Genomic DNA, 57,671 nt, shown 5'->3' on the forward strand with positions numbered 1-57,671 from the left:
GGCGACGTCCAGCTGTTCCGGCCCGGACTGTCAGTGGCCGAACTGACCCAACCGGGCCAGCCTGCCCAGCGGATTTCCCTGCCGCGGCGAAGCCTGCGGGACTGCCTGGCCGAGGAACTGCGGCGTCTGGATCCCGACGAAGTGTTCGGCGAAGTGATTACTATTGGACTGCCACGTACCAATCTAAGGAGTGTCCGTCCCAGTGAGCGCTGACCCGAGAGTAAGCATCCATCCAGACTCTTCCGTCCTCATGGCCGCCATCGCGGCTCGCCTGATCACCAAGCTCGTCGATGTCCAGGACAGGTTCGGTGAGGCAACGGTGGTGCTGACCGGGGGCACGGTGGGCATCGGTACTCTCAAGGCGGTGGCGGACTCACCGGCGGCGCCCGCGGTGGACTGGTCCAAGGTGAACTTCTGGTGGGGTGACGAACGCTTTGTCGGCGCCAAGGATCCCGACCGCAACACGCTCCAGGCCCATGAGGCACTGCTGAAGCACATCGCGGTGGACCCTGCACGCGTCCACGAGCCGGGCTCTTCGGACGATTTCGAAGGCCCGGAGCTGGCCGCCGAGGATTATGCCCGCCGGCTCGCCGACGCTGCGGCGTCCGAACACGCCGCTGACATGTCTGACGACAGGCCCGAGAACCCTGGGAACCTGCCGCGCTTCGACGTTGTCCTGCTTGGTGTGGGGCCGGACGCCCATGTGGCGTCGCTGTTTCCGGAACAGGGCGGCGTCCGCGAGAAGCAGCTCACGGTGGTCGGGGTGCGCAACTCACCCAAGCCGCCGCCGGAGCGGATTTCGCTGACGCTTCCCGCGATCAACACGGCGGCAGAGGTGTGGATGGTTGTTGCGGGCGAGGACAAGGCGGGAGCGGTCGGTTTGGCTCTTGCAGGCGCCAACCCTGTGCAGGTTCCCGCGGCCGGACCGGCCGGGCGCTCCCGCACCCTGTGGCTGATCGACGAAAACGCGGCGTCACGCGTGCCTGAGCAGCTAGTCCGCAAGGCCCCCGCGGGCTCGTAGCCGTTGAAGCGCTCCGGCCAGGACATCTTCCGCGTCCTGGCTGGAGCGTCTTTCTTTAACGTAATCCAGGTGGCTCTTGTAGCCATCCTCGTTTGCTTCCTCCCCCAAGGCTGCCCCGGGGTGCCGGGAGGCGGCTTTCCCGCATCTGCGGCAATCCCACACTTCGGGAATCTGCTCTTCGGGCAGCTTAACGAAAACAGGCCGCGTCTCGTGCCCCTGGACGCACCAGTAGGAGACACAAATACGCGGCAACCGCTCACCGAGCGGGTCTTCGCCCTGATTCCTCAGCCCGGTCCCTTCCGTGACACCTACACGGGTACCCCGGAAACCGGAAGATGAATGCGCCACCGGGAACTCCTCGCTACTAGCACCATTGCTGTTAAGGTCAACAGCCACAGTTTAGTGCGGAGTTCCCGATGGCGGCAGGGTCATGCGCGGCGCCGGGCCTGCGGGGCCGGCCAGGCAGGGCCCGCTAGGAGTCAGCGACGCCGGTAAACCGCATCAGCAGACCGAGCGAGATGATGACCACGCCCCAGGTGATCCCGAGGATGATGGTGAACCTGTTCAGGTTCTTCTCGGCAACGCCGGAGGAGCTCAGGCCGGAACTCATTCCGCCGCCGAACATGTCCGACAGACCGCCGCCACGTCCCTTATGGAGCAGGATGAGCAAGGTCAGCAGGAGGCTGGTGATGCCCAGGAGGATCTGCAGAATGACATGAAGAACGTCCACGACGGCCTTTCAGAAGATAGGAAATGCGGGAATCTGGCCTGCGTCCGGACTAGTCCGTCACCAGGTGACTCTCGAACCTGACAATATTAGCAAACTCGGCAGGATCAAGGCTGGCGCCGCCCACCAACACGCCGTCGACGTCGCGCTCATTCAGGATCGCCGCCACATTGTTGGCTTTCACAGAGCCGCCGTAGAGAAGCCGCACCTTGGCCGCGATGTCCGCGCTGAACAGTTCAGTCAGTTCGGCCCGGATGGCGGCACACATTTCCTGGGCGTCTTCGGGCCCGGCAACTTCACCGGTCCCGATGGCCCAGACGGGCTCGTATGCGACCACGAGTTCCGCGGCCTCCTCTGCGCTGAGCCCTTCGACGTCGGCGCGGAGCTGATCCAGGGTGTGCTGGACGTGGGTGCCTGCCTGGCGGATTTCCAGACCTTCGCCGACGCACAGCATCGGCGTGACGCCGTGGCGGTAGGCGGCCTTGACCTTGGCGTTGAGAACGTCGTCAGACTCGTTGTGGATGGTGCGGCGTTCGCTGTGGCCGACCAGGACGTACGTGCAGCCGAGCTTGTTCAGGAACTGCCCGGAGATGTCCCCGGTGTAGGCGCCGGAGTCGAACTGGGACAGGTCCTGGCCGCCGTAGGCTACGTCGAGTTCGTCGCCCTGGACGAGCGTCTGCACGCCGCGAAGGTCCGTGAACGGCGGGAAGACGGCAACTTCCACGCGGCTGTAATCATGCTTTGCGTCGGACAGGGTCCACGCAAGCTTCTGCAGGAGCGTGATGCCCTGGACATGGTCCATGTTCATCTTCCAGTTGCCCGCAATCAGAGGCTTGCGGTCGAAGGTGCCGTTTGTTGACGTTGTCACGTGTTCTCCAAAAGTGCAGGTCAAAAGTGCGTGTCAGGTGAAACAGCCGGCAGGGCGCACGCATACTGGCGCCCTGCCGGCTGGGAGTGCTTTAGCGGTCCAGGACGCTCAGCCCGGGGAGTTCCTTGCCTTCAAGGTATTCCAGGCTGGCGCCGCCGCCGGTGGAAATGTGGCCGAACTGGTCATCGGCGAAGCCGAGGGTCCGGACTGCCGCGGCTGAGTCGCCGCCGCCCACCACTGTGAAGGCATCCGTCTCGGTCAGAGCCTGTGCCACGGCCTTGGTGCCGGCCGAGAACGCCTCGAATTCGAAGACACCCATGGGCCCGTTCCAGAAGACGGTCCTGCCAGCCTTGATCCGCTCGGCGAAGGCCTTTGCGGAGTCCGGGCCGATGTCCAGGCCGATGCCCTGCGCACCAAAGCTGCTGCTTTCGATGGCCTCCGCACTGACGGTCTCGTGGTCCGCGTCGGCGGCGAACTTTGCTGCCACCACTACGTCGGTGGGCACCACGAATTCCGTGCCGGCGTCGGCTGCACGCTTGAGGTAGTCCTGGACGACCGGGATCTGGTCCTCTTCCAGCAGGCTGCCGGCGACCTTGTGGCCTTCGGCCGCAAGGAATGTGAACAGCATGCCGCCGCCAACGAGGATCGTGTCCGCCTTGCCGATGAGGTTGTCGATGACAGCGAGCTTGTCAGAAACCTTGGAGCCGCCAAGCACCACGACGTAGGGACGCTGGGTGTCTGCCGTGAGCTTGCGCAGCACCTCTACCTCGGTGTGGACGAGGTCGCCCTGGTACGACGGAAGCCGGGTGGCGACGTCGTAAACGCTGGCGTGTTTGCGGTGCACGGCACCGAAAGCGTCATCCACATAGGCGCCGTTTTCTCCGGTCAGGGCCACCAGCTCGTCCGCAAAGGCGCCGCGCTCGGCGTCGTCCTTGCTTGTTTCGCGGGCGTCGAAGCGGACGTTCTCGAGAACGAGAACCTGCCCGTCCTGCAGGGAGGAGGCGAGCTCCTTCGCTGCTGGTCCGACCGTGTCTTCCGCCAGCGAGACGGGGAATGACGCGAGCTCGGCCAGCCGCGCGACAGCGGGCTTGAGCGAGTACTTGTCTTCCGGGGCGCCCTTGGGGCGGCCCAGGTGGGCTGTTACCAGCACGCGGGCACCGGCGTCCGTGAGCTTTCCCAGCACTGGCAGTGAGGCCTTGATACGGCCGTCGTCAGTCACTGTAGAGCCGTCGAGCGGCACATTCAGGTCACTTCTGACAAGAATGTACCGCCCGCGGACACCTTCAGCGATCAGTTCGTTGAGGGTGTGAAATGTCATGTAGCTAACCCTAGCCCAGCTTGGATGCGACGAGCTCCGTGAGGTCCACCAGACGGTTTGAGTAGCCCCATTCGTTGTCATACCAGGAAACAACCTTGACCTGGTTGCCAATGACCTTGGTCAGTCCGGAGTCGAAGATGGAGGAAGCAGGGTCGCCAACGATGTCGGAGGAGACGATCGGCTCATCCGTGTAGGTCAGGAAGCCCTGGAGTGCCTCGGACTCAGACGCCTTCTTCAGTGCTGCGTTGACTTCCTCAACCGTGGTCTCCCGGGAAACCGTGACGGTAAGGTCGGTTGCGGAGCCGGTGGGGACCGGTACGCGGATGGCGTAGCCGTCCAGCTTGCCCTTGAGCTCCGGAAGGACCAGGCCGATGGCCTTGGCCGCACCGGTGGAGGTGGGGACCATGTTGATCGCTGCGGCGCGGGCGCGGCGGAGGTCGTTGTGCGGGCCGTCCTGCAGGTTCTGGTCGGCCGTGTAGGCGTGAATCGTGGTCATGAGACCGCGTTCGATGCCGAACTCGTCGTTGATGACCTTGGCCAGCGGGCCCAGGCAGTTGGTGGTGCACGACGCGTTGGAGATGATGTTGTGGGCTGCGGGGTCGTACAGCTCGTGGTTCACGCCCATCACGATGGTGATGTCCTCGTCTGAGGCCGGGGCGGAGATCAGGACCTTCTTGGCGCCGGCGTCGATGTGCTTCTGCGCTGCGGCGGCCTTGGTGAAGAAGCCGGTGGACTCGATGACGATGTCAACGTTCAGGTCAGCCCAGGGAAGGTTGGCCGGATCCCGCTCGGCAAGGACCTTGATGGCGTTGCCGTTGACGACCAGGTTGCCCTCTTTGACCTCAACGGTTTCGGTCAGGCGGCCGCCGACGGAGTCGTACTTCAGCAGGTGGGCAAGTGCCTCGGGGCTGGTGAGGTCGTTGACAGCAACGATTTCGAGGTCCGCACCCTGTGCAAGTGCTGCGCGGAAGTAGTTGCGGCCGATGCGGCCAAAGCCGTTAATACCAATACGGGTGGTCACTTTTTTCAGTCTCCTTGGTGCTTGTTGAAGCACAACTAGTTGAGCGGGCGTTCTAGCCAACTAACAGATCCCGCACGCCATTGGGCAGAGATGATTACCAGATCGGAGGGCGACCAGCCACATTGCTGAAGGCTAACCGCCTTCCGTGATCCATCTTACGTTTAAGAAGGTCTGCCCCCGCAAGTGCGGGGGCAGACCGTCCACAATTCGGCCCTAAAGACGCCGAATGTGAAGTTTGTTACCAGTGTGCGTTGCGCACATCACAGTCCTAGAGCGTGATCAGACCGGTGGCATTGGCGCGGGCGGCGGCGAAGCGCTGCGCGACATCTGCCCAGTTCACGATGTTCCAGAATGCCTTGACGTAGTCCGCCTTGACGTTGACGTAGTCGAGGTAGAAGGCGTGCTCCCACATGTCCAGCATGAGCAGCGGCGTGGTGCCAAGTGCCACATTGCCCTGCTGGTCGTAGAGCTGCTCGATGACGAGGTTGCCACCGATGGGCTCGTACGCCAGGAAGCCCCAGCCGGATCCCTGCAGGCCGAGGGCGGCTGCGGAGAACTGGGCGCGGAAAGCGTCGAAGGAGCCGAAGGCGTCGTCGATGGCTGCAGCCAGCTCGCCCTCCGGCTTGTCGCCCCCGTCCGGCGAGAGGTTGTTCCAGAACACGGAGTGGTTGATGTGGCCGCCGGTGTGGAAGGCCAGGTCCTTGGAAAGACGGTTGATGTTGGCGAAGTCGCCCTTGTCGCGGGCCTCGGCGAGCTGGGCCAGCGCGTTGTTGGCGCCCGTTACGTAGGCTGCATGGTGCTTGCTGTGGTGCAGCTCCATGATCTTCGCGGAGATGTGGGGCTCCAGCGCTGCGTAGTCGTACTTGAGTTCGGGCAGAACGTACTCGGTCACAAAATCCTCCAATGTAGTGGACAGCTTGTCCGGTTTGGTAACTCTCGGATTGTGCATCCGGATGACTGGTCACCCGGAAATTTCCAATGGCTGGATCCTGGCACCCTCACCGGTTCCTGAGCCGAAGCTCCCGGCCAGCCAGGGTATCTCCACCATCTGGTCTTGATTCTAGGGGCGCCGCTACTCGTCCAGCATTTCCGGCGTCACATTGGCATCCGTCCCGGGAATGCCGAGATCAGAGGCACGTTTGTCGGCCATGGCCAGCAGACGCCGGATGCGTCCGGCGATGGCGTCCTTGGTCATGGGCGGATCGGCGAGCCGTCCAAGTTCATCGAGGCTGGCCTGTTTGTGGGCAACCCTGAGCTCCCCTGCGTATTTGAGGTGTTCGGGAACGTCGTCGCCGAGGATCTCCAGGGCTCGGTCGACGCGTGCTCCTGCGGCTACCGCCGCCTGGGCCGAGCGCCGGAGATTGGCGTCGTCGAAGTTGGCGAGCCGGTTGGCGGTGGCCCGCACTTCCTTCCGCATGCGCCGTTCCTCCCAGACCATCAGCGCGTCGTGGGCGCCCATCCGGGTGAGCAGTGCGGCGATTGTGTCGCCGTCGCGGATCACCACGCGGTCCACTCCCCTGACTTCACGCGCCTTCGCCTGGATGCCGAGCCGCCTCGCGGCACCTACCAGGGCCAATGCGGATTCCGGGCCGGGACAGGTGACTTCCATGGAGGAGGACCGGCCGGGCTCGGTCAGGGAACCGTGGGCCAGGAAAGCACCGCGCCACACCGCCTCGGCGTCGGCGGCCGAGCCGTTGACCACCACCGAAGGCAGTCCGCGCACCGGGCGGCCCCGGGTGTCCAGGAGGCCGGTCTGCCGGGCCAGGGCCTCGCCGTCGCGGACTACCCGCACCACGTAACGGCTGCCGCGTCGCAGCCCGCTGCCGGAGACGACGATGATTTCGCTCTGGTGCCCATAGACTTCGGCGATGGCTGCCCGCAGGCGCCGGGCCGTGGAGGCCAGGTCCACTTCGGCCTCGATGACAATCCGGCCGGAAATGATGTGCAGTCCGCCGGCAAAGCGGAGCATGGCCGAGACTTCGGCCTTGCGGACCGAAGACTTCTTTATGTCCAGGCGGGACAGTTCTTCCTTGACTGATGCTGTCAGTGCCATGGCACCTTCCTAACTGTTCCCAAAAATATCCTGGTAGGCCGTTGCGAGCCGCAGGGGGTCGTGTACAGGACGCCGACCCGGAGCCCCCACTTTACCCAAGACAACCTCGGCTCCGATCATCCCGGCGGCCCGCTCAAACTCCTTCATATCCGAAACGGACGCGGGGTCGGCGAGCACCACGTCCGCGCTGAACTCCGGAGCGTAGGTGCGCAGGACGTGCAGGTGGTCGGCGGCGGACATCCCCGAGGTCTCCTTGGTGTCCATGGCGAGGTTCATGGTCAGGCAGCGTTTGGCCGGCGTGTCACACAGCGCCTGCCGCATCTCCGGCAGCAACAGGTGCGGCAGGACGGAGGTGTACCACGACCCCGGACCGAGAACCACCCAGTCGGCCAGTTCGATTGCCGTCAAAGCCTCCACGCACGCCGGTGCATGTTCGGGCAGCAGCCTGACGCTCTCAAGCGAGCCGGCGACGGCGCAGCGCGCCTGGCCTTTGATGGTGGTGAGCGTGCTGCTGCCGTCGGGCGAGGCAACGCGGACGTCACCCTCGATGGTGAGCGGCACCGTGGACATGGGCAGCACCTGGCCGCGGGCCCCGAGCAGTGCGCCGGCCCACTTCAGCCCGGCCACTGCATCGCCGAGCAGCTCCCAGAGCGTAACGATCAGCAGGTTTCCCATGGCGTGGTCGTCCAGCGAGCCGCCGCCCGGCCCTGACCGGAAGCGGTGCTGCATGACGTCGCGCCAGGTGCGGCCCCAGTCGGTGTCGTCGCACAGCGCGGACAGCGCCATCCGGAGATCGCCCGGGGGCAGGACTCCGTACTCTTCGCGGAGGCGGCCGGAGGATCCGCCGTCGTCCGCCACGGTGACAATAGCGGTCAGCTCGGACGTCAGCAGCCGCAGCGCCGACAACGAGGCCGAGAGGCCGTGGCCTCCGCCGAGGGCCACGACCGAAGGTCCCTTTGCCTGCTGGGAGCCGGCCAGGCCGGAGGGCGGAATGAGCGGCAGCGGGCCGGTGAGAACTCCCATTATTCGCGGCCCAGATCCCGGTGGGTGGTGGTCACCGTGACGCGCGGATATTGCGCCAGTTTCTTGGAAAGCTCGACGGCGACCGCCACCGAGCGGTGTTTCCCGCCGGTGCATCCCACGGCGATGGTGGCGTAGTGCTTGTTCTCGCGGCGGTACCCGTCGAGGACGGGTTCAAGTGCCAGGACGTAGCGTTCGACGAAACTCGGAACGCCTTCGGCCTCGAGGACGTAGTCGCTCACGTCCTGGTCGAGGCCGGTGTGCGGGCGGAGCTTCGGCACCCAGTGCGGGTTGGGAATGAAGCGGACGTCCGCCACATAGTTCGCATCCACGGGCAGGCCGTACTTGAAGCCGAAGCTCATGACGTTCAGCCGCAGGGCCACAGGGCCAGTCTCCGTGAACAGTTCCGTGATGGCGGTGGCCAGCCCGTGCACATTGAGCGCGGACGTGTCGAGGACGAGGTCGGAGGAATCCCGCAGCTCCTTGAGGAGTTCGCGCTCGGCGGCAATGCCGTCCAGGATCCGGCCCCCGCCCTGGAGCGGGTGCGGGCGCCTGCCCTGCTCGAACCGGCGGACCAGGACGTCGTCGCTCGCATCCAGGAACAGCACCCGGAATGTGACTCCACTGGCCGCCAGGGCGCCGAGGGCTGCGCGGATGTCCGCGAACAGCGCCTTGCTCCGCACGTCCATGACGACCGCCAGCTTGGGAATGGACTGCGGGGCGTGGGAGACCAGCTCGGCGAGGGTGCCCAGCATCTGCGGCGGCAGGTTTTCGACGACGTACCAGCCGTGGTCTTCGAGGGCGTCAGCCGCTGTGCTGCGGCCCGCCCCGGACATGCCGGTCACCACCAGCAGTTCTGCCTCGACTGGCTTGACCGGTGTGAGGCCGTCCTCGTCCGCGCCCGATCCCGCCGTCGACTCTGCCATTAAATCCAGCCCCATTCCTGCTCTGCGCTTCTTGTGTGCCTGCGCACGCCAGTGCGCGCGGCAGGATTCCCGTACTTACCCTAGCTAAGATTCAGGACGCTAGCTAAGTTTCCAGGACTTCGCCGGTGGTCATGTTGATGGCTGGCATGGCGTCGGCGGACTCGCTCCCGGCTCCGTTCGAGCTGAAGTGGGTGACGATGGCCGCGGCAAGCGACGGGCCGATGCCTTTAGCCGCGGTGAGCTCGTCGATGGACGCCGCCTTGATTTTCTTGGCGGAGCCGAAGTGCGCCAGCAGCGCCTTGCGCTTGGAGTCGCCGAGGCCGGGCACGCCGTCAAGGACCGAGACGGTCATGGCCTTTCCGCGCTTCTGCCGGTGGAACGAAATGGCAAAGCGGTGGGCCTCGTCGCGGATGCGCTGCAACATGTACAGGCCCTGCGACGAACGGGGCAAAATGACCGGGAAATCACTGTCCGGCAGCCACACCTCCTCAAGCCTTTTGGCCAGTCCCACAACATAGACGTCGTCCACACCGAGCCCCGCGAGGGCGCGTGCAGCCGCGTTGACCTGCGGTTTTCCTCCGTCCACCACCACGAGGTTGGGAGGGTAGGCGAATTTGGCCCGCGGTGCGGGAGTGGTGGTGTCCTCTACCGGCGCGTCGGCCGACCCGGCAGGCTTCGCCGTGACGGTTCCCAGGTCGGAGGCCTCCACCTGTGCCGTCTTATCCAGCAGATAGTGACGGAAGCGCCGGGTGAGGACGTCGTGCATGGCCGCGGTGTCATCCGTAGCCGCCGCTCCCGTGATGGAGAATTTACGGTAGTCGGATTTCTTAGGCAGACCGTCTTCCACCACCACCATCGAGGCCACGACGTTCGTTCCCTGGACGTGGGAGACGTCGTAGCACTCGATCCGCAGCAGCGGCACGGGCAGCTCCAGGGCTTCCTGCAGTTCCTGCAGGGCCTGGGACCGCACGGTGAGATCGCCGGCACGCCTGGTCTTGTGGAGCTTGAGCGCGTGCTCCGCGTTCTCCCGGACCGTCGACATCAGTGCGGCCTTGTCGCCGCGCTGCGGCACCCGGATGTCCACTTTCGCGCCCCGAAGGCCGCCCAGCCACACCGCCAGTTCAGCTGCGTTGCTCGGCTCCACCGGAACCAGCACCTCGCGGGGCAGCCGACCCTGGGTATCGCCGTCCTCCCCGTAGACCTGCTGCAGCAGGTGCTCCACAAGGTCCGGCGTCGTGGAATCCTCCACCTTTTCAACCACCCACCCGCGCTGGCCCCTGACGCGGCCGCCGCGCACATGGAACACCTGAACCGCAGCTTCGAGCTCGTCCTCGTACAGCGCGAAAACGTCGGCGTCCGTGTCTTCAGCGAGCACCACGGCGTTGCGTTCAAAGACTTTGCGGAGGGCGACGATGTCGTCGCGGAGCCGGGCGGCCCGTTCGTAGTCAAGTTCGGCGACGGCGGCTGCCATCTCTTTTTCCAGCCGGGAGATGAAGCGCTTGGCCTCGCCTCCCATGAAGGCGCAGAAGTCCTCGGCCAGAGCCCGGTGCTCCTCGGGCGTAACCCGGCCGACGCAGGGGGCCGAGCATTTGTCGATGTAGCCGAGCAGGCACGGCCGGCCGCTGGCCTGGGCTCGTTTGAGGACACCCGGGCTGCAGCTGCGCACCGGGAAGACACGCAGCAGGGTGTCCATGGTTTCCCGGATGGCGCCCGCCGTGTAGGGGCCGAAGTAGCGGGTGCCCTTGCGCCGCTCGCCGCGCATGACCTGCACACGGGGCAGCTTCTCCCCCATGGTGACGGCGAGGTACGGGTAGGTCTTGTCGTCCCGGAACACGACATTGAACCGCGGCTTGAATTCCTTGATCCACGTGTACTCCAGCTGCAGCGACTCAAGCTCGCTGCCCACCACCGTCCATTCCACGCTGCTGGCGGTATGGACCATGGCGTGGGTCTTGGGCAGGAGGCCCGCGGGGTTGGCGAAGTACGAGTTCAGGCGGGAGCGGAGGTTCTTGGCCTTGCCCACGTAGATGACCCTGCCGTGGGGATCCCTGAACCTGTATACGCCCGGATTGGTCGGAATTTCACCCGTCTGGGGTCGGTAACTTGCTGGATCTGCCACGCTTCAAGTCTACTGAGCTTCAGGCAGGCCCGTTGCCCGGCCCTGGAGGCGCCGGACGACGCCTGGGTGCGGGGGCACTGCCTACTCGACGGCCTTGCTCTGGTTGTAGCTCGTGGAGCGCTCCTGGCCGCTCAGCCCGGCAATGGCGTCCATGATGCGGTCAGTGACCTGGCGGCGTGCCGGCAGGGAGTGGTCCGGGCCGGTCTTCTCGAAATAGAGCGGCTCTCCGACCTTCATCGTGAAGTGCTGGGGTTTGACGGCATTGCGGCCGGCGGGTTGCAGCTTCTCGGTTCCGATGAGGCCCACCGGGATGACTGGCGCGCCCGTCGTGAGTGCAAGCCAGCCAACGCCGGTCCGGCCACGGTAGAGGATCCCGTCCCGCGACCGTGTGCCCTCGGGGTAAATGCCGATGCCTTTCCCGTCCTCCAGGATGTCCAGGAGCGTCTTCAGCGCCTGCACGCTGGCGGCCTGCTCCCCGCGCTCAACGGGAATGGAGCCGACGGCTTCAAAGAACGACTTCATGAGCCGCCCCTTGAAGCCTCTGGTGGTGAAGTACTCCGCTTTGGCGAAGAAAGCGACCGGCCGCGGCATCAGCGCCTGCACAATCACGCTGTCCAGGAACGAGAGGTGGTTGGGGGCCACGATGAACGGGCCCTCCTTGGGGACGTTTTCCAGTCCGATGACCGTTGGCCGGCACGTTCCCGAAATCAGCCCGCGGGTGGTCCAGCGGATGCCGTCAAACAGCTCCATCGTTGCGCACCTCACTCAGGGCGGCGGCGCGGACTGATTCCAGTTCCTCGATGGTGGTGCGCAGGCTGGGGGTGTCGTGAACCACGGCGACTGCCCCGGCTTCCTCCAGTTCGCCGTCAAGGGCAAAACCCCAGCCGACACCGACGCAGTCCAGGCCATTGGCGAGTGCTCCTGCCACGTCCTGGGCGCGGTCCCCCACCATCACGGCATGCTGCGTGCGGAGGTCGGCCATGGCGGCAGCAATGATGCCCGTCTTGCCGACCGGTCCGGCCGCCGCTGCGGTTTCGTTGACCGCGGATCCCCGGACGGACTGGAACCGGTTTGCTATCTTGTGGTGCTGCAGGACAAGCTGCGCCAGGGTTTCCGGCTTCTGCGTGGCTACGGCGACGGGCCGTCCTGCGGCCACGTAGCTGTCGAGGAGCTCCACAATCCCTGGGTACAGGCGGCTCTGCGATATGCCGGTGTCAAGGTAATGCATCCGGTAGCTCCGGATGACTGCAGCAAGCATGGCCGGTGGAACGGCCGCGATATTCAGCAGTGAATCGCTCAGCTTGGGCCCGATCATGGCGTCCAGGACGTCCTGGGCGGGGACGGGAAGGCCAAATTCCCGGAGGGCCGACGCAATTCCGWCTGTTATTCCGCCGGCCGGATCGACAAGAGTGCCGTCCAGGTCGAAGATCACGGGCACTGTTGTTGAAGTCACCGGCTTAGTTTCTCATGACAGCACCTTTGCTCAAACTCACATGCCGTGCAGGGAATACTTCCCCGCACGGCATGGTGAATTTCACCGCCGTCCGCCGAATGGGCTGGTCAGCTGCCTGCTCTAGCCGAGGATCTCCGCCAGGAAGCTGGCGGTGTGGCTCTCCGTCGACTTGGCAAGCTGCTCCGGCGTTCCTGATGCCACGATCCGTCCGCCTCCCGAGCCGCCGTCCGGGCCGAGGTCCACGACCCAGTCCGCACTTTTGATGACGTCCAGGTTGTGCTCGATGGTGATGACGGTGTTGCCCTTGTCCACCAGGCCCTGAAGTACCAGCAGCAGCTTCCGGATGTCCTCGAAGTGCAGGCCGGTGGTCGGCTCGTCCAGGACGTAGATGCTGCGGCCGTTGGAGCGCTTCTGGAGCTCCGCAGCGAGCTTCACACGCTGGGCTTCGCCGCCGGAGAGCGTGGTGGCTGGCTGGCCGAGGCGCACGTAGCCGAGTCCGACATCCACGAGCGTGTTGAGGTGACGGGCAATCGGGGAGAATGCCGCGAAGAATTCGGCCCCTTCCTCGATCGGCATGTTCAGCACGTCCGCGATGGTCTTGCCCTTGTAGTGCACTTCGAGCGTCTCACGGTTGTACCGGGCACCGTGGCAGACCTCACAGGGAACATACACATCCGGCAGGAAGTTCATCTCGATCTTCAGCGTGCCGTCACCCGAACAGGCCTCGCACCTGCCGCCCTTGACGTTGAAGGAGAAGCGTCCCGGCAAGTATCCGCGGACCTTGGCCTCGGTGGTTTCCGCGAACAGCTTGCGGATGTTGTCGAACACCCCCGTGTACGTGGCCGGGTTGGAGCGCGGTGTGCGCCCGATGGGGCTCTGGTCCACATGGACCACCTTGTCCAGGTGCTCCAGCCCCTGGACGGTCTTGTGCCGCCCCGCCACCTGCTTGGCGCCGTTGAGCTTGTTGGCGAGCACCTTGTACAGGATCTCGTTCACCAGGGTGGACTTGCCGGAGCCGCTGACTCCCGTCACGGCCGTAAACAAGCCCAGCGGGAAAGCGGCATCGACATTAATGAGATTGTTTTCCCGGGCGCCGATGACTTTCAGCTCACGCTTTTTGTCGTACTTGCGCCGTTTCTTGGGGACGTCGATCTTCTTCCGCCCCGAAAGGTAGTCACCGGTGAGGGACGCCGTGTTCTCGAGCAGGGCTTCGTAGGACCCGGAGTGGACCACCTGGCCGCCGTGCTCCCCTGCCCCGGGCCCGATGTCGACGATCCAGTCCGCTTCATGGATGGTGTCTTCATCGTGCTCGACCACGATGAGGGTGTTGCCCATGTCCCTGAGCCGGGTGAGCGTCTCGATGAGCCGGCGGTTGTCCCTCTGGTGCAGCCCGATGGAGGGCTCGTCCAAGACATACAGCACGCCCACCAGACCGGAGCCGATCTGCGTTGCAAGCCGGATCCGCTGTGCCTCGCCGCCGGAAAGGGTCGCGGAGGGCCGTTCAAGGTTCAGGTATTCCAACCCGACGTCCAACAGGAACGTCAGCCGGGCCTGGATTTCCTTGAGGACCTGGTGGGCGATCTGTGCCTCGCGTCCGGTCAGCACGAGATTGCTGAGGAATTCGGCGCAATCCCGCATGGGCAGCGCTGCCACCTCCGCGATCGATTTGCCGTTGATGAGGACAGACAGCGACGCCGGGTTGAGCCTCGCGCCGTTGCATGCAGGGCAGGGAACCTGCCGCATGTATTCCTCGTAGCGGTCGCGGGCCCAGTCCGAATCCGTCTCGCCATGCTTGCGGTGCACGTACTGGATGGCGCCTTCGAACCCGGTGCTGTATTTGCGCTCCCGGCCAAACCTGTTGCGGTACTGAACCACCACGTTATGGTCCTTGCCGTGGAGGACGGTCTGGCGGACGTCGGCCGTCAGCTTCTCCCATGGGGTGTCCATGGAGAAGCCGACGTCCTTGGCGAGTCCGTCCAGCAGCCGGTTCCAGTATTCCGTGGTGGCGGTGCCGAGGGACCACGGCGCGATGGCACCTTCGGCCAGCGAAAGCTCCGCATTCGGAACGATGAGGTCCTCATCGACTTCGAGCTTGGTTCCGATGCCGCTGCAGGCCGAGCAGGCGCCGAACGGGTTGTTGAAGGAGAACGACCTCGGCTCGATTTCGTCGATGGCCAGCGGGTGCTCGTTGGGGCACGCCAGATTTTCCGAGAACGCACGCAGGCGGCCGGGGGCATCGGCGTCGAGGTCCACGAACTCAGCCAGCACGCGGCCTTCGGCCAGTCCCAGGGCCGTCTCGATGGAATCCGTCAGCCGCTGGCTGATGCCCTCCTTGACCACGAGCCTGTCCACTACGACTTCGATGGTGTGCTTGAACTGCTTGCCGAGCTTGGGGGGATCGCTGAGCTGAATGAGCTCCCCGTCCACCCGGGCGCGGGAATAGCCTTTTGCCGTCAGTTCCTTGAAGAGGTCGACGAACTCGCCCTTGCGGCCGCGCACCACGGGTGCGAGGACCTGGAAGCGGGTGCCGTGCTCCAGTTCCAGCAGCTGGTCCACGATCTGCTGCGGTGTCTGCTTGATGACGGGCTCGCCGCAGACCGGGCAGTACGGGCGGCCCACTCGCGCCCACAGCAGACGCATGTAGTCGTAGATCTCGGTGATGGTGCCGACCGTGGAGCGCGGGTTCTTGCTCGTGGACTTCTGGTCGATGGACACCGCCGGGGAAAGGCCTTCGATGAAGTCGACGTCGGGCTTGTCCACCTGCCCGAGGAACTGCCGGGCGTAGGCCGAGAGCGACTCGACGTAGCGGCGCTGGCCCTCGGCGAAGATGGTGTCGAAGGCAAGGGACGACTTCCCCGAACCCGAGAGGCCGGTGAAGACGATCATCGCGTCCCGCGGAAGATCGAGGTCCACGTTGCGCAGGTTGTGTTCCCGTGCGCCCTTGACTACCAGGCGGGACAGATCCGGGCGCGCAGGAGTCGCGCGCTCCGGTTTCGCAGGGTTCAGGGGCACGACGGCGGAGTGGGCATCAACGGCTGATTCTTCAGCTACGGCTTTAGGCACCCACTAATGCTAATCGAAAACTTCTTCGAATATCCATGCGGGCCTGCTATTCGGCGTCGTAGGCCGCGGCGAGCAGGTGGACGGCCTCGGCGAAGCTGGCGCCCTGCGACTTGGCGGCGTCGGCGTATGCGGCGGCGGCCGCCGAGAGCGCACCCCAGCGTTCATCCCGGGCACACACGACCGTCCCGTTCCGCCCTTTGGTGGCCACAACTCCGGCGGCTTCGAGCTCCTTGTAGGCCCTGGCGACCGTGTGGGGAGCGACGCCGAGAAGCTCGGCAAGGTTCCTGACAGCGGGCAGCCGGGTCCCGGGGGCAATCTTTCCCTGGTCTGCCTGCTCGATGACGTGGAGCCGGAGTTGTTCGTAGAGGGCCACGGAACTTCCGTGGTTGGGTTTCCACTCTCCGGGGAATGACTGACCGGCGCTCACAGGGCCGACACCCCGGTACCACCGTTGCCGGCGCCCCGGTGCCGTGCACTCCCCTGCCCCGCACCCTCACGCGCCGCTGCCGCGTCCCCGGTGACGTATGCCCGGTCGAGGCGGCGGAACTGTGAGTTGTAGAGGCGTGTGTAATGTCCACCCGCGGACAGCAGGCTTTGGTGGGTTCCCTGTTCAACGATGCGTCCGTGATCCATGACCAAGATTAGATCAGCGTCGCGGATGGTGGACAACCTGTGGGCAATGACGAAGCTGGTCCTTCCCTGCCGCAGCCTGTTCATGGCCAGCCGGATTTGCACCTCTGTCCGCGAGTCGACAGAGCTGGTGGCCTCATCCAAAATCAGGACGCCGCGCCCCGCCAGTTCCGCCCGCGCAATGGTGATGAGCTGCCGCTGCCCTTGGCTCAGCGAGTCGCCGTCGTTCCCGAGCTCTGTGGAGTAGCCGCCCGGCAGGGCGCGGACGAAGTGGTCAACATGGGTTGCTTCGGCTGCAGCAATGATCTCCGCGTCGCTTGCCCCCGGCCAGCCGTATTCAATATTTTCGCGGATCGTCCCGCTGAAGAGCCAGACGTCCTGAAGCACCACACCAAAGTTGGACCGCAGTGAATCCAGCGGCACGGTGGCGATATCGGTGCCGCCAAAAGTGATTCGGCCGGAGTCCAGCTCATAGAAACGCATCAGCAGGTTCACTACCGTGGTTTTCCCGGCGCCTGTGTGGCCGACGATGGCCACGGTCTGTCCTGGCAGGACTGAAAAGGTCAGCCCCCTCACGGCGGGCACGCCCGGGACATACCCGAAGGTCACGTCATCGAAGTCGATGCGCCCACCCAGGTTCTCTGGCTCCCGGAGGGCGGGTGCAGTCTCCGGAGGGATCTCTTCGGCGTCCAGGAGGGAAAAAACCCGTTCCGCTGACGCCGCGCAGGATTGCATCAGGGTCAGCATTCCACCGATCTGGCCCATGGGCTGCGTGAAGAGCCTGCTGAACTGGATGAAGGCCTGGATGCCGCCAATGGTCATGGTCCCGGCCGCGACTTGGAGGGCACCCACCACGGCCACAGCCACGTAGTTGAGGTTTGCAATGAACACCATGAGCGGCTGCACTGCGCCGGAAACGTATTGTGCCCTGGCGGATGTTCGGGCCAGGCGGTCGTTGCCGTGCCCGAAAATCTCCGCCACGGCTTCCTGCTGCCCAAATGCCTTGATCACCTCGTGGCCCGTCACGAATTCCTCGATGTGGGCGTTCAGCGTTCCCGTCGAAGCCCACTGGTCGGCGAAGTCTGCCTGCGACTTCCGGGCTATCAGCACGGTGATGAGAGTGGATATCGGCACGGAAATGAGGGCGATTGCCGCCAGCAGCGGCGAGATCCAGAGCATCATGGCCAGTGAGCCCAACAGCATGAGGACGGCCATGATCACCTGCGTGAGCAACTGGTTGAGGGACTGCGAGATATTGTCGACGTCGTTGGTCGCCCGGCTGAGCACGTCACCGCGCGTCTGCTCCTGGAAGTGCGACGACGGCAGCCGGTGCAGTTTTGCTTCGACGGCAGAGCGGAGGCCGAAGACGAGCCGCTGCACGGCGCTGGCGGTGAGTGCGCCCTGAAGCCAGTTGAAGAGCGACGTGCCGACGTACATCAGCGCCACCAACAGGAGCAGCCCTGCCAGCTTGCCTTCGTCTAAAGTGCCGCCCACAAAGGACGCCACCACTACGTCCGTGGCGTCGCCGAGGAGTTTCGGCGCCGCGACGTTGAGCGCTGCGAAACCGCAGGTGGCAGCAACGGCAATGGACATGCGGCCCCGGACCGGACGCAGCAGCCCGATGAGCCGGGCGGCAGCCGCCAAGAATATGTTCACCGGCCTCACGGCGGCATGTGCGCCTCTCATGGCAGTTCGTCCAGGGCGAGCTGCGATTCGGCGATCTCACGGTAGGTCCGGGAAGTCCGGAGGAGGTCCGGGTGGGTCCCTTGGGCCACCAGCCGGCCGTCATTCAGGACGAGGATTTGGCCGGCGTCCACGATGCTGGAAATCCGCTCGGCAACAATGATCACGGTGGCTGATTCCAGGGCGGGCACCAGCGCCTCCCGGACACTGGCTTCCGTGGCGTAGTCCAGAGCGGAGAAGCTGTCGTCGAAGAGGAAAAGCTCCGCCTTGCGGAGAATGGCGCGCGCAATGCAGAGACGCTGCCGCTGGCCACCCGAAAGTCCGGCCCCGCCCTGCCCGACCGCGGCGTTCAGGCCGTTCGGGAGGTTGCGGACAAACTCTTCCGCCTGCGCCCGCCGGAGGGCCAGCCACAGGTCTTCGTCCGTGGCCGCGGGCGATGCCATGCGCAGGTTTCCTGCGATGGTGCCGGAAAAGAGGTAGGCACGCTGTGGAACCACCGCCATCCGGCCCCGCAGCTCGTCCAGCTGCAGTGTGCGGATGTCCCGTCCGCCGAACCGGATTTCACCGCCGACGGCGTCCAGGAAGCGCGGCAGCAGATTCAGCAGTGTGCTCTTGCCGCTTCCCGTGGAACCGATGATGGCGGTGACGGACCCGGGGCCGGCCGTGAAAGAGATGCCGGCCAGAACCGGAGTTTCTGCGCCCGGATAGGCGAAAACGACGTCTCGGAATTCCACCGTTCCTCCGGTCGGCGTGCCGGCGTCGGATATTCCGCCAGCAGCGGCACCCTCGACGAAAGCGCCGTCGACGAAAGCGCCGGTCGGGGAGATCGGGGACGGACCCGCAATGGCCGGGTCCACGTCCAGCACGCCCTGGATGCGCTCAGCGCAGACGGCCGCGCGGGGAGCGGTCATGAACACGTACATGGCCATCATGATGGCGAGCAGGATTTGCAGGATGTACGCGATGAAGGCCGTGAGTGCCCCCACTTGCATCTGGCCGCTTTGGATGAGGTGGCCGCCGAACCAGACCACCGTCACGGACGACAGGTTCACCACGATCATGATCATGGGCAGCATGCCGGCGACGAGGAGGGCCGATTGGAGGTTGTTGCCCGTCAGTTTGCGGTTCGCCTCGGCAAAGCGTGCCGCCTCGTGGTCCTGGCGTACGAAGGACCGGATAACGCTGGCACCGATGATCTGTTCGCGCAGGATCCTGGTTGCGCCGTCGATCAGAGCCTGGCCCTGGCGGTAGAGCGGAATCAGGCGCCGCACGATGAGGGCCATGATGACCACCAGGAGCGGAACAATGGCGATCACGACGGCGGACAGGGCCGCGTCCTGCTGGATCGCCAGGATGATGCCGCCGATGCCCATGACGGGCGCTGCGGCCAGCATGGTGAAGACCAGCACGGCGAAGGTCTGGATTTGCTGGACGTCGTTCGTGGCCCGGGTGACAAGGCTGGGAGCGCCGAAGGCACCCACTTCCTGGGAGGACATGGCCTGGACCTTAGCGAAAAGTTCGCGCCGGAGACGGTGGCCGACCTTCATGGCCACCGCGGCACCGAGATAGCCCGCGCCGAGGGCGGCGGCCACCTGGACTACGGAGAGTCCGATCATCCAGCCGCCGAGGCGGAGGATCACGTCCGTCCGCCGCGGCAGGATCCCGTCGTCGATGACGCTGGCGTTCAGCGTGGGGAGCAGCAGGTTGCCGGCGGTCTGGAGCATTTGCAGCACGATGATGCCCCACACCGTGGCCCGGTGTTCTCCGAGGAGGCGGCGCATCAAACCAAAGAGCACCGCGCCTCCTCCATCGCCGGGGCAGAACACGGGCCTGGTTAACCGGTCCCCATGCCCGCCTCGCCATTGTAAGCTACATCACATTCGTCACTTCGTTGTCTATAAAGACGCGCCGGAAACGGCTACGGTTCACCGCCGGCCCCAATTAAAGAGGGCCAGAGAAGAACCCGGGAACCGCGCCCTAAAGCTTCCGTGCCACGGCGAAGATCCTTCGGAACGGAAAGACGGTTCCATGGGCCATGGCGGGGTACGCCTTTGCCAGGCGCGCGGCATATTCGGTCTCGAATTCGACCCCCTCTTCCGGCGTGAGAGCAGCCAGGACAGGCCGCAGGCCTGTCCCCCGCACCCACTCCAACACCGGGTCTTCCCCGGAAAGCAGCTGGAGGTAGGTGGTTTCCCACGCATCAGCCGCGCACCCGGCGTCGAGCATGATCTCCAGGTACCGTGCGGGCTCGGCAACGGCGTCATCGTGGCGGAGGACGCCGTCGAGCCTTGCGGCCCAGCCCGGCGACTCGGCGAGTTCCCGCATGAGCGTGTGGGAAGGGGACTCGAAGTTGCCCGGCACTTGGAGCGCGAACCACGCACCCGGCCTCAGCGCTTCCAGCCAACCTGGGAGCAGTTCCCGGTGTTCCGGGATCCACTGCAGCGCGGCGTTGCTCACCACAACGTCTGTCTCGGGCGACGGCGCCCAGCCGGCAATGTCGCCGAGGCGGAACTCCAGGCGCGGTGCCGCCGCGTGGATTTCAGCCCTGGACAGCATCTCCGGCGAGGAATCGAGGCCCACTACCCGGGCCCCGGGCCAGCGTTCCGCCAGGGCCGCCGTCAGGTTGCCCGGCCCGCACCCCAGGTCCACCACTTCACGGGGTGCGGCGGCGTCTATGCGGCCGGTCAGGTCAAAAAACGGGCGCTGTCGGTAGTTGCCGAACTGGACGTATTTCGCGGGATCCCAGTGCACTTGGCCTCCGGTGGGTCGTGACGGCGCGGTCAGCGTCAGGTGCGGTCAGCCTGCGCTGCGGCCGCCCTGAACGTGCAGCCACCGCGAGCCTAGCGGCGGCCACGGGAGAAAGCACGCAAGGCAGACACACGCACTAAGCTGGAAAGCAATGAAACTCGTTGAACAGCTCCCCTCCCCGGCCGCACGGATCGCAACGGCGGAGGTTGACCCGGACACTCTTTACCTGCGGTTCGTGGAGTGGACGGAAAGCCGGGGACTGGAGCTGTACGCCGCCCAGGACGAAGCCATCATGGAATTCGCCTCCGGCGCCAACGTGATCCTTGCGACACCAACCGGTTCTGGCAAATCCCTGGTGGCCATTGCCGCGCATTTCCAGGCGATGGCCCGCGGGGAGCGCAGCTACTACACGGCTCCCATCAAGGCCCTGGTCTCGGAAAAGTTCTTCGCCCTATGCGACATTTTCGGGGCCGAGAACGTGGGCATGATCACCGGCGATTCCGGCGTCAACCAGGACGCTCCGATTATCTGCTGCACGGCGGAAATCCTGGCCAACATCGCGCTGCGGGAAGGTGCTGCAGCGGACCTTGGGGCGGTCATCATGGACGAGTTCCATTTCTATGCGGATCCGCAGCGCGGCTGGGCGTGGCAGGTCCCGCTCCTGGAGCTCCCGCAGGCCCAGTTCCTCCTGATGTCCGCCACGCTCGGGGACGTGAGCCGCTTCGAGGCCGGGATGACCGAGCTCACGGGCCGGCCCACCACCACCGTCAGTTCCGCGGAACGTCCTATTCCGCTGCACTACTACTATCACCAGACCCCCGTCCACGAGACGCTCGAGGAATTGCTGTCCACCAGGCAGGTTCCCGTCTATGTGGTTCACTTCAGCCAGGCCGAAGCCATCGAACGGGCCCAGACGCTGATGAGCATCAACGTCTGCAGCCGCGAGGAGAAGGACCGGATCGCCGAGCTGATCGCGAACTTCCGCTTCGCCGCAGGCTTCGGCAAGACCCTTAACCGGCTGGTCCGGCACGGCATCGGCGTGCACCACGCCGGCATGCTGCCCAAGTACCGCCGCCTGGTGGAGCAGCTCGCCCAGGCGGGCCTGCTGAAGGTCATCTGCGGCACCGACACACTGGGCGTCGGCATCAACGTGCCCATCCGTACGGTCCTGCTTACCGCGCTGAGCAAATACGACGGTGTCCGCACCCGCCTGCTCAACTCCCGCGAATTCCATCAGATCGCCGGCCGCGCGGGCCGGGCCGGCTACGACACCGCCGGCACAGTCGTGGTCCAGGCGCCGGAGCACGTGGTCGAGAACGTCAAGGCGATGGCCAAGGCAACCGCCAAGTTCGGCGATGACCAGAAGAAGCTGCGCCAGGTGGTCAAGAAGAAGCCGCCGGAAGGCTTCGTGTCCTGGGGCGAGCCCACCTACAACCGCCTGGTGGAATCTGTTCCAGACCCGCTCACCTCAAGCTTCACGGTCACCCACGCGATGCTGATGAACCTGATGGAACGGCCCGGTGATCCCTTCACTGCTGCCCGGCGCCTGCTCACCGAGAACCATGAAACGCGGCCTTCGCAGCTGCGGCTGATGAAGAAGGCGCTCGCGATTTACCGCGAGCTCCTCGCCGCCGAGGTGGTAGAGCGCATCCCGCCGGCAGAGCAGGGCGCCGACGGCAGGACCGTCCGCCTGACAGTCCATCTGCAGGCCAACTTTGCCCTGAACCAGCCGCTCTCCCCCTTTGCCCTGGCCGCGCTGGAACTGCTGGATCCGGAATCGCCGTCGTACGCACTGGATGTGGTCTCTGTCATCGAGTCCACGCTGGAAAAGCCGCGTCAGATCCTCTCCGCCCAGCAGAAGAAGGCCCGGGGTGAGGCCATCGCCGCGATGAAGGCGGACGGCATCGAGTACGACCAGCGCATGGCGATGCTCGATGAGGTCACGTACCCGCAGCCCCTCGGGGAAATCCTTGGTGAAGCCTTTGAGGTCTACCGGAAGGCGGCCCCGTGGGTGGGCGACTTTGAACTGGCGCCGAAGTCCATCATCCGGGACATGTACGAACGCGCCATGAACTTCGGCGAGTTCGTCCAGTTCTACGGGCTGGCCCGCTCTGAAGGCATCGTGCTGCGGTACCTCGCCGACGGCTTCAAGGCCCTGCGGCAGACCGTGCCGCAGGACGCCCTCCGGGATGATCTCGAGGACCTCATCGCCTGGCTCGGCGAGCTGGTCCGCCAGGTCGATTCGAGCCTGCTGGACGAGTGGGAGGAGCTGACGTCCGGTGCGGCGCCGACTCCCCACGACGCCCCGCCTCCCCCGCCGCCGTCGCTGACGTCGAACATCCGCGCCTTCCGCGTCATGGTCAGGAACGAGATGTTCCGGCGCGTGGAGCTTTTCGCGGACGAGAATGCGGCCGCGCTGGGCGAGCTCGACGGCGATGCAGGCTGGGACGCCGACCGGTGGGAGAACGTCCTGGACGACTACTTCGACGAACACGACGACATCGGTACCGGCCCCGACGCCCGCGGGCCGGGACTGCTGATGATCACCGAGGGGCCGGAAGCATGGAAGGTCCGCCAGATCTTCGACGACCCCGCCCGCAACCACGACTGGGGCATCTCCGCCGAAGTGGATCTGGCCGCCTCCGACGAATCCGGCACCGCCGTTGTCCGGGTGACCGAGGTCAACAGGCTCTGACGGCCAGCCCCGTACGGGAGGACACAGTAAGCTCGGATACATGAGCGCAATCCGTCCCGCGACCCCATCCGACGTCCCCGCAATCCTGCAGATGATCCATGAACTGGCCATCTATGAGAAGGAACCGGACGCCGTCCGGAACACTCCGGAGATGCTGACGGCCGCGCTGTTCGGCGACACCCCCCGTGTGTTTGCCCACATGGCGGAGAACGACGCCGGGCAGGTCCGGGGCTTCGCACTGTGGTTCCTGAACTACTCGACCTGGGAAGGTGTCCACGGCATTTACCTGGAGGACCTCTACGTCACTCCGGAGGCGCGGGGCGAAGGCCACGGTAAGGCGCTGCTGCAGCATCTGGCCGCCACCGCCGTCGAACGCGGTTACGCACGGGTTGAGTGGAGTGTCCTGGACTGGAACGAACCGTCCATCAGTTTCTACCGGAACCTCGGTGCCAACCCGATGGAGGAATGGTCCACGTTCCGGCTTACCGGCGCCGCCCTGGCGGCGTTCGGAACCCGCAGCGGGGCCGGCGTCCGTGGCTGAGGCTGCGGTGGATGCCGCCATCCATACTGTCCGCGCGAGGCACGAATACCGCGGGATGCGCACCGCGGAACACTACTTCTCCGTCCCGCTGGATCATTTCAGTCCAGCTGCAAACGGCGCAGACTCCGAGACCATCACGGTGTTCGCCCGCGAATACGTCTCGACAGAACACAGCGAAGCGGCCGCGGAACGCCTGCCGTGGCTCGTGTACCTGCAGGGCGGCCCCGGTGGCCGCGGCAACCGGCTGATGTCCCTGGGCGGCTGGAGCAAGGCGGCCGCGAAGGACTTCCGCATCCTCATGCTGGACCAGCGGGGCACCGGGCTGTCCTCCCCCATCGACCGCAACACACTGCCCGCGCGCGGTGACGCCCCCGCCCAGGCCCGTTACCTTGAACATTTCCGGGCCGATTCAATCGTTGCCGACGCCGAGCTGATTCGCCATGCCCTGGGCTCGGAGCCGTGGACCATCTACGGGCAGAGCTACGGCGGCTTCTGCGCACTGACCTACCTCTCGTTCGCGCCCGACGGCCTGCGCGAGGTCCTCATCACCGGCGGCCTGGCCCCGCTCACCGGACCCGCCGACAGGGTCTACCGCGAGACGTTCAAGCGCGTGGCCGCCCGCAATGCCGAGTATTACGGCTGGTACCCGGAAGACCGCGGGGCCGTGAACCGGATCGCCCGCCACCTGCGCGACACCGAGGAATTCCTGCCGGGCGGCGAACGCCTGACCGTGGAACGGTTCCAGATGGTGGGCTCCTTCCTCGGCGGGAACACCCGGGTGGACGGTCTGCACCACCTGCTGGAAGACGCCTTCGTGGACACACCCCGCGGTGCGCGGCTGTCCGATGCCTTCCTCGAGCAGGTCCGCTCGCTGGTCTCTCGGGCGGGTAACCCTCTCTACGCGCTGATGCACGAATCCATCTACGGCCAGGGACGGGCAACGGACTGGGCCGCATGGCGGGTCCTCAGGGAGTTCCCGGAGTTCAGCCCGAAGGCCCCGGAGGTGCTCCTGACCGGCGAAATGGTCTACCCGTGGTACTTCGAGCAGGACGCGGCACTGCGCCCGCTGAAAGACGTGGCGGAGCTGCTGGCCGCGAAGACGGACTGGAAGCCGCTGTACGACCCAGCGCAGCTGGCAGCCAATACCGTCCCGGCCGCCGCCGCCGTGTACAGCGACGACATTTATGTGGAGCGGGGCCTCTCGCTGGAGACTGCAGCAGCCGTCCGGGGGCTGCAGACCTGGGAATCAAGCGATTTCCACCACGACGGCATTGCCGACGACGGCGAGGCGATCTTCAGCCGCCTGCTGGGCATGGTCCGTTCAGTCCGGAGCTGACGACAGCACACAGCTTCCGCCCCGGCGCGAACGGACACTTCAGCCCCCGCTGCCTGCATGGCAAAAACAGACAACCCCGGCCGCCGGCCGGGGTTGTCTGTTCAGCGCCGCCAAGCGTGGCTGCCGCCTGCTGAACTGGGCGCCTGCTGAACTGGGCGCCTGCTAAACCTAGTCGACGTCGCTCAGGCTCTTCCGGGCGTCCTCCTCGAGGCGGGCGTCCAGCTTGGCCTTCTGTGCGCCGGAGCTGACCAGGCTCGCGATCACGGCGATGATGATGGTGCCCACGATGACCGCGAGGGAGACGTACGTGGGGATCTCCGGGGCCCACTCGATGTGGTGGCCGCCGTTGATGAACGGAAGTTCGTTAACGTGCATGGCGTGCAGCACGAGCTTCACGCCGATGAACGCCAGGATGACCGACAGTGCGTGCTTCAGGTAAATGAGGCGGTTCATCAGGCCGCCGAGCAGGAAGTAGAGCTGGCGCAATCCCATGAGGGCGAAAATGTTGGCGGTGAAGACGATGAACGCGCTCTGGGTCAGGCCGAAGATTGCCGGAATGGAGTCCACGGCGAACAGCAGGTCCGTCATGCCAATGGTCACAAAGACGATCAGCATCGGGGTGAAGACCTTCTTGCCGTTCACAACGGTGCGGAGCTTGCCGCCGTCGAACTTCTCCGACATCGGTATCACCTTGCGGATGCGGGCAATGAGGGGATTTTCCTTGTCCTCTTCGTCTTCGCCTTCGTCCTGGGCCTGCTTCCAAGCGGTCCAGAGCAGGAAGGCACCGAAGATGTAGAAGACCCAGCTGAACTGCTCGATGACAATGGCGCCGAGCATGATGAAGATGCCGCGCAGGATCAGGGCGATGATGATGCCCACCATCAGCACTTCCTGCTGGTACTTACGCGGCACGGAGAAGCGCGCCATGATGATGATGAACACGAAGAGGTTGTCGATGCTGAGGCTGTACTCAGTCACCCAGCCAGCAACGAACTGGCCGCCGAACTCCGGGCCGGTAAAAAGGAACATTGCGCCGGCAAAAAGCAGGGCCAGGGCCACGTAGAACGTCACCCAGAGGCCGGCTTCCTTCATCGAGGGCTCATGCGGGCGCCGCAGCACCAGGAGCAGGTCCAGAGCGAGGATGATGCCGAGGACGACGAACGAGCCGACCTCGAACCAGACGGGAAGTTGCACAGGGATACCTTTCGCAGGGTACAGAAAACCGGTGTAAGTCTCTCCGGCGAACCTGTGCACTTGGTGCTGATGTGGTTGCCCGCTACGCCCGGCAGGGCATCTGTGCCTTGCGTGTTGACGTTCGTAGCGCTTGGGATACTCCCCTACGTGACCTCAACTTTACCCCACACCGGCACTTGCCCGCGCCCTGGACATGCCAAAGCGCGGACAGCGTTCCACTGTCCGGACACAACGCCCCCACATTGGCTTTGGCCAACCCGCTCAGGCGTGGCCGGCAGCCTGCATCTGGCGCAGTTCCTTTTTGAGCTCGGACACTTCGTCGCGGAGCCGGGCCGCGAGCTCGAACTGAAGTTCCGCGGCAGCTCCGTGCATCTGCTCGGTCAGCTGCTCGATCAGTCCCACCAGGTCCTCGGCCGGCGCGGCCGCGAGCCCGTCCGCGCGCACGGTGGCTGCCCCCTTTGCCGCGGACTTACCCCGCTTGCCGCCCTTGGCCAGGCGGTTGTTGTTCAGCAGCTCCTGGGTGTCGGCGTCCTCCTTGGCGAGCTGGTCCGTGATGTCCGCGATCTTCTTCCGGAGCGGTTGGGGATCGATCCCGCGCTCCGTGTTGTAGGCAACCTGGATAGCGCGGCGCCGGTTCGTCTCGTCGATCGCGTGCGCCATCGAGTCTGTGATCCGGTCCGCGTACATGTGAACCTGGCCGGAAACGTTGCGGGCGGCACGCCCGATGGTCTGGATCAGGGATGTCGAGGAGCGCAGGAAGCCTTCCTTGTCCGCGTCCAGGATGCTGACCAGCGACACCTCCGGGAGGTCGAGGCCTTCTCGGAGCAGGTTAATGCCTACGAGAACGTCGAAGACACCCATGCGCAGTTCGCGGAGCAGTTCCACGCGGCGGAGGGTGTCCACGTCCGAGTGCAGGTACTCCACTTTGACGCCGTGCCCCAGCAGGTAGTCGGTGAGGTCCTCTGCCATCCGTTTGGTGAGGGTGGTGACCAGGACGCGTTCGTTCTTCTCGGTGCGGGTCCGGATCTCACCCAGGAGGTCGTCGATCTGGCCCTTGGTGGGCTTGACGACGACCTCGGGATCGATCAGGCCGGTGGGCCGGATGATCTGCTGGACGAAACCGTCGGCCTTGCCGAGCTCGTACTTGCCCGGGGTAGCGGACAGGTAAACCGCCTGACCCACGCGGTCCTGGAACTCGTCCCACTTGAGCGGTCGGTTGTCCATCGCCGAGGGCAGCCTGAAGCCGTGGTCCACCAGGTTCCGTTTGCGGGACATGTCGCCCTCGTACATGGCGCCGATCTGCGGCACGGTGACGTGGGACTCATCAATCACCAGGAGGAAGTCGTCCGGGAAGTAGTCGATGAGGCAGTGCGGCGCGGTCCCGCGGGCGCGGCCGTCGATATGCGAGGAGTAGTTCTCAATGCCGTTGCAGAACCCCATCTGCTGCATCATTTCCAGGTCATAGGTAGTGCGCATCCGGAGCCGCTGGGCTTCGACGAGCTTGTTCTGGCCTTCCAGTACCGCGAGGCGCTCGGCCAGTTCGTCTTCGATTCTCTTGATCGCCCGGCTCATGCGTTCCGGACCGGCCACGTAGTGCGATGCCGGGAAGACGTACATTTCCTCCTCGTCCCGGATCACTTCACCGGTCAGCGGATGAAGGGTGTGGATGTTCTCAATCTCGTCCCCGAAGAACTCGATCCGGATGGCCAGCTCTTCGTACATCGGAATGATCTCCACGGTATCGCCGCGGACGCGGAACGTGCCGCGGTGGAAGTCCATGTCGTTGCGGGCGTACTGCATGGAGACAAATTTCCGGAGCAGATCGTCGCGGTTCATCTCCGCCCCCTTGCGGAGGGTCACCATGCCGGCGATGTATTCTTCCGGAGTGCCGAGGCCGTAGATGCAGGAGACCGTAGCCACCACAATCACGTCCCGGCGCGTCAGCAGAGCGTTGGTGGCGGAGTGCCGGAGCCGCTCCACTTCCTCGTTAACGGACGAGTCCTTTTCGATGAAGGTGTCCGTCTGCGCCACGTAGGCTTCCGGCTGGTAGTAGTCGTAGTAGGAGACGAAGTACTCGACCGCGTTGTTCGGGAGCAGTTCGCGGAATTCGTTGGCCAACTGCGCAGCGAGGGTCTTGTTCTGCACCATCACCAGTGTGGGCCGCTGGATCTGCTCGATCAGCCAGGCGGTTGTCGCGCTCTTGCCTGTACCGGTGGCGCCCAGCAGCACGACGTCCTTCTCGCCGTTCTTGATTCGTTCGGTCAGTTCCGCGATGGCGGCTGGCTGGTCACCCGCCGGCTGGAACTCGCTGATGACCTCGAAGGGCGCCACGATGCGGTTGATTTCCTGGGCAAGACTCATGTACCTAATCTACAGCGGGGCACCGACAGGAACTTCTGATTCAGCTTTAGGCTGTGCCGGACGTGCCGCCGGAGGTGCTCCCGGATTCCCACGACGGCGGCCGCCAGCCGCTGCTTTCGGCCCACTGCTCCATTTCCGGTCCGGCGGTCTCCGTGAACCAGGGTTCCTTGTCCGCGGCGTACCCGGACGTGGAGGAGTCTGAGGCATGGAGTGCCGCGACCCGGTGTTTCTCGGCCCCGTAGGCATCCCGCGCAGCCTGGTCCGCGGTGAGCCAGTCGCGAAAGCACAGGGCGAACCGCCAGCCGGGCGAGCCGGCCACGCGGACATGGACGTTGACGGGACGTCCCGGATCCGCGCTGCCGTGGAGCCGCTTGGACCACGCTGTGGGATCCGAATGTTGTGAGGTGGGGCTGTCGAGCAGGACCCCTGGCCAGACGGGGAAGCCGGCGTCGCCCAGCAGTGGCGCGATGCGGTCCGCCGCGTCCATGTCCTTCACCGCCAGCTGAAGGTCGATGACGTTCTTGGCAGAGAGTCCGGGCACGGCCGTGGATCCGATGTGGTCCACGGCCAGGACGTCGTCAGGGGCGGCCGCCCGGAGCCGGGCCATGAGCAGGGATGCCTGACGCCGCCAGTCAGGGTCGTGCGCGGCCAATACGGGTCCACCATGCCGGGGAGCCACGGCAGCTTTGCTGACGTTCCGGGCAAAAGGCACGAGCCGGTCCTCCCACAGCCGGTCCACGGCAAGCCGCAGGTCCTCCGGCGTCCCGGAGTTGTCCAGAACGACGTCGGCGGCCGCGAGCCTGACATTACGGGCCGCCTGGGCCGCCATCCGGGAGCGGGCCTCTTCCTCGGTCATGTTGCGGTGCTCGACCATCCGCCGGACCCGGACGTCTCCCGCCGCATCCACCACAACCACGAGATGAAAACTGCTTTCCTGACCGGTTTCCACCAGGAGCGGGATGTCCTGGACCACGACGGCGTCCGCGGGGGCGGCGGCGATCACCGCGGCGGCCTGCTGCCGCACCAGGGGATGGACAATGCCATTCAGCACTGCCCGCCGTTCCTGGTCCCCGAACACGACGGCCCCGAGCCGCGGCCGGTCCAGCCGCCCGTCAGCGCCGAGGATATCCGGCCCGAACGTCTGCACCACCGCGGCTAGGCCAGGCGTGCCCGGCTCCACAACATCGCGGGCTATGGCGTCTGCGTCGACGAGGACCGCCCCCAGCTCCTGAAGGCGTGACGCCACCATCGATTTCCCCGAGGCGATGCCGCCCGTCAATCCGATCTTCAGCACTCCCCAAGACTAAACTGAACCGGTGGCTGACGACGCAGATTCCCAGGAGAGCAGGACGTCGTCATACACGACCCTTGCCGCTGGACCCGATTTCCGCCACGAGCTGGAGATCAAGCGATCGCGTTTCATAACAGTGCTGCGCCGCACGGACAGCGAAGACGGCGCACGGGCCCTGGTGGCGGGCCTGCGCCGCGAATTCCACGACGCCCGGCACCATTGCTCGGCGTTCGTTCTGGGCCCGGACCGGGACATCCAGCGCTCCAGCGACGACGGCGAACCCTCCGGGACGGCCGGGATCCCCATGCTGGAGGCGCTGATCCGGCGGGAAACCGCCCCGGGGGTGACGGACCTCAGCGACATCAGTGCCGTCGTCGTGCGTTACTTTGGCGGAATACTCCTGGGTGCCGGCGGGCTGGTGCGCGCCTACTCCGAATCGGTGTCCGCAGCCCTCGAACTCGCTCCCCTGGTGAACCGCAGCCGGCTGCGCCTCTGTGCCGTCCGGGTGGCCCATGCCGCGGCCGGGCGCCTGGAGAACGATCTCCGGGCCGCCGGCTACGTCATGGCCGAAACCGGTTATGAGTCCCAGTCAACAGTCCTGCGGCTCGCCCTGCCGGACTCACCGCGTGTCCTGGCAGATGCGGCCGGGCGGCTCGCCGCCATGACGGCCGGAAGAGCGGACCTGGAGCCGGAGGGCACGGACTGGGTTGACGGGCCGCTCCGCTGCTGATTATTAATCAGCTTAGTTTCTTGCTTCCCAGGGTTACTGGTGTTAGCCCACACAGCGCGCGGTGATACGCACCGGACATATGCAAAAAGGTGGCCGTCCCCGAAGGGACGGCCACCTTTCCGCGTGCCGTGCCGGCGTCCTGCTCTCCGGCCTTAGGGGCCGGCTAGCAGCACGCCGGTGTCACCAGCGCTGGGGCAATTAGTTGCCGGTCAGCTTCTCGCGCAGTGCTGCAAGAGCCTCGTCCGAAGCAAGCGTGCCTGCACCGGTCTCGGTTGCAGCCGGCTCGGAGGAGTAGCTGGTGGTGCCGGAGTCGCTGTCGCCGGACGTTGCAGCTGCAGCGTCGTCGGCAGCGTGCTGGGCAACCTGCTTCTTGTGTGCTTCCCAGCGGGTCTGGGCGTCAGCGTACTGCTGCTCCCAGGCAGCGCGCTGGTTCTCGTAGCCTTCAAGCCACTCGTTGGACTCCGGGTCGAAGCCCTCCGGGTACTTGTAGTTGCCCTCTTCGTCGTACTCAGCGGCCATGCCGTAGAGTGCCGGATCGAATTCGGTGCTGTCGGCGTCAACGCCCTCGTTAGCCTGCTTGAGGGAGAGGGAGATGCGGCGGCGCTCGAGGTCGATGTCGATGACCTTGACGAACAGCTCGTCACCAACGGAGACAACCTGCTCAGCCAGCTCAACGTGGCGGACAGCGAGCTCGGAGATGTGGACCAGGCCTTCGATGCCGTCTTCGACGCGAACGAACGCACCGAACGGAACCAGCTTGGTGACCTTACCCGGAACAACCTGGCCGAGGGCGTGGGTGCGGGCGAAGGTCTGCCACGGGTCTTCCTGCGTAGCCTTGAGCGACAGGGAGACGCGCTCGCGGTCCAGGTCGACCTCGAGAACCTCGACGGTGACTTCCTGGCCAACTTCGACAACCTCGGACGGGTGGTCGATGTGCTTCCAGGACAGCTCGGAAACGTGGACGAGGCCGTCTACGCCGCCAAGGTCCACGAAGGCACCGAAGTTGACGATGGAGGAAACGACGCCGGGACGGACCTGGCCCTTTTCCAGCTTGTTGAGGAACGTGGAGCGGACCTCGGACTGGGTCTGCTCGAGCCATGCACGGCGGGACAGCACAACGTTGTTGCGGTTCTTGTCCAGCTCGATGATCTTGGCTTCGATCTGCTGACCGATGTACGGAGCGAGGTCGCGCACACGGCGCATCTCGACGAGGGACGCGGGCAGGAAGCCACGCAGACCGATGTCGAGGATAAGACCACCCTTGACAACCTCGATGACGGTACCGGTGACGACACCGTCTTCTTCCTTGACCTTCTCGATGTCGCCCCAGGCGCGCTCGTACTGAGCACGCTTCTTGGAGAGGATCAGGCGGCCTTCTTTGTCTTCCTTGGTGAGCACCAGGGCTTCGACCTGATCGCCAACGGAGACGACGTCTCCGGGGTCAACGTCGTGCTTGATGGAAAGCTCGCGGGAGGGGATGACACCTTCGGTCTTGTAACCGATGTCGAGCAGAACTTCGTCGCGGTCGACCTTGACGACGGTACCTTCGACGAGGTCTCCGTCGTTGAAGTACTTGATGGTGGCGTCGACAGCTGCGAGGAAGTCCTCAGCGGTACCGATGTCGTTAATCGCGACTACGGGGGTACCGGGCTTCTCGGTGGAGGTGATGGTCATGTAGTAGGGGCTCCGTTGTGGATAGTTAGTCGGTCAGGCAAACCACCACGCCCGCGTTATTGAACGCAGGCGCAGGTCTCGGCAAATCCGGTGGATTTGCCGGGTCATCCTGATTTTGTGGATTGTAGATACGTGCACGTAGTACACGCCCGTTTATTATAGTGGCCCGCGCCAAGGCCGGTCAAAGCGCCTGGGCTGCCGTGCAGGCCCGCGACCTGCGCGAACACCGTCAGAAGTGCGTCAGGCAGTGCGGCGCGCGTTCGACGGCGAACATGAGGCGCGCTTTCAGCGCAGCTCCCAGGGCATGCTCGGTGATCCGCCCGGCCGAGGCCAGCGTCACCGGACAGACCGCACCAAGGTAGATGGAACCGAGTTCAGCGACGTCCAGCGAAAGCTCCGGGCGCGATCCGGCCGGAGCCTCCGTGACCCTCGCGCTGCCTCCGGTGACATCCAGGATGAACGTGCCGCCCGCAAAGCCAAGGCCGTCGCTGACCCCAAGAACCAGGGACCCGTCCGCGGAATAGTGCCGCGCGGAAAGGGCCTTGCCGGTGTCCAGGATCCGGAGCCACAGCATGTCCCTCTGGTCCGAAGACCCGATGCACCGCGGATCCTCCAGCGCCCACGTCAGGGGGTCGTCCACAGGGGCGTCTGCCCAGCTGACCCGGCCGGTCAGGTCGATGCTGCCGAGGAACTGCCAGAGTTCCAGGTAGGCGGCATCGGTGGCTGCCACCAGGTCAACCAGTTCGATGGTGTAGGGCTTGGTGTCCCAGCCGGCGAACTTGTATGAAACGTAGCCGTCGACCGAGCCCGCCGCGTCATAGTGGAGGGCGCACTTGATGGACTCATCCTCGGCGCCGTCGCGGCCGCACGTGCCGGACACAGTCTGGCGGTAGGCTTCCTGCCGCACGATCGAGCCCGGAGTCAGCCGGTGGACCCCTTCGAACACCTGGGGCGCCAGGTCCAGGAGGACTTTCCGGTCCGCGATTTCCACCGTGCCGGTTGCGGTATGGCGAAGCCGGAACCTGGGCCCGGTATCCACCTTCACCGTGCGCTCGAACGTGGCAACGCCGTAGCCGAAGCGGCCGTAGATCGACCCCTCGGACGCAGTGAGCGCGGCCACCGCCAGGCCGTCGGCTTTTGCGGCCGCGAGGTCCTCGGCCATCATCCGGCGCAGCAGCCCCTGCCGCCGGTGCGTCCCCCGCACTGTCACTGCGGTGACCAGCTGGGCCTCCAGCTGCCGTCCGTAGCCGATGTTCAGATTCTTGCGCAGCGTCCCGAACGTTGCCACGGGAATCTCAGCGCCCAGGGAATGCGGCGCCACCTCCCCCGTCTGGTAGACGCCGGTGAGCTCGCGGTTGTCCGCCCGGTACATGGCCATGAGCTTGTCCACGAACTCGTCGTTCCTGCGGCTGTCATGGAAACCGAAGCCCACGGCGCGGATCCAGTCGGTTCCCCAGGGATAATCCGGAGCTCCCTTGTCCGCTGCCCTGAACCGCCTGATCTCATACTCGTCTGCCACGTACTGCTCCCCCTTGAACGCGAATGTATGACGCGCGCAGGGCGCCGCTCCGGCGCCCTGCGCTTCCTGAAACTGCTAGTGGCCGGCGTCGTACCAGCTGGGGCCGACGCCGATCTGGACGTCCAGCGGAACGCTCAGCTGGGCCGCGGCGCCCATCTGTTCGGTGACCAGCTTCTCCACCGCCTCGCGTTCCCCCGCTGCGACCTCCAGGACCAGTTCGTCATGGACCTGCAGGAGCATGCGCGATTTGAGGCCCTGGGCTGCGAGTTCGGAGTGCACGCCCAGCATGGCGCGTTTGATGATGTCAGCCGCCGACCCCTGGATGGGAGAGTTCAGGGCAATGCGCTCAGCGTTCTCGCGCAGCTGCCGGTCCGTGCTGGTGAGGTCCGGGAGGTAGCGGCGGCGCCCCTCGATCGTGGCGGTGTAACCGTCGATCCGGGCCTGGTCCACCACGCCGCGGAGGTAGTCGCGGACGGCGCCGAACCGGTCGAAGTAGTCCTTCATGAGTGTCCGTGCCTCGTCGACGGAGATCTCCAGCTGTTTGGAGAGGCCGAACGAGGTCAGGCCGTAGGCGAGGCCGTAGGACATCGCCTTGACCTTCGATCGCATGGCACTGGTCACCTGATCGGTGGGCACATGGAAGATGTTGGAACCCACGAAGCGGTGGAGGTCTTCGCCTTCCTTGTAGGCCTGGATCAGGCCGGCGTCCCCCGAGAGGTGGGCCATGATGCGCATTTCGATCTGTGAGTAGTCCGCGGACAGCAGGCAGTCGTAGCCTTCGCTGACCACAAAGATGCCGCGGACGCGCCGGCCTTCCTCGCTGCGGATGGGGATGTTCTGCAGGTTGGGGTTGTTGGAGGAGATCCGGCCGGTGGCTGCCACGTTCTGCGCATACGTGGTGTGGATCCGGCCGTCTTCGGTAACGGACTTCTTGAGCGATTCCAGCATCTGGCGCAGCTTCGAGGACTCGCGGTGGGCCATGAGCTGGACCAGGAATTCGTGCCCTGTTTTCTCCAGCAGGTTCTTGAGCGACGCGGCGTCGGTGGTGTAGCCGGACTTGATCTTCTTGGTCTTCGGCAGCTGGAGTTCTTCGAAGAGTACCGTCTGCAGCTGCTTGGGCGATCCGAGATTGACCTCGTGGCCGATCGCGGCGAAGGCGAGTTCCTGGGCGTTGTCGATCACCTTCGCGAGATCCGCAAGCTGTTCGTCCATGCGCGGCATGTCGATGGCGATGCCAGCGAGTTCCATGTCGGCCAGAACCCGGCTGACGGGCAGCTCCAGGGTGGTCAGCAGGTCCGCCGCCTTGCGTTCCGTCAGTTCCGATTCGAAGAAACGGCTCAGGGCCTGGACTACCGCGGCTACCCGGACCAGCGCGTCGGCAGCGGCGGCGTCGTCGCCGTCGAACGACAGCTCAAGCTGGCCTGCCTTGGCGGTCTCGGCTGACATGCTGATGTTGAGGTGGTGCTGAGCCAGTTCGGCGAGCTCATACGTGCGGCGGTCCGGCTGGATGAGGTACCCGGAGATGGAGGTGTCATCCACTACACCTTCCAGGCCCAGGCCACGGCTGGACAGGGCTTTCAGGGCTGCCTTGTAGCCATGCATGACCTTCGGGGCTTGCCCGTCACGCAGCCACTCCGCCAGGACGTTTTCCGCTGCGGCGTCCTGGGCGGCGAGGTCGATGTAGACGGCGGCGTCGTCACGGACAATGGCCAGTGCTGCGGCGTCTTCGCCGATGCGGCCGGGCACCAGGTCAACGGCGACGGCCGACCGCTTACCGGCTCCGGCCGCCAGGAAAGCACTCAGCTCAGTAGCGCCGGAAGGGGCCACAAAAGCCGGCGTGTCGATGCTCTCCCGCTTAGCGGATTCCACGTCGTCGCTGCCGTAGAGGGCGAAGAGCCGCGTACGGATGGTCTTGAATTCAAGGTCGTCGAACAGTTGCTCCAGGGCGGCCTCGTCCGGGCGGGGTTCCGCGAGTTCGTCCAGCGTTACCGGGAGCTGAAGATCAGTGTGGAGCCTGTTCAGCCGCCGGTTGCGCTTGACGTCCTCGACGTTTTCGCGGAGGGCGTCCCCCACCTTCCCGCCGATCGCGTCGAGGTTCTCCAGAACCCCCTCCAGCCCGCCGTACAGGTTGATCCACTTGGCCGCCGTCTTGGGGCCGACGCCGGGAACGCCAGGGAGGTTGTCCGCGGTCTCCCCGACCAGGGCGGCGAGGTCCGAGTACTGGGCCGGGCTGACAAAGTACTTTTCCTGGATGGCTGTGGCATCCATCCGGGGAATGTCGCTGACGCCCTTCCTGGGGTACAGCACAAAGACGTTGTCCGTAATCAGCTGGAAGGCATCACGGTCGCCGGACACGAGAAGTACCTCGAAGCCTGCCTGTTCACCCATTGCGGCGAGGGTCGCCAGGATGTCGTCCGCTTCGTAGCCGGGCATCTTGATGGTCTTGATGCCCCACGCGCCCATGACTTTGTCGATGAGATCGATCTGGCCGCTCATCTCCCTGGGCGTCTCGTTGCGCCCGCCCTTGTACTCGCTGTACTCGGCCTTGCGGTGGGTGGTTTCGTCCGAGACATCGAAGGCCACGGCAATGTGGGTGGGCTTCTGCTCCTTGATCAGGTTGATGAGCATGGACGTGAAGCCGTGGATGGCGTTGGTGTGCTGGCCAGCGGACGTGGAGAACTTGTCAGCAGGGAGGGCAAAGAAGGCCCGGAACGCCATGGAGTGTCCGTCCAGCACCAGGAGGCGCGGCTGGTCCGTCAGGGGAATAACCGGGGCCACGGTCGCGGAAGCAGCGGGGCCGGCGGGACGCGGGACCGCAATATCCTGCAGGGTGTCGGCGTCGGACGGGAAAGGGGCCGGTTTGGTAGTTTCACTCACAGGTGCCAGCCTAGTTGCCATGATGGACAATTTCACGCCCGGCCAGCCCGCCGAAGAGGTGCGGTTCAAGGACGAACTGATCACGGCCGGCGTCCCGGAGCAGCTGCACGATTGGCTCGGCGAGTTCGGCATCGGCGCCCTGGTGGTGAAGATGGGGATCCGCTTCCTGGAAATGAGCCCCGAGCGGACGGTGGCCACCATGCCGGTGGAAGGGAATACCCAGGTGGCAGGGATCCTGCACGGCGGCGCCCATGTAGTGCTCGCGGAAACCCTCGGTTCCTTCGCGGCCGGCATGCACGCCGGCCCCGGGCGCCAGGCGCTTGGCATCGAGGTGGGCGCTACGCATCACCGGGCCATCGCGGCTGGCACCGTGACGGGAACCTGCACGGCCATCCATCTCGGCCGCACGCTCACCACCCACGAAATCGTCATGACCGATGAGCACGGCCGCAGGCTTTCGACAGCCCGGATCACCAACCTGATCCGGGACATCAACACGTAGCATCACCGGGCCGGCCACACTGGCGTCTGGCGGCGCTCAGGCCGCCTTCCGGCGTGCCGGGTACGCTATCCGGCCTATCCGGCCTCTCCGCCGAAACGGTAGCGGAGCTCCACGATCCCCCGCCCCTGGGTGCGGGACTCAACCAACTCAAGTGGCGGCGTCGGGACGTTCAGGGGAAGCAGCCGCTTCCCCTGGCCCAGCACCACGGGGATGATCGAGACGATGAGCTCGTCCAGCAGGCCGGCATCGGCGAACTGGGCCGCAAGGTCACCGCCGCCCACCACCCACACATTCCTCCCGGCGGCATCGCCCGTGAAGTCCCTGGCGAACTCCTGGACCTGCCCCCGCACGAAGGTGACGTCTGCGCCCGGGGGTGCTGTGAATTCGTGGTGGGTGAAGACCCAGCAAGGGGTTTCGGGATAGGGCCAATTGCCGGACTCGTGGTCCATCAGCCACTGGTAGGTGGTGCCGCCCATGACGATGCAGCCGACGCCGGCCATGAACGAGTCGTAGCTCTCCTTGCCGCCGTCGAAGCCGTCGAACTGGAGCAGCCAGGCAAGATCGTCATCAGCGGTGGCGATGAATCCGTCGAGGGACGATGCAACGTAGTACTGGACGCTGGGCATGGTCTAAGACTAGCCATCCCCGGCCGTGGTTCCCAGAGGCCGCAGAGGCTTGTGTGGCGTCGGTGGGTTAGCCGCTGAAGTAAGGGATGATCAGGTACAGCCCGAAGAGTACGGCGATGCCGCAGAGCCCAAAGCAGGCGTAGGCGAGGTAGGGGACCCACACGGGAGCGGTGACCTGGCGGTCTCCGGCAATGGCAGTCAGGCGGACACCCAGGGAATAGAGGACCACTACGGTTACCGCGGCCACGAGCGTGGCTCCGGCTACTGTGAGGAGTTCCAACCACTTCATTGCTGAGAATCCTTCGGATTGTTCGCCTTGGCACGTGCCCGGGCGAGGGCTTTCTTCTTCGCGAAACGGACAGCCTGTCCGGCTTCTTCGACCTCCACGGCGTTGTGGTGGCCCACTTCGGACTTGCGTGAAACCAGGAACATATAGAGCACGGCTCCGGTGCCGGCGACCGCAGCGATGACCACGCCCACAACACCTGTCTTGACGAGGAGCGCGGTGAGGGCGCCAACGATGCCGGCAGCGGGAAGGGTAAAGAGCCAGCCGAGGGCGATGCGCCCCACCATCCCCCAACGGACGGTTGTGCCCTTGCGGCCCATCCCCGAGCCGATCACTGATCCGGAGGCCACCTGGGTGGTGGAGAGGGCGAAGCCCAGATGCGACGAGGCAAGAATGGCGGAGGCGGTGCTGGACTCTGCCGCGAAGCCCTGCGCGGGCTTCACTTCGGTAAGCCCGGCGCCCATGGTCCTGATGATCCGCCAGCCGCCCGCATACGTGCCAACGGCGATGGCCAGGGCGCAAGCGCCGATGACCCACAGCTGCGGTCCGGTGCCCGGACTCTGCGTGCCGGCCGCGATCAGCACCAGGGTGATGATGCCCATGGTCTTCTGGGCGTCGTTCGTGCCGTGCGCCAGTGCCACCAGGCTTGAGGTGAAGATCTGGCCGGTCCGGAAGCCGCCGCGTTTCTGCGTGAGCTTGCTGCCGGTCTCGGGATCGTGCCGGGACGTGAGCGCGTAGGCGATGCGGGTACAGATGTAAGCGACCACGCCGGCGATGACCGGGGCGAAGACGGCCGGCAGAATGACCTTTTGCAGCAGGGTCTCGAGGTTCACGGAATTAAACCCGATGCCTGCAATGGCTGCGCCGATCAGTCCGCCGAACAGGGCGTGCGAGGAACTCGACGGCAGCCCTTTGAGCCAGGTGACCATGTTCCAGAGGATGGCACCCATGAGCCCCGCGAAGATGATGTCCGGGGTGATCTGGACGCCGTCGGCTCCCTCGCGGATGATGCCGCCTGAGACGGTCTTTGCCACTTCCGTTGACAGGAAGGCGCCCACCAGGTTCAGGACCGCCGCGAGCGCAACTGCCGTCTTCGGTTTGATGGCACCGGTGGCAATGGGTGTAGCCATCGCATTCGCCGTGTCGTGAAAGCCGTTGGTGAAGTCGAAAAATAATGCCAGCGCTATGACCAGCGCCACCATGAAGGTGATATCCACCTGTTGCCCAATCTGCAGAGTCGACGGTCAGCAGTTCCACTTTCCCCTGCCTGCCCTGCAAAGCATAGTTCACCGGCTGTTCGGCCGGTGTGACTTGCGGGTGGTTGCAGGACGGGTTTGAAACCTTATAGATCGTACGCGCCCTGAGGATCAGGTCAAACCGTGTCCTCCGCGAAAATCCGGATGGAGTCGAGCTCCACCGGTGACAGTCCGCGCCTCGGGTCAGGCGAAACCAGCAGGGCGCGGGCACCGAGCACTCCTGCCCATGCCTGGGCCCGGCCCTCGAAGGCGAGCTGGTCGTCAATCCAGATGATCCGCTCGGGACGGGTGAATTCGACGTCCGCCTGGATTGCCTCGAGCTTCCACCAGTCCGCCCCGCCTCCCGCGCCGTCCGCGGTCAGCACCGGCCACTGGCCGCCGTCGAGCCCGGTGACCGGGCAAAGGACCGCCGGTGCCAGTTCTTCCCAGCTCGTGAGCCACACGCAGCGGAGACCGGGGGTCGGTGCCAGCCGGTTCAGGGCCACCACCAGCTCCCCCGCATACGCAACCTCAAGCATCCCGGCGTAGGCGTACGTCCACGCCGAGCCCCAGGGGGTGTCGCCGGTGGCCCCGAACGGGCACACCACGCCGTCGACGTCCAGGTACAGCGACACGTTTCCCATGGCTTGGTCCTTCCGGCGCGGTCCTGGCCACGGCCTCTCCCGCCAGGCCGCCTGGCGATGCGTCTGGGCGGACGCCGGCTTTGGGCGGCCCGGGCTCGGGCCGCCCAAGGCTCTGAGGCCAACGCTACGGAACTGGCGTCCGGGCGGGCAAGGGCTTGGCACTTCGACGGTCCGCCACGCCCTTCAGGTATGGGCCGCCCAGATCCGCTATGGGCGTCCGGGCCGTCTCCCGGGAGAAGTAGGCAGCTATTCCGGCGATCACCATGCAGGCTGCGGCAAACAGGGCCACAGGAATCCAGCCGTTCCGTCCAGCGCCCAGCAACAGCCCGGCGATCATCGGGGCGAATCCTGCCACCATCAGGCCAAGCTGGTTTCCGATGGCCATGCCGGAATACCTGATGGGCGCTGCGAACTGTTCCGCGAAGAAGGCCGGCCAGATGCCGTTGAAGCATGAGTAGAAGAGGGTCATGTTGACGAAGGCGGCCAGGAAGATCAGGGTCATGTTCCCGGTGCCCAGGGCCCAGAAGTACCCGAAGATGGTCGCAGAGCAGCCAAGGGCTGCCGTGATGAGGAGCGGGCGCCTCCCCACGCGGTCCGAGAGCTGAGCCGTCACGGGCATCACGAACATCGACAGCCCAATGGAGACGGCATTCACCGTGAGGACTGAGGCCTTGTCCAGACCTACCGTGCCGGTGGCATAGGCGAGGCCGAACACCGTGAAGACTGTCTGCATGACGGACATGATGGACATGCCGATCACGCGCAGCACGTCAGGCGTCTGGAATCTGAACACATCGCGGATAGGCAGTGACTTGACCTCGTCGAACTGTTGGGCCTCTTCGAAGACGGGGGTCTCGTCCAGATGCGTGCGGACCCAGTAAGCGATGGCCAGCACTGCCACGGAGAGCCAGAAGGGGACGCGCCAGCCCCAGCTCATCAGCTGGTCCTGCGGCAGGGCTGAAATCGGGATGAATACCAGGGTGGCCAACACCATGCCGGAGGCGTAACCGGTCATGACAAAGCTGGTGAAGAAGCCGCGCCGCCCCTCCGGGGAATGCTCAAGCGTGAGCGTGGAGGCACCCGCTGACTCTGCGCCCGCGGAGAATCCCTGGAGCAGCCGGCCGGCGGTCAGCAGGATGGGCGCCCAGACACCCACCTGCTCATAGGTGGGAAGGAACCCGATGCCCAGCGACGCCAGTCCCATCATGCCGAGAGTGAACAGCAGCGTGCGTTTCCGTCCCAGCCTGTCGCCGAAGTGCCCCATGACCAGCCCGCCGATGGGCCGCGCCACATAGGCGACGCCGAAAGTGGCGAAGGAGGCCACCAGTCCGACGGCCGGGTTGCCGCTGGGGAAGAACAAGTGGCTGAACACCAGCGCTGCGGCAGAGCCGTAGATGAAGAAGTCGTAGTACTCGAGCGTGCTGCCCAGGAAGGATGCGAGGGCGGCCTTGCCAGGCGTCTTGCGCGGTGGCGCAAACTCTGCTGCGCCGGCAGGTGAATTTGTGGACATGTGAATCTCCTTGGGACGTCGTAGTCCGGGCGGACGGGGTCTTGTCGGGATGGACGGGATCTTGTCCACCCGGACGGGACCGTATCCGGATGGACGGGACTAGAGGTGGAAATCGACCGAGAGGATTTGTTCGCTGTTCGGAAAGGAGTATTTCTTCAGCGGTTCGTGCAGCGGGTGCGTGTTGTAGACGGCGACGTCGTCCACTGACGCGAAGTCGGCCACGATGGCGTAGTCGAACGACCGTTCGGTGCCCATGACGTCGGGGCCGTGGGTGAGGCACAGCAGGCCGGGGATGTTTCCATCCATGCGGTTCAGGCCGTCGATCCAGGCCTGCCGGTCGGACGCCGGGAAGTCCGGTTTGAAGCGGAACAGGACGGCGTGCCGCATCATGGCCGGGCTCCGGCGAGAGCGGCTGCCCGCTCCCCGGCCGGGTAGCTGGCACTTTGGCCGGCGGCTGTCCGTCCTGCGAGGTAGCCCATCGTCATGATGGGGCCCAGGGTCGCCCCGGCGCCCGGGTAACCGGCCGCGTAGGCATTTTCGGTGGTGTTGCCGGCGGCGAACAGCCCGGCGATCGGCTGGTTGTCGACGTCGAGCACCCGTCCCCGGCCGTCGGTGGCCACGCCGCCGTTGCTGCCGAACGCACCGTTGACTACTTCCAGGGCGTAGTAGGGACCGTTCTGCAGCGGTCCGAGGGACGGGTTGGGCCATGGGCAGTCGTCGTCACCCCAGTACTTGTCGTAGGCGCTCTCACCCCGGCCGAAATCGGGGTCCTCGCCCTTGACGGCGAACTCGTTGAACCGGTCCACGGTGGCGGTCAGCTTGCCCGCAGGCACGCCGATCCTGACTGCCAGTTCTGCCAGGGTGGGCGCCTCAATCAGGTAGTCCGGCGTGGGCATGCCTGCGCGGTGGGCCAGGACGCCGTAGCGCTCCAGGTACGTGTGGTCGAACACCACATGGGCCGGCGTGTTCAGTGTCCGGTTGTTGGGCGAATCCCACGACTGCAGGCAGCGGGCGAGGTCGTTGTAGTTCTGGGATTCGTTGGCGAAGCGCTCGCCGTTGCGGTTGACCATGATGGACCCGGGACCCTGGCGTTCGAAGCGGAGCAGGGTGCCCACCGGCTGTCCGTCCCGGGTGTCCCCCGTGATCGCCATCGGAGCCCACCATGCTTCGCGCGTGCCCCGGGTCTGGCCGCCAACGCGCTGGGACATCTTCAGCCCGTCACCGGTGTTCGACGGCGTGGAGCACATCGCGTACAGCCGGGACGCCAGCAGGGAGTCGGCCAGCTGACGGTCCCATTCAAAGCCGCCGGTGGCAAGGACCACGCCGTCGTTGGCCTGAATCTGTTCCCCGGTCTCCAGTTCAACGCCGGTCACCCGGCCGCCGCTGGTCAGAAGCCGGTGCCCCCGCGCGCCGACGGCGAGGGCCGCGCCGTCGCGGACCAGGCTGGCGAGCAGCATGGAAACAAGGGCGTGTCCCTTGGCCACGAGGCCCTCGGCCTGGCGGCGGTTGAGGTCGGCCCACGGGAACTTGGTGAAGGCACCCCAGTTTTCGTATTCCTGCATGGTGAAGGGTGCCCGGCCGTCGGAGCGCACGTGCGCGGCGAGGTCGCCGAGGGCTTCGCGGATGTTGAAGAGCTCGGGCTCCACGGTGCGTCCGCCTTCCACGGAGCCTGGCAGGTCCTGGCGGTAGTCGGGGAAGTTGTTCAGGAACAGGAACCTGAGGCCCAGTTCCTCTTCCGTGTAGCGGAGCATGGTGTCCCCATAGTCCAGGGCGGCGTCCAGGAGCTCACGGCGCCCCCGCCCCCGCGCCACTGCGGCGACGTATGTCCGGGCGGCTTCCTTGGAGTCGGTGATGCCGGCAGCCCTGGCGTGGTGGTTGTCCGCCACCCACAACATCCCGCCGGAGACGGCGGACGTTCCGCCCAGCAGGGCAGACTTTTCGAGGACAACGACGGACTTGCCGGCGTGCGCCGCGGTGGCGGCGGCAGTCAGGGCACCGGCGCCGGAGCCGACGACGACGACGTCGTAGCGGTCCGCGGGGGTTCCGTAGAGGAATTTCATGGCATGGCCTTTCAGCTGAAGCTTGGTTGTGCGGAAGGAATGGTGCGGCGCTCGCAGGCGCGGATCAGACGGCGGTGTAGCCGCCGTCGATCACAAGTTCGGAGCCGGTGGTGAACCGGGACTCGTCGGACGCCAGGTAGAGGACGCCGTAGGCGATTTCGTCCGGCTCGCCCTGCCGGGGCAGCGGGTTGGAGCCCACCAGCTGCCTGTAGTAGCGCTCGGCTCCGACGTCGGACTGCTCCGCGGAGCGCCGGCTCATCCTGGTGTTCATGGATCCGGGATGGATGGAGTTGACGCGGATTCCGTGGGCGCCGTAGGCGGCGGCATCTGATTTGCTCAGGAGCCGGACTGCCCCCTTGGTGGCATGGTAGAGCGGGACGTTGCGGCCGCCGGTGAGCCCGTGGATGGAGGAGAAGTTGATGATGCTCCCGGCCTTGTTTTCCATCATGCCGGGCACCACATGCTTGGTCATGAGCCAGACGCCCTTGACGTTCACGTTGAAGATGAGGTCGAAGTCCGGGACCGAGGCGGTGTGCGATGCTCCTGCCGGGCCGATAATGCCGGCGGCGTTGACCAGGATGTCGGGGGCGCCGAGGTCGTTGCGGATCCTGGCCACCGCGGCGGCGACGCTGTCCTCATTGGTGACGTCGACGTCGTACTCGGTGACACCGCTGTGCCTCACAGCCGGCGGCGTTCCGGCGATGTCCAGGCTGGCCACCTTTGCGCCGTGCTCTGCGAGGAGGCGGACAGTGGCGCTGCCCAGGTCTCCCCTGCCGCCGGTGACCACCGCGGTTTTTCCTGCTACCCGACTGGCGTTCATTGCATGCTCCTCCTGCCGCTCCGATGCGGCTGGTGTGATCGGGCACCGATCCTGCGGGCAGCACGAAACAGAGCCGGGTCGGCTCGTGTGTGGGGTGGGGTGGCCCCGTACGGGGTCTCTACCGGTTCTGCTCCGCAGTGTTTGGTGCGGTTCTTTTACCTCTCACCACAGACTGGCAGGGCGGATGTGAAGGGAACCACATCATTTCCGTTCATCGGTAATCCGGGACGTCCCTGCTCTGCCGCACCGTACCCGTGAGCTGTTCTCGCCGGCCGAGGGACCGGGAAATGCCGCGGGCGGCTGCCATGAGCACGGGGACGCGGGTCTGGATGTTTTCCTCGTTGCGCGGCACCACCACACTCAGGGCTGCAATCACCGTGTTGTCGGGGCCCGTGACCGGTACGGCGATGCCGCTGGATTCGGGAACGATGAATCCGGGCATGGCCGCGTACCCGCGCTGCCGGATCTCAGCCAGCTGCCGGCGGAGGGCCAGCGGGTCTGTGACGGTAGTTTCCGTGTACTTCTTAAGCGGCCGGGACAGGATCCTGTCCTGGTATTCCGGGGCGGAGTGGGCCAGCAGGACCAGGCCTGACGAGGTGCCGTGCAGCGGAAGCCGGCCGGCGATCCGGGTGATGTTGACGATCGACGAGCTGGCGCCGAGCCGCTCGATGTAGAGCACCTCGTCCGAATCGAGGATGCCGAGCGTGGTGGAGTACTGGACTACGGCCTGGACGTCCTCCATGAAGGGCAGGGCGGCCTCGCGGAGTCCGAGCATTCGCGAACTGCGGAAAACGAGTTCCCAGAGGCGCGTGCCGATCTGCACGCCGGCCGGTCCCCGCTCCAGCAGGCCCTCGGACAGCATTTCGTCCACGAGCCGGTAGGTGGTGGTGACGGGCAGTCCGGTGCGGCGGGCGAGGGCCGCGACGGTCATGCTTCGATGGATCTCGTCGAAGGCGCCGACGATCGTGACGAAGCGGCGGATGACGGATTCACCCGAGGATGAATTGGCCACGATGCCTCCTGATCACAGTGCCTCTTGGATAAAGCGCCGTCCTGCACACGGCGCCTTGAACACCGAGCCGCCCGATTCGGTCCATCTCCAGCTTATGGGGACACAGGAAGGCCGGACGCGGTTTTTKCCGCGTCCGGCCTTCCTGGACAAGCTGTTGACGTTGTCGGAACCCGAGGGCTCAGGCGGGCACCCTGACCCGGCCGGCCGGGGCCGAGGCGGCGGGAACGCCGTCGTTGTCCTGGCCGTACAGCCAGTCGTTGTACTGGAAGTCCCCGTCTTTGCGGCTCTTGAAGAGCAGGTTCCGCAGGGTCCGAGCCAGTCCCGAAACGTGCCAGGACTCGCCCCAGACACGCGCGGTGCGCTGGACGCGGGCCGTCCGGGCGGCACGCCGTGCGTTGAAGTCGCTGATGGCCTGGTCCCAGGCGGCTGGGTCCACGCCGTCGTCGGTGAACACCGTGCCGTGGCTGGCGTCCTGCAGCACAGCGGCGTCCTCGAGGGCCTGGCACGCGCCCTGGGCGAGATACTGCAGCATCGGGTGCGCGGCGTCGCCCATCAGGACCATCCGGCCCGCAACCCAGTTTTCGATCGGGTCGCGGTCGTACATGGGCCAGCGGATGCCCGTGGCCAGGTTCTTGAGCGCCTCCTGGACTGCCGGCACACAGTCCTTATAGGCGGCCTGGAGTTCGTCCACGCCGCCGTACTGCTCCTCGCCGCGCTCGAACGACGGCGACTTGAAGACGGCCACGGTGTTCAGCAGTTCGCCCTTGCGCAGCGGGTACTGCACGAGGTGGCAGTCCGGTCCGAGGTAGACGATGACGTCTTCCAGATCGGCCTTGGGGGTGTTCTCCGTGATCGGCACAGTGCCCCGGTAGGCGACGTAGGACGACGAGACGGGGCCGTCCTGCGCAATTGCGGGGCGGAGGGTGGACTTGAGGCCGTCGGCGCCGATCACAACATCGGCTTCGAAGTCGGTGCCCCCGGCGGTGTGGGCCACGCCCCGGCCGTTCACGGTCTCCACGCTTTCCACCATGACGTCGTTGACCAGCCGGACGCCGGCATCCTGGCAAGCTTCCAGGAGGACCCGGTGCAGGTCGCTGCGGTGGATCACGACGTACGGCGCGCCGTAGCGTTCCTCGAACTCGCCGCCGAGCGTCTGGCGGGTGAGCTCCTCGCCGGTGACTGCATCGCGGAAAACAAGGTGCTTGGGCTGGACGCCGATCTCCAGCGCCTTGTCCAGAAGGCCCCACCGCTTCAAAACCCGTGAGGCGTTCGGGGCCATCTGAAGGCCGGCTCCGACCTCGCCGAATTCCGGTGCACGTTCAACGAGCGTCACGTCGGCGCCGTTCTCGCGCAGCGCCAGGGCTCCGGCCAGGCCGGCCATTCCTCCGCCAATAACGAGGACATCGGTGGACGTTTTCCGGTCAGACATTGTGAGCTCCTACTGAGGTTGGGGTTTTTGAATTGATTTTGATTCCGATGGCTCCGAGCAGAACGGCGGCCACGGCGGCCGCTCCCGCGAATGCCAGGAAGTTCGAATTGACGCCCAGGCCGGCTGCGAGCAGCAGCCCACCCACCTGGGGCGCCGCGACGGCACCGATGCGGCCGACGCCGAGTGCCCAGCCCAGCGCGGTGCCGCGGAGGTGCGCCGGGTAGTGGCTGGCCACCGCCGCAATGATCAGGCACTGGGTGCCGTGCGTTCCGACGCCTGCAAGAACCAGCATCAGATAAACGACGGTGACGGGAGGCCCCGCCACCAGGACCACCAGGGCGACGACGGCGACGGCGGCCGCCGCTATCGCCGTCGGAATGGGTCCGAAGCGCGTGCCTGCCCAGGCGGTGATGACCGAGCCGGCGACAGCACCGAGGTTCAGCGCCAGGGCGAACGTCAGTGCTGAGCCAAGGTTGTAGCCCGCAAGCTGCATGAGGTTGGGCAGCCAGGTGCCCAGGCCGTACCAGGCGAAGAGCGTCACCAGGGTGGAAATGGCGAACAGCACGCTCATGCCCAGGTAAGGGGCGCGGAGCAGGAAACCAAAGCCGGCAGGTTCCGTGGCCTGGCCACCGGCACGCACCGGGGCCAGAGTCTCGGGCAGGTAGCGATATCCCAGCGGAATGACAACGAGCAGTGCCAGAACCGCGATGAGGAACATCACCGGCCAGCCAAAGGCAGGAATGAGCGGAATGCCCGCCAGCGCTGCAATGGAGCCGCCGATCGGAACACCGGACATCATCAGGGTGGCAATGGTGGACCGCCATTTTGCCGGCACCAGTTCCGCCACCAGCGCGTTGGCCGAGGGAACCAGCCCGCCGAGCCCGATGCCGGCCAGCAGCCGGAGCCCGCCGAAGACAGGGGCGCTCGGAGCGAAGGCGCACAGGATGGTGAAGGCCGAGAACACGATCGCGCATCCCAGGATCGTCCGGCGGCGCCCGAAGGTGTCAGACATCCGGCCGGCAAATATGGCGCCGATCATCATCCCCAGGAAAGCCATGGAACCGACGGTGCCGGCTGTGGCCTTCGTCAGGCCCCAGCCGGTGTTGTTGATGAGCGACGACTGCACAGTGCCGTACACGATGAGGTCGTAGCCGTCGAAGACGACCAGGAGCCAGCAAACAAGAACTGCCATGGCAGTTTGTTTGGGGAACCGGGACGAGGGCCCGGCCGCCAGGGTTGCGCCGTTGGTGGACCGCTCCGGCGCCGCAGCGGAAGGTATGTGATTCATCCCACCACTGTGGTGGCAGTCGCCATCGGGAACCTATAAAATTCTGTCGTGCAGAACTTGCCCCTCCAGAAGAAACCCACATACTCCATTGAGGCGGTGGACAACGCGCTCCAGCTGCTTCAGTTGCTGCGCGACGGCGGGAGCCTCCGTCTGAAGGATGCGGCGAAGGAGCTCGGGGTTGCGCCCTCCACTGCCCACCGGCTCTTAGCCATGCTGGTGTACCGCGGTTTTGCGGTCCAGGATGAATCCCGCCGCTACGTGCCGGGGCCCGCCATGGGGGCGGGTCCCGCGGGGGTCAGCTGGACGCGGCTTTTGAGAGACCTGGCCCGTCCCCATATGGAGCTGCTGTGCTCCCGGGTGAACGAGACGGTCAACCTGATGATCCGGGTGGGGACAAAGGTCCGGTTCCTGGACACGGTTGAAAGTACCAATGTTCTCCGCGTGGGTGACCGGCAGGGCACAGTGCTGCCGGCCAGCAAGGCGTCGGGCGGCAAGGCGATGCTCGCCGAGCTTGAGCCTGCGATGATCGACCAGCTGTTCCGCAGCCAGAACGCTGAGATCGGCGGCGACAGTATTCCGGACGCTGAGTATCCGGCCTTCCTGCGGGAACTGGAGACCGTCCGCACCAACGGCTTTGCCGCCAACTTCGAAGGGACCGAGGACGGGATCAGCGCCCTGGGCATGGCCCTCCATAACGGGAAGGGCGTAGTGGTAGGCGCCCTCAGCGTCGCCACTCCGGTGGCCAGGTTCCGCAGGCTGTTCGATGCCGGCCTGGTGGCTGTGATGCTGGAGACGCGGCGGCAGCTGGAAATAGACATCGCCGCCAATCCCGCCGAGCCGGGCTAAGCGCTCCCAGCGGGTTACCCCCTAGATAATTCTGGCAGGCAGAATATCGTGGGGATCACATCGGTAGGTCTCTACAGTCGGATGTACGCCCAAACGCTATCCGCACCCACCGAGGAGGCCCCTGTGTCCATCAGCGCCGAGAACGCAACGCAAAAATCAGTTGCCGCCGGGCAGACCGTCCCGGAGCCGACGGCCGAAGAGACCGTCCAGCTCGAGCAGCTGTACCGCGACTTCGAAAGCGGTAACCTGATCCCGCTGTGGACCGAGATCGCGGACCTGATGCCGATGGTCCCGTCCCCGAAGGCCGTGCCGCATGTCTGGCGCTGGAGCGACCTGTACCCGCTGGCCGCCCGCGCCGGGGACCTGGTCCCGGTGGGCCGGGGCGGTGAGCGCCGCGCCATTGCCCTGGCGAACCCGGGCCTGTCCGGTACGCCGTATGCCACGCCTACCCTGTGGGCGGCAATCCAGTACCTCGGCGCCCACGAGACCGCCCCGGAACACCGGCACTCCCAGAACGCGTTCCGGTTCGTCGTGGAGGGCGAAGGCGTCTGGACCGTGGTCAACGGGGATCCGGTGGCAATGCGCCGCGGGGATTTCCTGCTGACGCCGGGCTGGAACTTCCATGGCCACCACAACGACACCGACCAGCCGATGGCTTGGATCGACGGCCTGGACATCCCGTTCGTGCACTATGCGGACGCCGGGTTCTTCGAATTCGGCACCGAACGCGTCACGGACGAGGCCACCCCTGACATTTCCCGGTCCGAACGGCTCTGGGCGCACCCAGGCCTGCGGCCGCTTTCGGGCCTGGATGACACCACGAACTCCCCCATCGCCGCGTACCGCTGGGAGCACACCGACCGGGCCTTGCGCGAGCAACTGCTGCTCGAGGACGAGGGGCATCCGGCCACCGTGTCCCAGGGCCACGCCGCCATCCGGTACTCCAACCCCACCACCGGCGGGGACGTGATGCCCACCATCCGGGCCGAATTCCACCGCCTCCGCGCCGGCGCCACCACCGAGTCGCTGCGCGAGGTCGGCTCCAGTGTCTGGCAGGTCTTCGAGGGCACCGGCACCGTGGTGCTGAACGGCGAAACCAGGACCCTGGCCATGGGCGACCTGTTCGTCGTCCCGTCCTGGCAGGAATGGTCCCTCCAGGCCGAGACGGAGTTTGACCTGTTCCGCTTCAGCGACGCCCCCATCCTCGAACGCCTGAACTTCAACCGCACCTACACCGAAGGACGCAAGTAAATGAGACTCCTTACCCTCCGCCTCTCCATTGGGGATAAAACTGGAACCACGGCCGTCCGCCAGGACGGCGACACCCTCACCGAAATCGACGGCTTCGCCGACGTCGGGGAACTCCTCCGCGACTCCGCCTGGGAAGAGAAGGCAAAGGCGGCCAGCGGCGCAACGCACCCGCTCGACGGCGCCGACCTCGCCGCCGTCGTCCCTGCCCCGGGCAAGATCATCTGCGTGGGCCACAACTACCGCAACCACATCAAGGAAATGGGCCGGGATATCCCGGAGTACCCCACCCTGTTCGCGAAGTACCAGGAATCCCTGATCGGCCCCAACGATGACCTGGCCCTCCCGCAGGAGTCGGACACCGTGGACTGGGAAGCCGAGCTCGCCGTCGTGATCGGCAAGAAGGGCCGCCGGATCAGCGAAGCGGACGCCGCAGAGCACATCGCCGGCTACTCCGTGCTGAATGACATCAGCATGCGCGACTACCAGTTCCGCACCATCCAGTGGCTCCAGGGCAAGACCTGGGAGAACAGCACTCCGTTCGGTCCGGCCCTGGTGACCAAGGATGAGTTCTCCGCCGGTCCGCTGATGACCTCCGCAGTGGACGGCGAGATCCAGCAGCAGACCCCCACCGGCGACCTCGTCTTCACCCCGGAATTCCTGGTCTCCTACATCTCCACCATCATCACGCTGAACCCCGGCGACGTCATCGCCACCGGCACGCCCGGCGGGGTGGGCCACGCCCAGGACCCCAAGCGGTACCTGCAGGAAGGCCAGGTCCTCGTGACCACCATCAAGGGCCTGGGCCAGCTGAACAACCGCGTGGTCAAGGAAGCCTGATGGCCGCCCGCACCGACCAGACCACGGACCCGGAGCTGCTCGAGGGGCTGCTGCAGGCGCGTCGGGGCACGGCGTTCTTCGCCCGCAAACTCAACGAACTCTCCGACCAGGACCTCGACGGTGATTCGCTGCTGCCCGGCTGGACCCGACGCCACGTCACGGCGCACATCGGCTACAACGCGCGGGCCATCGCGCGGCTGGTCGAGTGGGCGGGCACCGGCGTGGAGACACCCATGTACGCCTCCACGTCGGTGCGGGACCACGAAATCGACTTCGGTGCCACGCTCAGCCCCATCGCGCTGCGGAACCTCTTCGACCATTCCGCCGTGCACCTGAACGTCGAGTGGCGCGACCTGCCCGAGGACGCCTGGCACCACAAGGTCAAGACCGTCCAGGGCCGGACCGTCCGCGCCGAGGAGACAGTGTGGATGCGCACCCGCGAAGTCTGGGTCCACGCCGTCGACCTGAACAACGGCGCCACCTTCACCGACATCCCCGCACCGGTACTCAGTCGGCTGCTGAAGGACATCGCCGGCGCCTGGCACACCCGCGGCACCGATACAGGGCTCCTCATCAAGGTGACGGGGACCGAGCTCACGTTCGGCGACACCGGGGCGGACGCGCCGCTGGTGATCTCGGGCACGCTCGCAGACGTGGTCCGCTGGGCCACCGGCCGCGGCATCTCCGGTGTCACCGCCGAACAGAACGGAACAGTCCTACCCGAGGTGCCGGCAGCACCGAACTGGATCTGATCTCACCTTCTTGACGTCGACCCCACCTTGCCGCGGATTGGGCCGCCAACTCCGGGGTTAGACTGTGGCCGTCAACGCTGGAGCAGATCCGACGAGAGGCACGGGGCATGGGCACGGACAACACCGACGCAGCCGAAGCACTATCGGCTGAAGATCTTGAGCTGCTGCACCGGTACTGGAATGCCGCCAACTACCTCACGGTGGCGCAAATCTACCTCCAGGAGAATCCGCTGCTCCGTGAACCGCTGGAATCCCTCCACATCAAACCGAGGCTTCTCGGGCACTGGGGCACAGGACCGGGGCTGTCCCTGGTCTACGTCCACCTCAACCGGCTGATCAGCAGGACGGCCGCGAACGTCCTTTTCATCGCCGGCCCGGGACACGGCGGCCCATCGGTGGTGGCGAACGTGTATTTGGAAGGCACCTACTCCGAGATTTATCCGGACATCAGCCAGGACCTTGCCGGCCTGAGGCGGCTGGCACGGCAGTTCTCGACGCCAGGAGGGGTCGGCAGCCACGTCGGGCCCGCCACGCCGGGATCCATCCACGAAGGCGGTGAGCTGGGGTACTCGCTCATGCACGGCACCGGGGCGGTCATGGACAACCCGGACTTGATTGCCGCCTGCGTGATCGGTGACGGCGAGGCCGAGACTGGACCGCTGGCCGCTTCCTGGGTGGCTCCGTTTTTCCTCAATCCCGCCAGGGACGGCGCTGTCCTGCCGATCCTCCACCTCAATGGGCACAAGATTTCGGGGCCCACGGTGCTGGGGCGCCGCTCCGACGAGGAGGTGGAGGCGCTCCTGCGGGCGAACGGCTGGGATCCGGTCACCGTTGCGGGCGACGAGCCCGACGCCGTCCACCGGGCCATGGCGGCCGCGCTGGACGGTGCCTATGCCACCATCCGGGAAGTCCAGGCGGACGCCCGCAGCAACGGTGTCACAGCCGCGGCCCGCTGGCCCGCGATCATCCTGCGGACACCCAAGGGCTGGACGGGTCCGGAATCGGTGGATGGCAGCCCGGTGGAGGGAACCTTCCGTTCCCACCAGGTTCCGCTGTCCGGCGTCAAGGACAATCCGGAACACCTCGCGCTGCTCGAACAGTGGATGCGTTCCTACAGACCCGAAGAGCTGTTCGACGCCGAGGGGAGGCTCGTTCCTGAGCTGGCCGCGCTCGCGCCCAAAGGCAGGCTGAGGATGGGATCTGCGCCGTGGGCCAACGGCCAGCCGTCGGTGCCGCTCGTCATCCCGGATCTGGCGCAGTACGCGGTGGAGCCGGGCCGGCCCGGCTCCACCAGCAGTGAGACCACCAAACCGCTCGGGGAACTGTTCCGCGATCTCTACCGCGCCACAGAAGATATGCCCCGGTTCCGGCTCTTCTGCCCTGACGAGACCAACAGCAACCGCCTGGGCGACGTGTTCGCGGCGACCGACAGGTGCCTCCTGGTTCCGCCGAAGGCCGGGGATGCTCCGGCGGATCATGTCTCCGCTGACGGACGGGTGATGGAGGTGCTGTCTGAGCATCTCTGCCAGGGCTGGCTGGAAGGCTACGCCCTGACCGGCCGGCACGGGTTCTTCGCCAGCTATGAGGCGTTCGCCATGGTCAGCGCCTCGATGGCCGTCCAGCATGCCAAGTGGCTGCAGCATGCGCGTGACCTCGAATGGCGCTCCCCCGTTCCCAGCCTCAACATCCTGCTGACCTCAACGTGCTGGCGCAATGACCACAACGGCTTCAGCCACCAGGGCCCGGGCCTGATCGATACCGTGCTTTCACTCTCGGGCGAGGTGACGAGGATCTATCTGCCGCCGGACACCAACACGCTGCTCGTGGCCGCGGAGCACGCACTGCTGAGCACGGACTACGTCAACCTCGTCGTCGTGGACAAGCAATCCCATCCGCAGTACCTCACCCTGGCGGAAGCGCGGGCCCACGCCGCGGCCGGTGCATCGCGGTGGGACTGGGCCGGCAACGAGGAGCCGGCGACCACCGCCGATCCTGACCTTGTCCTGGCCTGCGCCGGGGACATCCCCACGGAGGAGGCGCTGGCCGCGGCCTGGCTGCTTCAGCGTCACGTGCCCCAGGCCCGGATCCGCGTGGTCAACGTCATGGACGCCATGGTGCTGCCGCCCCGGGACACCCACCCGCATGGCCTCGACGACACTGCGTTCAGCCGCCTGTTTACCGACAAGTGCGATGTCGTTGTCGCCTGGCACGGTTACGCCCGCTCGTTCCACCAGCTGCTGCATGGGCGTCCCAACCCGGAACGGTTCCACGTCCGGGGCTACAGCCAGCAGGGAACCACCACCACACCTTTCGACATGGTGGTGGTCAACAGAATGAGCCGTTACCACCTGGCGCTGGAAGCACTGCGACGGCTGCCCCGGGAGCTCCCGGGAGCGGAGGACCTGGCTGATCATTGCAACCGGCAGCTGGCAGCCCACGCCGAGTATATTCGTGAGCACTTTGAGGATCTTCCGGAGATCCGCGAGTGGGCCTGGAGCCCTCCCCGCTGAGCGCTCCCGCCTGACCGCCCCCGCCTGGCCGCCCGCGATGGTTTCAGGAGGCGGCGTCCAGCATCCCCGCGATCTTCGCTTCCAGCGCCGCCCGGGTGGCGTCCGGCAGGGCGATCAGACCGTCCAGCTCCCGCCGCGCCCGCTTATAGGCGGTCTGTCGCTCGGCGGGCGTAGCGGCCTTATCCTCAGCGATCCGCAGCAACTTCCGGGCGGTGGCCAGACGCTGGCGCTCTGGCCCGGAAAAGTTGCTGTCCTTGATTCTCCGTGCCTCCCGCTCGGCGACGTCAAAGGCGACTTCGTATCCGCGCACGGCCGCCCGGTACTCATCGAGGCGCGACCTGCTCTCCACATCCCCCGGACCGGCAGGACGCAGTCCGTCCGCTTCCCGCTTTGCCCTCAGGAACGCGACAGTCAGGGGCTCCCGGACATCCGTCATGACCGGATAGTCGATAAGCTTTCCGACATCAAGCTCATAGTCGAGCCACCTGCTGTTCACGTCATCATGTGCGGCCAGCAGTGCCGCCACTTCGGACTCGCTGGCTCGTTCTGCGGTCACTGCCTGGTTCCTGAGCCGGTAGAGCTCGATCCTGCGCTGGTGCCTGCGCTCGCTCGCTTTGGACCATGATCGGGTCCAGCCACCGACCAGCCCGCTCAGTGGAAAAACGAGCCACCAGTAGTGGGCAAGGAAATCAAGGATAGGCTGCACGCATCCATCGTTGCACCGGGCCGCCCGTACCTCAAGGGAACGGCGGGCAACCGGCCGTGGTGAAGTGATCGACTGGTGAAATGGTCGACTGGTGAGATCCTTCAGGTGCCGGTTGCGCCGCCGTAACGTTGCGCCGCTGCGCTGTTAAGAAGCAGGCGCTGCCTGCGAACCCGCGATGTTCACCAGCCACGCAACGCCGAACCTGTCGGTACACATGCCGAAGGTGTCACCCCACGGCGCCTGTTCAAGCGGCACTGTGACGGAGCCGCCGTCGACCGACAGCTTGTCCCAGTAGCCGCGCAGCTCAGCGTCGTCGTCGCCACTGAGAGAGACCGAGATGGTGTTCCCCGGCGTGTAGTCCATGGAGTTGGGCGTATCGGCGCCCATGAGGACCATACCGGTGTCCGTGGTCAGCATTCCGTGCATGATCTTGTCCGCTTCGGAGGGGTCCTGGCTGGCCTGGAAATCCCCGAACGAGCTGAGAACCAGATCTCCGCCGAAGACAGACTGGTAGAAGGTCATCGCGTCGCGGGCGTTGTCGCGGAAGCCAAGGTACGGGTTGAGCACAGTGGGCACAGGATTCTCCTTAAGGGCTGAACTGGTGAGGTGCCACGTCTGTGGCGGACCGCACTACACATGTTGCCCCAATCCGGCTGCGCTTCATAGGGCTTCGCTGGGCTCAGGGCCGGAACCGGTAGCCGATGCCCGCTTCGGTCAGCAGATGCCGCGGGTTACCGGTGTCTACCTCGAGCTTGCGCCGGAGCTGCGCGATGTACACCCGCAGGTAGTTGGCTTCCTTCTCGTAGGCAGGTCCCCAGACTGTCGCCAGGATCTGCTGCTGCGTAATGAGCTTCCCCGGGTTGCGGACAAGCAGTTCAAGGATGCTCCATTCGGTCGGAGTGAGCCGCACGGGCTGTCCGTTCCGTGTGACGAGCCGCTGCCCCAGGTCCACGGTGAACTCGGCCGTCGTCACCTTGGGTTCGGCCTCCGGCCCGGGAGCCCGTCGCCGCAGGGCGCGCAGCCGGGCCAGGAGTTCCTCAAGGCCGAACGGCTTGGTGATGTAGTCATCTGCCCCCGCGTCGAGGGCTTCCACTTTGTCGGCGGAACCGTGCCGCGCCGAGAGCACCAGGACAGGCGCGGCGCTCCAGCGGCGGAGCTCCCGGAGCACCTCAGCTCCGTCCATGTCCGGCAGACCGAGATCCAGGACCACGAGGGCCGGCGGGTGCTGTGACGCCGCCAGCAAGGCCGACCTGCCGTCGGCAGCAGTGTCCACGCTGTACCCGTGGGCTTGCAGGGTTATCCGAAGGGCCTTCAGCAGATGCTGGTCATCGTCCACCACCAGTACTCCGGTCACAGGGCCGCCTCCCTGGGGTAGTCCGCGCCGCTGCCGGCCGCCGAATCCGGGAACCCGGCCCCGCCGGTCCCGCCCACGGGGCCGGCAGACAGGGGAAGCCGGAGAACCATGGTCAGGCCCCCGCCGGGGGTTTCGGTGGCAGAAAGTTCGCCTCCCATCGCGGTAACGAATCCCTTGGCAACGGCGAGGCCAAGGCCCACGCCGGTGGTCTGCGGCACGTCATCCAGCCGCTGGAACGGCCTGAACATATCCACCACATTCCGGGCAGGCACGCCGCTTCCGTGATCGATGATTCGGAGCTCGCCCGCGGGACGTCCTTCAAGGTCGGACAGGCTCAGGCCTCCTGGCACCCCGCTGACAACGACGTCCGAACCGGGCGCGTACTTGACTGCGTTCTCGGCAATGTTGGCGATGACGCGTTCCAGCAATCCCGGATCAGCATCAACAGCCGGCATGTTGGCCGCAAGTTCCACCCGCACTGCGCCGTCGGGAAGTCCCCGGAGGGCCGGAGGAACCACTTCGGACCACCGGACGGGCCTGAGCAGCGGCCGTACCGAGTCGGCCGTGATCCTTGACATGTCCAGGAGGTTTCCCACCAGGACATCGAGCCGGTCCGTGCATTCATCGATGGTTTCCAACAGTTCCTTTTCCTCCCCCGGGCTGTACGTCACTGCCGTTTGGAGGAGGCCGCCCACCGCGAGCTTAATCCCGGCCAGCGGCGTCCGGAGGTCATGGGACACAGCCCGCAGAATCGCTGTGCGCATGGTGTTCCCTTCGGCCAGCCGCACAACCTCGAGGCGGCTGGCTGCCAGTTGCTGGCGTTCAAGCTGGGCCATCACGTGGACCGCGAACGCACCCAGCAGCCGGCTTTCGGCGGCCGGCACGGTCCGGCCGAACAGCACGAGCCAGGTTCCGCCGTCGAGCTTTTCCACCGTGTTGCCGGCGAAATCGGCGCCGCCGCGCTCCCGTTCCGTCAACTCGCCGGCGCTCGCGAGCAGCCGCAGCTTGTCACCCCCGGCGTCCCCCGGCGGCGGGGCGTGGCCGGCGGCGTCCGGGACTCCTGTGGCACCGGTTGCTCCACCGTCGACGGCGAACACTCCGGCACCTCTGGCACCAAACACATCCAGTGCCTGCG

50 protein-coding genes (1 of these 50 running past the window's edge) are annotated in these 57,671 nt (G+C 65.7%); 12 read left to right on the forward strand and 38 right to left on the reverse strand.

Annotated elements, in window-relative coordinates; translation table 11 throughout:
• Both AC1DDG_RS15980 and pgl read left to right on the forward strand, forming a co-directional pair.
• On the forward strand, positions 1-213 hold a 213-nt coding region (locus tag AC1DDG_RS15980; protein ID WP_476876810.1), incomplete at its 5' end, for an OpcA/G6PD domain-containing protein.
• Positions 203-1,021, forward strand: coding sequence for a 6-phosphogluconolactonase (pgl, locus tag AC1DDG_RS15985; protein ID WP_230117197.1), 819 nt, complete (start codon positions 203-205; stop codon positions 1,019-1,021). The genes AC1DDG_RS15980 and pgl, both read left to right, overlap by 11 nt.
• On the opposite strand, the gene AC1DDG_RS15990 is transcribed toward pgl, so the two are convergent.
• From AC1DDG_RS15990 to AC1DDG_RS16070, 17 genes are all read right to left on the reverse strand, one after another.
• On the reverse strand, positions 992-1,417 hold the full coding sequence (locus AC1DDG_RS15990; protein ID WP_354962124.1) for an RNA polymerase-binding protein RbpA: 426 nt from the start codon (positions 1,415-1,417) through the stop codon (positions 992-994). The two genes, pgl and AC1DDG_RS15990, sit on opposite strands and share 30 nt — an antisense overlap.
• Positions 1,418-1,493: 76 nt before the next feature.
• The gene (gene secG / locus AC1DDG_RS15995; protein WP_230117199.1) at positions 1,494-1,751 is read right to left on the reverse strand and encodes a preprotein translocase subunit SecG; all 258 of its coding nucleotides are present in this window, start codon (positions 1,749-1,751) and stop codon (positions 1,494-1,496) included.
• A gap of 49 nt (positions 1,752-1,800) precedes the next feature.
• On the reverse strand, positions 1,801-2,616 hold the full coding sequence (gene tpiA / locus AC1DDG_RS16000; RefSeq protein WP_230117200.1) for a triose-phosphate isomerase: 816 nt from the start codon (positions 2,614-2,616) through the stop codon (positions 1,801-1,803).
• A 91-nt stretch (positions 2,617-2,707) separates the two neighbouring features.
• Positions 2,708-3,934 (reverse strand): phosphoglycerate kinase, encoded by a 1,227-nt coding sequence (locus tag AC1DDG_RS16005; RefSeq protein ID WP_476876811.1) that lies wholly within the window; start codon positions 3,932-3,934, stop codon positions 2,708-2,710.
• 10 nt (positions 3,935-3,944) lie between these two features.
• A complete protein-coding gene (gene gap, locus AC1DDG_RS16010) occupies positions 3,945-4,955 on the reverse strand; it encodes a type I glyceraldehyde-3-phosphate dehydrogenase (RefSeq protein ID WP_230117202.1) in 1,011 nt (336 codons plus the stop codon).
• Between the two features lie 268 nt (positions 4,956-5,223).
• A complete protein-coding gene (locus AC1DDG_RS16015) occupies positions 5,224-5,847 on the reverse strand; it encodes a superoxide dismutase (protein WP_230117203.1) in 624 nt (207 codons plus the stop codon).
• Between the two features lie 180 nt (positions 5,848-6,027).
• Positions 6,028-7,008: a DNA-binding protein WhiA gene (gene whiA, locus AC1DDG_RS16020; RefSeq protein ID WP_230117204.1), complete on the reverse strand. Its 981-nt coding sequence runs from the start codon at positions 7,006-7,008 to the stop codon at positions 6,028-6,030.
• Between the two features lie 9 nt (positions 7,009-7,017).
• Positions 7,018-8,031, reverse strand: a complete 1,014-nt coding sequence (locus AC1DDG_RS16025) for a gluconeogenesis factor YvcK family protein (protein WP_230117205.1) — start codon at positions 8,029-8,031, stop codon at positions 7,018-7,020.
• Positions 8,031-8,954: an RNase adapter RapZ gene (rapZ, locus tag AC1DDG_RS16030; protein ID WP_230117314.1), complete on the reverse strand. Its 924-nt coding sequence runs from the start codon at positions 8,952-8,954 to the stop codon at positions 8,031-8,033. The genes AC1DDG_RS16025 and rapZ overlap by 1 nt, the downstream gene beginning before the upstream one ends.
• Before the next feature lie 103 nt (positions 8,955-9,057).
• On the reverse strand, positions 9,058-11,073 hold the full coding sequence (uvrC, locus tag AC1DDG_RS16035) for an excinuclease ABC subunit UvrC (protein WP_230117206.1): 2,016 nt from the start codon (positions 11,071-11,073) through the stop codon (positions 9,058-9,060).
• 81 nt (positions 11,074-11,154) lie between these two features.
• Positions 11,155-11,823, reverse strand: a complete 669-nt coding sequence (locus AC1DDG_RS16040) for a lysophospholipid acyltransferase family protein (RefSeq protein ID WP_230117207.1) — start codon at positions 11,821-11,823, stop codon at positions 11,155-11,157.
• Complete coding sequence (locus tag AC1DDG_RS16045; protein WP_476876812.1) at positions 11,810-12,526, reverse strand: HAD hydrolase-like protein; 717 nt, start codon at positions 12,524-12,526, stop codon at positions 11,810-11,812. The genes AC1DDG_RS16040 and AC1DDG_RS16045 overlap by 14 nt, the downstream gene beginning before the upstream one ends.
• 120 nt (positions 12,527-12,646) lie before the next feature.
• The gene (gene uvrA, locus AC1DDG_RS16050) at positions 12,647-15,589 is read right to left on the reverse strand and encodes an excinuclease ABC subunit UvrA (RefSeq protein ID WP_230117209.1); all 2,943 of its coding nucleotides are present in this window, start codon (positions 15,587-15,589) and stop codon (positions 12,647-12,649) included.
• 46 nt (positions 15,590-15,635) lie between these two features.
• Positions 15,636-16,016, reverse strand: a complete 381-nt coding sequence (locus tag AC1DDG_RS16055; RefSeq protein WP_230117210.1) for a GntR family transcriptional regulator — start codon at positions 16,014-16,016, stop codon at positions 15,636-15,638.
• On the reverse strand, positions 16,013-17,905 hold the full coding sequence (locus AC1DDG_RS16060) for an ABC transporter ATP-binding protein (RefSeq protein ID WP_476876813.1): 1,893 nt from the start codon (positions 17,903-17,905) through the stop codon (positions 16,013-16,015). Before AC1DDG_RS16060 ends, AC1DDG_RS16055 begins: the two co-directional genes overlap by 4 nt.
• Positions 17,902-19,698 (reverse strand): ABC transporter ATP-binding protein, encoded by a 1,797-nt coding sequence (locus AC1DDG_RS16065; RefSeq protein ID WP_476876814.1) that lies wholly within the window; start codon positions 19,696-19,698, stop codon positions 17,902-17,904. The genes AC1DDG_RS16060 and AC1DDG_RS16065 overlap by 4 nt, the downstream gene beginning before the upstream one ends.
• Positions 19,699-19,879: 181 nt before the next feature.
• The gene (locus AC1DDG_RS16070; protein ID WP_476876815.1) at positions 19,880-20,653 is read right to left on the reverse strand and encodes a trans-aconitate 2-methyltransferase; all 774 of its coding nucleotides are present in this window, start codon (positions 20,651-20,653) and stop codon (positions 19,880-19,882) included.
• Between the two features lie 148 nt (positions 20,654-20,801).
• Between AC1DDG_RS16070 and AC1DDG_RS16075 the strand changes: the two genes are divergently transcribed.
• From AC1DDG_RS16075 to AC1DDG_RS16085, 3 genes are read left to right on the forward strand one after another with little or no spacing between them, the layout of a single operon-like run.
• Positions 20,802-23,345, forward strand: coding sequence for a DEAD/DEAH box helicase (locus AC1DDG_RS16075; RefSeq protein ID WP_476876816.1), 2,544 nt, complete (start codon positions 20,802-20,804; stop codon positions 23,343-23,345).
• 40 nt (positions 23,346-23,385) lie between these two features.
• Positions 23,386-23,886 carry an N-acetyltransferase family protein gene (locus tag AC1DDG_RS16080; protein ID WP_476876817.1) on the forward strand — a complete coding sequence of 167 codons (501 nt, stop codon included), beginning with the start codon at positions 23,386-23,388 and terminating at the stop codon, positions 23,884-23,886.
• A gap of 55 nt (positions 23,887-23,941) precedes the next feature.
• A complete protein-coding gene (locus AC1DDG_RS16085) occupies positions 23,942-25,222 on the forward strand; it encodes an alpha/beta fold hydrolase (protein WP_476876848.1) in 1,281 nt (426 codons plus the stop codon).
• Between the two features lie 168 nt (positions 25,223-25,390).
• On the opposite strand, the gene AC1DDG_RS16090 is transcribed toward AC1DDG_RS16085, so the two are convergent.
• The 3 genes from AC1DDG_RS16090 to coaE all read right to left on the reverse strand — a co-directional run bounded on the left by AC1DDG_RS16090 (position 25,391) and on the right by coaE (position 30,071).
• Complete coding sequence (locus AC1DDG_RS16090; RefSeq protein WP_476876818.1) at positions 25,391-26,416, reverse strand: TerC family protein; 1,026 nt, start codon at positions 26,414-26,416, stop codon at positions 25,391-25,393.
• Positions 26,417-26,677: 261 nt separating this feature from the next.
• Positions 26,678-28,777, reverse strand: a complete 2,100-nt coding sequence (uvrB, locus tag AC1DDG_RS16095) for an excinuclease ABC subunit UvrB (RefSeq protein ID WP_476876819.1) — start codon at positions 28,775-28,777, stop codon at positions 26,678-26,680.
• Positions 28,778-28,823: 46 nt separating this feature from the next.
• Positions 28,824-30,071, reverse strand: a complete 1,248-nt coding sequence (coaE, locus tag AC1DDG_RS16100) for a dephospho-CoA kinase (protein WP_476876820.1) — start codon at positions 30,069-30,071, stop codon at positions 28,824-28,826.
• 22 nt (positions 30,072-30,093) lie between these two features.
• Between coaE and AC1DDG_RS16105 the strand changes: the two genes are divergently transcribed.
• Positions 30,094-30,798 (forward strand): IMPACT family protein, encoded by a 705-nt coding sequence (locus AC1DDG_RS16105; RefSeq protein WP_230117219.1) that lies wholly within the window; start codon positions 30,094-30,096, stop codon positions 30,796-30,798.
• Between the two features lie 198 nt (positions 30,799-30,996).
• Here AC1DDG_RS16105 and rpsA read toward each other — a convergent pair whose 3' ends face one another.
• The 3 genes from rpsA to polA form a co-directional block, all read right to left on the reverse strand.
• Positions 30,997-32,472, reverse strand: a complete 1,476-nt coding sequence (rpsA, locus tag AC1DDG_RS16110) for a 30S ribosomal protein S1 (protein WP_230117220.1) — start codon at positions 32,470-32,472, stop codon at positions 30,997-30,999.
• Between the two features lie 229 nt (positions 32,473-32,701).
• Positions 32,702-33,991, reverse strand: a complete 1,290-nt coding sequence (locus tag AC1DDG_RS16115) for a GNAT family N-acetyltransferase (protein ID WP_476876821.1) — start codon at positions 33,989-33,991, stop codon at positions 32,702-32,704.
• A 75-nt stretch (positions 33,992-34,066) separates the two neighbouring features.
• The gene (gene polA, locus AC1DDG_RS16120; protein ID WP_230117316.1) at positions 34,067-36,709 is read right to left on the reverse strand and encodes a DNA polymerase I; all 2,643 of its coding nucleotides are present in this window, start codon (positions 36,707-36,709) and stop codon (positions 34,067-34,069) included.
• Positions 36,710-36,887: 178 nt separating this feature from the next.
• On the opposite strand from polA, the gene AC1DDG_RS16125 reads away from it, so the two are divergent.
• On the forward strand, positions 36,888-37,370 hold the full coding sequence (locus AC1DDG_RS16125; protein ID WP_230117222.1) for a hotdog fold thioesterase: 483 nt from the start codon (positions 36,888-36,890) through the stop codon (positions 37,368-37,370).
• 74 nt (positions 37,371-37,444) lie between these two features.
• Here AC1DDG_RS16125 and AC1DDG_RS16130 read toward each other — a convergent pair whose 3' ends face one another.
• The 11 genes from AC1DDG_RS16130 to AC1DDG_RS16180 all read right to left on the reverse strand — a co-directional run bounded on the left by AC1DDG_RS16130 (position 37,445) and on the right by AC1DDG_RS16180 (position 48,280).
• The gene (locus AC1DDG_RS16130; protein ID WP_230117223.1) at positions 37,445-37,996 is read right to left on the reverse strand and encodes a dihydrofolate reductase family protein; all 552 of its coding nucleotides are present in this window, start codon (positions 37,994-37,996) and stop codon (positions 37,445-37,447) included.
• A 67-nt stretch (positions 37,997-38,063) separates the two neighbouring features.
• Positions 38,064-38,285, reverse strand: a complete 222-nt coding sequence (locus AC1DDG_RS16135) for a hypothetical protein (protein ID WP_476876822.1) — start codon at positions 38,283-38,285, stop codon at positions 38,064-38,066.
• Entirely contained in the window at positions 38,282-39,499 is a 1,218-nt protein-coding gene (locus tag AC1DDG_RS16140; RefSeq protein ID WP_290369706.1) for an inorganic phosphate transporter, read from the reverse strand. The genes AC1DDG_RS16135 and AC1DDG_RS16140 overlap by 4 nt, the downstream gene beginning before the upstream one ends.
• A gap of 155 nt (positions 39,500-39,654) precedes the next feature.
• Positions 39,655-40,161: an HAD domain-containing protein gene (locus AC1DDG_RS16145; protein ID WP_230117225.1), complete on the reverse strand. Its 507-nt coding sequence runs from the start codon at positions 40,159-40,161 to the stop codon at positions 39,655-39,657.
• A gap of 124 nt (positions 40,162-40,285) precedes the next feature.
• Positions 40,286-41,671, reverse strand: a complete 1,386-nt coding sequence (locus AC1DDG_RS16150; protein WP_476876823.1) for an MFS transporter — start codon at positions 41,669-41,671, stop codon at positions 40,286-40,288.
• 99 nt (positions 41,672-41,770) lie between these two features.
• Positions 41,771-42,061 carry a Dabb family protein gene (locus AC1DDG_RS16155; protein WP_230117227.1) on the reverse strand — a complete coding sequence of 97 codons (291 nt, stop codon included), beginning with the start codon at positions 42,059-42,061 and terminating at the stop codon, positions 41,771-41,773.
• Positions 42,058-43,731 (reverse strand): 4-oxocyclohexanecarboxylate 2-dehydrogenase, encoded by a 1,674-nt coding sequence (gene chcC1 / locus AC1DDG_RS16160; RefSeq protein WP_230117228.1) that lies wholly within the window; start codon positions 43,729-43,731, stop codon positions 42,058-42,060. Before chcC1 ends, AC1DDG_RS16155 begins: the two co-directional genes overlap by 4 nt.
• A gap of 64 nt (positions 43,732-43,795) precedes the next feature.
• Positions 43,796-44,551 carry an SDR family NAD(P)-dependent oxidoreductase gene (locus tag AC1DDG_RS16165; RefSeq protein WP_476876824.1) on the reverse strand — a complete coding sequence of 252 codons (756 nt, stop codon included), beginning with the start codon at positions 44,549-44,551 and terminating at the stop codon, positions 43,796-43,798.
• A 211-nt stretch (positions 44,552-44,762) separates the two neighbouring features.
• Positions 44,763-45,563 carry an IclR family transcriptional regulator gene (locus AC1DDG_RS16170; RefSeq protein WP_476876825.1) on the reverse strand — a complete coding sequence of 267 codons (801 nt, stop codon included), beginning with the start codon at positions 45,561-45,563 and terminating at the stop codon, positions 44,763-44,765.
• A gap of 178 nt (positions 45,564-45,741) precedes the next feature.
• Positions 45,742-46,992, reverse strand: a complete 1,251-nt coding sequence (locus AC1DDG_RS16175; protein ID WP_230117231.1) for an FAD-dependent oxidoreductase — start codon at positions 46,990-46,992, stop codon at positions 45,742-45,744.
• Positions 46,985-48,280, reverse strand: coding sequence for an MFS transporter (locus AC1DDG_RS16180; RefSeq protein ID WP_476876826.1), 1,296 nt, complete (start codon positions 48,278-48,280; stop codon positions 46,985-46,987). Before AC1DDG_RS16180 ends, AC1DDG_RS16175 begins: the two co-directional genes overlap by 8 nt.
• A gap of 48 nt (positions 48,281-48,328) precedes the next feature.
• On the opposite strand from AC1DDG_RS16180, the gene AC1DDG_RS16185 reads away from it, so the two are divergent.
• The 5 genes from AC1DDG_RS16185 (at position 48,329) to AC1DDG_RS16205 (ending at position 54,476) form a co-directional block, all read left to right on the forward strand.
• A complete protein-coding gene (locus AC1DDG_RS16185; protein WP_230117233.1) occupies positions 48,329-49,126 on the forward strand; it encodes an IclR family transcriptional regulator in 798 nt (265 codons plus the stop codon).
• Between the two features lie 123 nt (positions 49,127-49,249).
• Positions 49,250-50,377 carry a cupin domain-containing protein gene (locus AC1DDG_RS16190; RefSeq protein WP_476876827.1) on the forward strand — a complete coding sequence of 376 codons (1,128 nt, stop codon included), beginning with the start codon at positions 49,250-49,252 and terminating at the stop codon, positions 50,375-50,377.
• Entirely contained in the window at positions 50,378-51,214 is an 837-nt protein-coding gene (locus AC1DDG_RS16195) for a fumarylacetoacetate hydrolase family protein (RefSeq protein WP_476876828.1), read from the forward strand.
• Complete coding sequence (locus tag AC1DDG_RS16200) at positions 51,214-51,966, forward strand: maleylpyruvate isomerase family mycothiol-dependent enzyme (RefSeq protein ID WP_476876829.1); 753 nt, start codon at positions 51,214-51,216, stop codon at positions 51,964-51,966. Before AC1DDG_RS16195 ends, AC1DDG_RS16200 begins: the two co-directional genes overlap by 1 nt.
• Before the next feature lie 107 nt (positions 51,967-52,073).
• Entirely contained in the window at positions 52,074-54,476 is a 2,403-nt protein-coding gene (locus AC1DDG_RS16205; protein WP_230117237.1) for a phosphoketolase family protein, read from the forward strand.
• 43 nt (positions 54,477-54,519) lie between these two features.
• Here AC1DDG_RS16205 and AC1DDG_RS16210 read toward each other — a convergent pair whose 3' ends face one another.
• From AC1DDG_RS16210 to AC1DDG_RS16225, 4 genes are all read right to left on the reverse strand, one after another.
• On the reverse strand, positions 54,520-55,182 hold the full coding sequence (locus tag AC1DDG_RS16210) for a hypothetical protein (protein ID WP_230117238.1): 663 nt from the start codon (positions 55,180-55,182) through the stop codon (positions 54,520-54,522).
• Positions 55,183-55,326: 144 nt separating this feature from the next.
• Positions 55,327-55,758 carry a VOC family protein gene (locus AC1DDG_RS16215; RefSeq protein ID WP_230117239.1) on the reverse strand — a complete coding sequence of 144 codons (432 nt, stop codon included), beginning with the start codon at positions 55,756-55,758 and terminating at the stop codon, positions 55,327-55,329.
• Positions 55,759-55,861: 103 nt separating this feature from the next.
• On the reverse strand, positions 55,862-56,536 hold the full coding sequence (locus AC1DDG_RS16220) for a response regulator (protein ID WP_230117240.1): 675 nt from the start codon (positions 56,534-56,536) through the stop codon (positions 55,862-55,864).
• Positions 56,533-57,671: the 3' portion of a DUF4118 domain-containing protein gene (locus AC1DDG_RS16225; protein ID WP_476876830.1), read on the reverse strand. Its footprint extends 847 nt past the window's final position; 1,139 of the gene's 1,986 nt are visible here — the last part of the coding sequence; the start codon falls outside the window, past its right edge; its stop codon occupies positions 56,533-56,535. Before AC1DDG_RS16225 ends, AC1DDG_RS16220 begins: the two co-directional genes overlap by 4 nt.

The sequence above is a fragment of the Arthrobacter sp. 10L430 genome (assembly GCF_056395245.1).

What these genes read in the sequence shown, in the direction of transcription:
- AC1DDG_RS16165 (WP_476876824.1), bottom strand. Translation starts at nt 44,551, where the DNA reads ATGAACGCCAGTCGGGTAGCAGGAAAAACCGCGGTGGTCACCGGCGGC.
- AC1DDG_RS16025 (WP_230117205.1), bottom strand. Translation starts at nt 8,031, where the DNA reads ATGGGAGTTCTCACCGGCCCGCTGCCGCTCATTCCGCCCTCCGGCCTG.
- AC1DDG_RS16085 (WP_476876848.1), top strand. Translation starts at nt 23,942, where the DNA reads ATGCGCACCGCGGAACACTACTTCTCCGTCCCGCTGGATCATTTCAGT.
- AC1DDG_RS16040 (WP_230117207.1), bottom strand. Translation starts at nt 11,823, where the DNA reads ATGGAGCTGTTTGACGGCATCCGCTGGACCACCCGCGGGCTGATTTCG.
- AC1DDG_RS16150 (WP_476876823.1), bottom strand. Translation starts at nt 41,671, where the DNA reads ATGTCCACAAATTCACCTGCCGGCGCAGCAGAGTTTGCGCCACCGCGC.
- rpsA (WP_230117220.1), bottom strand. Translation starts at nt 32,472, where the DNA reads ATGACCATCACCTCCACCGAGAAGCCCGGTACCCCCGTAGTCGCGATT.
- AC1DDG_RS16205 (WP_230117237.1), top strand. Translation starts at nt 52,074, where the DNA reads ATGGGCACGGACAACACCGACGCAGCCGAAGCACTATCGGCTGAAGAT.
- AC1DDG_RS16135 (WP_476876822.1), bottom strand. Translation starts at nt 38,285, where the DNA reads ATGAAGTGGTTGGAACTCCTCACAGTAGCCGGAGCCACGCTCGTGGCC.
- AC1DDG_RS16060 (WP_476876813.1), bottom strand. Translation starts at nt 17,905, where the DNA reads ATGAGAGGCGCACATGCCGCCGTGAGGCCGGTGAACATATTCTTGGCG.
- AC1DDG_RS16195 (WP_476876828.1), top strand. Translation starts at nt 50,378, where the DNA reads ATGAGACTCCTTACCCTCCGCCTCTCCATTGGGGATAAAACTGGAACC.
- whiA (WP_230117204.1), bottom strand. Translation starts at nt 7,008, where the DNA reads ATGGCACTGACAGCATCAGTCAAGGAAGAACTGTCCCGCCTGGACATA.
- AC1DDG_RS16080 (WP_476876817.1), top strand. Translation starts at nt 23,386, where the DNA reads ATGAGCGCAATCCGTCCCGCGACCCCATCCGACGTCCCCGCAATCCTG.
- AC1DDG_RS16200 (WP_476876829.1), top strand. Translation starts at nt 51,214, where the DNA reads ATGGCCGCCCGCACCGACCAGACCACGGACCCGGAGCTGCTCGAGGGG.
- AC1DDG_RS16075 (WP_476876816.1), top strand. Translation starts at nt 20,802, where the DNA reads ATGAAACTCGTTGAACAGCTCCCCTCCCCGGCCGCACGGATCGCAACG.
- AC1DDG_RS16130 (WP_230117223.1), bottom strand. Translation starts at nt 37,996, where the DNA reads ATGCCCAGCGTCCAGTACTACGTTGCATCGTCCCTCGACGGATTCATC.
- rapZ (WP_230117314.1), bottom strand. Translation starts at nt 8,954, where the DNA reads ATGGCAGAGTCGACGGCGGGATCGGGCGCGGACGAGGACGGCCTCACA.
- AC1DDG_RS16125 (WP_230117222.1), top strand. Translation starts at nt 36,888, where the DNA reads ATGATGGACAATTTCACGCCCGGCCAGCCCGCCGAAGAGGTGCGGTTC.
- polA (WP_230117316.1), bottom strand. Translation starts at nt 36,709, where the DNA reads ATGGCGTTCCGGGCCTTCTTTGCCCTCCCTGCTGACAAGTTCTCCACG.
- AC1DDG_RS16155 (WP_230117227.1), bottom strand. Translation starts at nt 42,061, where the DNA reads ATGATGCGGCACGCCGTCCTGTTCCGCTTCAAACCGGACTTCCCGGCG.
- AC1DDG_RS16145 (WP_230117225.1), bottom strand. Translation starts at nt 40,161, where the DNA reads ATGGGAAACGTGTCGCTGTACCTGGACGTCGACGGCGTGGTGTGCCCG.
- AC1DDG_RS16005 (WP_476876811.1), bottom strand. Translation starts at nt 3,934, where the DNA reads ATGACATTTCACACCCTCAACGAACTGATCGCTGAAGGTGTCCGCGGG.
- AC1DDG_RS16175 (WP_230117231.1), bottom strand. Translation starts at nt 46,992, where the DNA reads ATGTCTGACCGGAAAACGTCCACCGATGTCCTCGTTATTGGCGGAGGA.
- uvrB (WP_476876819.1), bottom strand. Translation starts at nt 28,777, where the DNA reads ATGAGTCTTGCCCAGGAAATCAACCGCATCGTGGCGCCCTTCGAGGTC.
- chcC1 (WP_230117228.1), bottom strand. Translation starts at nt 43,731, where the DNA reads ATGAAATTCCTCTACGGAACCCCCGCGGACCGCTACGACGTCGTCGTC.
- AC1DDG_RS16180 (WP_476876826.1), bottom strand. Translation starts at nt 48,280, where the DNA reads ATGAATCACATACCTTCCGCTGCGGCGCCGGAGCGGTCCACCAACGGC.